The following is a 53,551-nucleotide window of genomic DNA, read 5'->3' as shown; positions in this document are numbered from 1 at the left end:
CAGCGGCGCGGGCCGCACGAGCGCGAGGCCGCGGTCGGGGCCGGCGCCGAGCAGGATCGCGAGCGCGATGCGCGCACTGTCGATCGCCTGGGCCGTGCGTGCCTGCTCGCGCGTCGCGGCCGCGACTTCGCTTTCCGCCTGGCGCTGTTGCGCGACGTTGTCGATGCCTTTCGTGACGCGCTGGCGCGTGAGCGTGAGCGCTTCGTCGGCGCGCGCGTATTCGGCCCGCGCGACGTCCTGCTGATCGAACGCATACGCGAGATTCACGTAGGCGCGCGCAACGTTGACCGACAGCAGCACGCGTGCAGCCTGCGCATCGATTTGCGCGGCGCGCGCTTCGCCGAGCGCGGCTTCCCACGCGGCACGGCGCCCGCCCCACAGATCGAGATCCCAGCTCAGGCCGAGATTGACCTCGCGCGTGTGGCTGAAGAAGCCGCCGCCCTCGCCCGACGAAAACTGGGTACCGGACAGCCGCTCGGCCTTTGCGCTCGCGCGGCCGTCGAGATGCGGCAGCCGCGCGGCCCGCGCTTCGATCACCAGCGCCTGCGCTTCGCGTGCGCGCGCATCGGCGGTCGCGAGATCGGGGTTGCCGGCGAGCGCCTCGTCGATCAGCGCGCTCAGTTGCGCATCGTTCAGCGCGCGCCACCAGTCGGCGGCCGGCCAGTCGGCGGCGGGCACATGCGCGAGGCTGCGCGATGCGGCGAGCGTATCGGCGCCGCGCAGCGTGCCTGCGGGTGCGAGCCCGTCGCGGCTCGCGCACGCGCCGAGCACGACGAGCGCGGCGGCGGCGGCGATTCGCGACATGACGCGCAGTGCGCCGGCATCGCGTGTCCAGGGAGCAAGTGCTGCATGCATCGCATTCCTCTGCTTCGTATCGGTTTGAACACGACACGCATTGTTGGACGCCCCCGGGCAAAGCTGATAATGTCGTTTAGACAAAAAATAATGAATTCCGGCCATGCCCATCCGAGACACTTCTCCACCGCGCACCGTGCAGCGCGCCGATTCCGATCCGAGCGAACGCGAGGACGGCCCGTCACTGATCGCCGTCTGGGGGGAGGACGACGGCAGCAACACGTACCGGCTCGGCACCCGCGAGGTCGACTGGCACAGCCATCTGCGCGGGCAGGTGTTCTGCGTGGAAAGCGGTTTCGCGCACGTGCGCACGCCGCACGGTTCATGGCTGTTGCCGCCGCATCGCGCGGGCTGGATTCCGCCCGGCGAGCAGCACAAGGTCAGCATCAGCGGCGCGTTGAGCGGCTGGAGCGTCGTGATCGCACCGGCCGCAAGCCGGCGGATGCCGGGGCAGCCATGCGTGATCGCGATCACCGAGTTGATGCGCGCGCTCGTGCGGCGCGCGGTGTCGTGGGCGGACCAGGACAGGCTCGACGTCGAGCAGGCTCGCATCAGCGTCGTGCTGCTCGACGAGATGCGCCGCGCGCCGCACGAGCCGCTGCACCTGCCGATGCCGCGCGACCGGCGGCTGCTGCGCATCGCCAACGCGATCCTCGGGCAGCCGCACGACAGCCGCACGCTCGAAGCGTGGGCCGAATGGGCCGGGCTGTCCGCCCGCACGCTGAGCCGGCTGTTCGTCGCCGAAACCGGCACGAGCTTCGCGCAATGGCGCCAGCAGGCGCGCCTCACGCATGCGCTCGAACGTCTCGCGAGCGGCGACAGCGTCGCCAACATCGCCGACGCGCTGGGCTATGCGACGCCGAGCAACTTCATCGCGATGTTCCGCCGCGCGTTCGGCGATTCGCCCGCGCATTACTTCGCGAAGCGCAGGCAGCCGTAGCGCGATACGGCCCTGCCCCTATCACCCCTGCCAGTACAGCACCCGCATCGACGTCGCTATAGTCGCCGTGCGACCGGCCGGTCGGTCGCTCAATGTGACTTGTGGAGGGTGTCGATGTCGAATGCCGTTGGGTCGGACCACACGCCGATCGTCTCCGAGCAGCAGCTCGCCGATCATCTGGCCGCCGGCTGCAAGCCGGCCGTGCAGTTCCGGATCGGGACCGAGCACGAGAAGTTCGTCGTCGCGCGTGCGACGCACGCAGCCGCGCCTTACGACGGGCCGTCGGGCATCGCCGCGGTGCTCGCGGGGCTGCAAGGCGACGGCGCGCCGATCGTCGATGCCGGGCGGATCGTCGGCGTGATCCAGCGCGACGGCGCCGCGATCTCGCTCGAGCCGGCCGGCCAGCTCGAACTGTCGGGGGCGCCGCTCGAAACGCTGCACGATACGCATGCCGAGCTGCATGCGCATCTCGCCGCGGTGCGCGACGCGTGCGAACCGCTCGGCCTGCGCTGCGCGCCGCTGGGGTTTCACCCTCACCTTGCGCGCGCGGCACTGCCGTGGATGCCGAAGCAGCGTTACGGGATCATGCAGCGCTACATGCCGCGCGTCGGGACGCGCGGGCTCGACATGATGCAGCGCACCTGCACCGTGCAGGTCAACCTCGATTTCGCATCGGAAAGCGACATGGCGCGCAAGATGCGCGTGTCGCTTGCGTTGCAGCCCGTTGCGACCGCGCTGTTCGCGAACTCGCCGTTCGCCGAAGGCAGGCCGACCGGCCTGCTGTCGACGCGCGCGCACACGTGGCTCGACACCGACGAGGATCGCTGCGGGGCGCCGGCGCTGTTCCTGTCGCGCAGCTTCGGTTTCGAGCGCTACGTGAGCTGGCTGCTCGACAACGTGCCGATGTATTTCGTGCGGCGCGGCGACCGCTACGCGGACGCGACCGGATGGACGTTCCGCGATTTCATGCGACGCCGCATTCCGCATCTCGAGGGCGAGACGCCGACCCTCGGCGACTTCGCCGACCACCTGACGACGGTCTTCACCGAAGTGCGGCTCAAGCGCTACCTCGAGATGCGCGGCGCCGATGCGGGTTCGCCCGCCATGATGGTCGCGCTGTCGGCATTCTGGACCGGCCTGCTGTACGATCCGACCGCGCTGTCGGAGGCCGAGACGCTGGCCGCCGCGATCGACCGCGGCACGCTGCTGACCCTGCGGCGCGACGTGCCGCGTTTCGGGCTCGGCGCGTCGGTCGACGGCCGCCCGTTGCGCGCGTTCGCCGCCGATGCACTCGCGATCGCGCATCGCGGCCTGCGCGCACGGGCGCGCAGGGATGCGGCCGGCCGCGACGAATCCGTGTATCTCGCGCCGCTCGACGAGATCGTCGCCGGTGCGCCGACCCAGGCCGAACACTGGCTTGCCCGCTATCGCGACGCGTGGGCCGGCGACGCGACGCGGATCTACGACGAAGCCGAAATCTGACCGCGTCGCGCGGGGCCGCTCATGCGCAGCACGCGAGGAGCGGCTCGTGCGCGAACTCGACGTCCGGCGCCGGCGCATGGCCGCGCCGGCGTGCACGAACCGCGTGCGCGAGCGTCTCGAGGAGCTGCGTGGTATCGGCGAACGAGAGGCACGCGTCGGTGATGCTCTGCCCGTAGCGCAGCGGCACGCCGGGCACGAGATCCTGGCGCCCTTCGATCAGGTTCGATTCGACCAGCACGCCGACGATGCGCGTATCGCCGGCCGCGACCTGCGCGGCGACGGCCGTGCCGACGCTCAACTGATTGCGGAACTGGCGGCGGCTGTTGCCGTGGCTGACGTCGATCATCACGCGCGGCGCGCAGCGCGCGGCCGCCATGCGTTCGCATGCGGCATTCACCGCGGCTGCATCGAAATTCGGCTCGCGCCCGCCGCGCAGCACGACGTGCGTATGCGGATTGCCGGGCGAGGCCGCCGCGCATAGCCGGCCGCCCGTGTCGACCGACAGGAAGCGATGCGCGCGTGCGGCTGCGCACATCGCATCGACGGCCACCTGGACATTGCCGTCGGTGCCGTTCTTGAAACCGATCGGGATCGGCAGCGACGACGCCAGCTCGCGATGCACCTGCGATTCCACGGTGCGGGCGCCGATCGCCCCCCATGCGACCAGGTCGGCCAGGTAGCGCGGCGACAGCGGATCGAGAAACTCGGTCGCCGCCGGCATCTCCGCGCCGTTGATGTCGCACAGCAGCGCGCGGGCCGTATGCAGTCCCGTGTCGATCCGTTCGCTGCCGTCCAGCAGCGGGTCGTTGATGAGCCCCTTCCAGCCGACCGTCGTGCGCGGCTTCTCGAAGTACACGCGCATCACGATTTCCAGCTCGTCCGCGAAGCGCGCGCGTTGCAGCGCGAGCCGTGCCGCATAGTCGCGCGCCGCGGCCGGGTCGTGCACCGAGCACGGGCCGGCGATGACCACGAGACGGTCGTCCGTGCCGTTCAACACGTCGACGATCGCGTGGCGAGCCAGATGAACCGTGCGCGACGCGCGCAATGCAGGCTGCAGCGCGCCGGCCAGATCCGCGGGGGACGGCAGGTGCAGCTCGGCGTCACGGTTCGTCGTCCAGGTATTCGCATGCATGGGGACTGCCCTCCTGTCGATAATTCGGGGGATTTTTTACTACAGCGCGACTGTATTGAATGGCGCTTTTGGTGCGCAACTAACATAGTTGCCAGTTTCTAATTCATAACCTTATGAATGACAGAAATAAGCAAGGCGACCGGAAATTGAGGCATTGGGTTTGCCTGATTTCGAGACGCGCTCCGGGCCGGGGATGCGATTTTTTATTCTGGATTCTGGAGCATTTTATGACGCGCGGCTGCCGATTGTTCAGCCTTTCGAAGCGGGTTGCTATTCGTTCTGATAGTGGCGTCGCGATAGGTGTTCAATTAATTTTCAGATTCCTGAAAGGCCAATCAGGTTCATATATATAAATCAACCCAGTTATTGCGGAGAATCACCATGTCGAAACGTCATTACGAAACGCCGATTCACGTCAAGTATCGCGATACCGATTCGATGGGGCATGTGAGCAGTCCCGTCTATTACGACTATCTGCAGCATTCCTATCTCTGCTACATGTTCGATCTCCTCGGCCTGCCGCGGAGCGAGAAGCTGCCGCACATCATGGTGAAGACGCAGTGCGAGTACCTCGCACCGGCGCAATTCGGCGACAACCTGACGATCCGGTCGAGCATCGTGCGTTTCGGCAGCAAGAGCTTCGATCTCGAACACCTGATGGAACGTGACGACCAGACCATCGTCGCGCGCGGCATGTCGACGCACGTGATGTTCGATTACGCGAACAACACGACGCAGGCCGTGCCCGACGAGTTCAAGGCGCGCGTGCTCGAATTCCAGGGTTCGCTGTGATGCGCGCGCGCCATTTCGGGAGCGACACGTGAGCGCCGCGGTGGCGCGCGCCCGGCGCCGGATCGGTGCGATCGTCGAGCGCCGCGACGACCGTGCGATCGTCATCGTCCGGCATGCGGCGCAGGCGTTGCTCGAGCCGGCCGCGCTCGAGCGGCATCGTTCGCTCGTCAGCCGTCACGAGGACGAACTCGAGGTGCTGCTGCAGCCGTGCGGTGGCGCGCACGACGGCGTGCGCCCGCTGCTCGGGCGGTTGCGGGATGCCGGCGTGACCGTCGCGCTCGACGCGGCGACGCTCGCTCACGACGCGTCGCTGCTCGAATTCGCGAGCTGGGTCACGCAGTGCGCGACACCCGGCGACACGGCGCAGCCGCGCGACGATGCAGCCGTGCCGGGCGGCGGGCTGTTCTGCGGCCTGGTCGTGCGATGGCGCGACTTGCGCAACGGGTGGCGGCGGCCGGAACGCGACGACGCGCCCGAACGCACGCCGCAAACGATCGCGGCGGATGCGGCCGAGCACATCGCGGCCGGCGACCCGGACGGGCAGGTGCTCGGCGCGCTGCTCGACGCCGACGATGCAGCCACCGACGCGGCGCTCGACACGTTGTCGGACGCGGTACGCGCGCGGCGGATCTGCGCGGCGACGCGGGCCGGCTGGCCGCTTGCGCGACGGTTATGAGCGCCGTCGCCACGGCGGTCGACGCGCGTGCCCTGCCCGACCGCGCGTTCCTGGTCGGCATGATGGGCGCGGGCAAATCGACGCTCGGCCGCGCGCTCGCGGCATCGCTCGGCTGGACGTTCGCCGACAGCGATGACGAGATCGCGCGGCGCACCGGCCGCTCGGTCGCCGAGCTGTTCGACAGGGTCGGCGAAGGCGGCTTTCGTCTGCTCGAAACGCAAATCGTCGACGAACTGACGCAGCGCCCGAACGTCGTCGTGGCGACCGGCGGGGGTGCGGTGCTGAATCCGCGCAGCCGCGCGCGCCTGAGCGAGCGCGGCTGCGTGATCTACCTGCATGCGGACCCCGATGCGCTGTGGCGTCGCACGCGCGATGACACGCGGCGGCCGCTGCTGCAGGTGGCCGACCCGCGGCAAACCCTCGCCGCGCTGTACCGGATGCGCGATCCGCTGTATCGCGAATGCGCACATGCGCTCGTCGATACGACGGCGCAGGACGTCGCGCGCGCGACGGCCGACGTGTTGACGGTGCTGCTGGCGCGGATCGATGCGCCGGATTGACGGCGCGTGCGACAGACGTTCGCTTCCCTGCCCCCGAAGCGATGGCGGGACGCATGGGCGTGGCGCGAACTTTGAGTATCCGACGCGTTTTCGAAACGACGAGTTTGGATTTTTAATCGTGTTGTTGTGATAAGAAAAGTTATCTCGATGATACGGGAGTGAACCGAAAAGCGCTGGGCAGGCGTCGTTTAAACGTGGGCTGTTTCATGCCGGATTTCCTGGCCGGCGCTTCGATCGGAGCGCAATTTCCGCGGCACGGCCGGATGTGCGTCGGCATGCCGCCGATACGCATCGTTTCGTCCGCTTTCGGGAGCGGCTCGGGAATGAATGTCGGCTGCCTGCCTTCACGAATTGGCGCATCGTCTCCGGCGAGCTTCGCGGGTCCTGCTGCGCGTGCGGAGTTCGTCGACGACTGCGCTTCGCGCCAACGGGCGACAAACGGGCGACAACTGCCCTCCGCCGCATTTGTTCCCGAGACGCAAGACTGTTGCGCCATGGTGGGTGTTCGAGATCGTGACCGGCGTGTCTACAGTGAGCCCATCGGATTCATCGATCCGTTCGGCACTGAAGCCGGGAACCCATCACCTATCGAGGCAAATCATGAGCGCATCCAAGGTCATCATCGTCACCGGCGCATCGCAAGGCATCGGCGCGGAAACGGTCAACGCATTCCGGGCTCGCGGCCATCGCGTCGTCGCGACGTCACGTTCGATCGGCCCGTCAAACGATCCGGATCTCGTCACCGTCGCGGGTGACATCGGCGATCCGGCCGTCGCGCGGCGCGTGGTCGACACGGCCATCGAGCACTTCGGCCGCGTCGACACGCTCGTCAACAACGCCGGCGTGTTCATCGCGAAGCCGTTCACGCAGTACACCGCGGACGACTATGCGCAGATCACGAGCGTCAACCTGAGCGGTTTCTTCCACGTCACGCAGCATGCGATCGCCGCGATGCAGAAACACGGCAGCGGCCACGTGGTCAGCGTCACGACGAGCCTGGTCGATCATGCGAACAGCAACGTGCCGTCGGTGCTCGCATCGCTGACGAAGGGCGGATTGAATGCGGCGACGAAGTCGCTCGCGATCGAGTATGCGAAGGCCGGCATTCGCGTGAATGCGGTGTCGCCCGGCATCATCAAGTCGCCGATGCATGCGCCCGACACGCATGCGACGCTTGCGTCGCTGCATCCGGTCGGCCGCATGGGCGAGATGAGCGACATCGTCGACGCGATCCTGTACCTGGACTCGGCACCGTTCGTCACGGGCGAGATCCTGCACGTCGACGGCGGCCAGAGCGCCGGGCATTGAGTCGCGGCGTCGAAACCGCGAGCCGGCGCGCCTATCGCGATGCGCCGGCCCGCCTGGCGCGTGTCCCGGCCGGACGCCCGGCCGGCTCGCGCGCCAGCTGCTCGACGAGAAAATCGACGAACACGCGCACGCGCGACGACAGGAAGCGCGCATGCGGATACAGCAGCATGAAGGGCCGCGACCGGCCGCCGAGGCCGGGCAGCACTTCCACGAGCGTGCCGGCGCGCAGATCCTGCTCGACGATGAAGCGGTAGGTCTGGAACAGGCCCGCACCGCCGCGCGCGAGCGTCACACCGGCGAGGACGTCGCCCGACGTACCGTAGCTGCCGGTCGTCGCGACGTCGACTTCCTCCGATCCATCGTTGAACAGCCAGGGAATCGGCCGCCCGCTGCTCGGCAGCTCGAACTGGATGCATTCGTGCGCATGCAGATCGTCGATGGCGGCCGGCATGCCCGCGCGCTTCAGGTAGCCGGGCGTCGCGACGACCACGAGTTCGGCGTCCTCCAGCTTGCGCGCGACCAGGTTCGAATCGGCCGGCGCGCGCCCGCGAATCGCGAGATCGTAGCCTTCCTCCGCGAAATCGATGTTGCGGTTGCTCAGGTGGGTTTCGACGCGCACGTCCGGGTACCGCTCGCGAAATGCCGGCAGCAGCGGCAGCACGCGATAGTGTCCGTACGGCGTCGGCATGCTGATCCGCAGCAGGCCGGCGGGCGTGGCCTGCTGGCCGGTTGCCTCGCGCTCCGCGTCGACGAGTTGCGCCAGCGCGTCGCGGCATTGCTCGAAGTAGCGGCGGCCGGGATCGGTCAGGCGGATCTGACGTGTCGTGCGCACGAACAGCCGCACGCCGAGACGCTCCTCGAGCCGCGCCACCGACCGGCTGACCGCGGCCGGCGTGACGCTCGCCGCGTTTGCCGCGAGCGTGAAGCTGCCGAGTTCGGCGGCAAGACAGAACAGCTCGATGCTGCCCAGCAGCAGATCGTCGAATTGTCGTTGCATGGTTCCTGCGGTCTCCGGCGGATGGCGCGCGTTGGAGCGACGAGTGTGCATGAATCCCGTGCGGGAAACCAGCGGGCGCGCATGGCGCGATTCGTTACACCGCGTCGTGAATCAATTGCGCGACCGACATTTACCGGCTTCGGCCGCGTGACTACAGTGCAGTCACTCGCAGGCAGTACCGATCGCCCGACCCTTTTCCCGCAAGGAGCATGACATGACCGTCGAACAGAAGCTGGCCGATCTCGGCCTCGCGTTACCCGAACCGCCGAACCCGCTCGGCAGCTATACGGCCGTCAGCGAAGCGGGCAACCTGCTGTTCGTGTCGGGACAACTGCCGCTCGTCGACGGCAAGGTCGCGTATACCGGCCGCGTCGGCGAACAGTTGAGCGTCGACGACGGCAAGCATGCCGCCCGGCTCGCGGCGCTGAACGTGCTCGCGCAGATCCGCCGGCACCTGGGCGGCTTCGAGCGCCTGAGCAAGATCGTGCGCGTCGAGGGGCACGTCAGTTCGGCCGACGGCTTTTTCGGGCAGCCGGCCGTGATCGACGGCGCGTCGGACCTGTTCGCCGCCGTGCTCGGTGACAAGGCGGGACACGCGCGCTCGGCGTTCTCCCAGCGCCAGTTGCCGGCGAACGCGGCCGTGATCCTCGTCGTGATCGCCGCGATCGATCCTGCGTGACGTTTAGGCCGCCCCGCAGGGCCGCAAACGGCCTCCCCCGCACTATATGGCCGTCAGCGGCGCCGGCACGCCGCCTTTCCGAATCAGCACGTCGGGCGTCAGGCCGCTGCACCGTTCGACGCCCAGCATGGCCATGTTCCGGTCCACTTCGTCGCGCAGCAGCCCGATCGCGTGCATGACGCCGGCTTCACCGGCCACGGCCGCCGCGTAATTGAACGGCCGCCCGACGAACACCATGCGCGCGCCCATCGCGACCGCCTTCAGCACGTCCGACCCGCGCCGAAAGCCGCTGTCGATCATCACCGGATAGTCCGCGCCCAGCGCCCGAACCACGTCGGGCAGGATCCGCATCGGCGAGACCGCGCCGTCAAGCTGGCGGCCGCCATGGTTCGACAGGATGATGCCGTCGGCGCCGGCGTCGCGGGCGATGACGGCATCGTCCACGCTGAGGATGCCCTTGATCACCAGTTCGCCCTTCCATTCCTGCCGGATTCGTTCCAGGTGGCCCCAGTCGAGATGGTCGCGGGCCGAGAAATCCCGCTGCACCGTGGACGACAGGATCGGCGCGCCGCGTGTGGCAAAGGAGTTCTCGAAATGCGGCATGCCGTGCGCGAGCAACGTCCGGGCGAAGGTGCCGGCGAGCCAGCGCGGGCGCACGATGCCGTCCCAGAACAGGCGCGGCCCGGGGCGCAGCGGCGTGGTGAAGCCGGTACGCACGTTGTTTTCGCGATTGGCGGACACGGGGATGTCGACCGTGATCACGAGCGTCCGGTAGCCGGCACGCGCCACGCGTTCGAGCAGCGCGCCGATGCGGCCTGCGTCGCCGGGCAGGTATGCCTGGAACCAGGTTTCCGGCGCGGCGGCGGCGACCTCCTCCAGTGGAATGAGCGACGAGCCGCTCATGATCGACGCGATGCCCGCGCGCTGTGCGGCACGCGCCAGCACGATATCGCCGCGATAGGCCGACAGCGCATGGATCCCCATCGGCGCGATGCCGAAAGGCGACGCGTAGCGTCGTCCGAACAGCTCGACGCCCTGCTCCCGTTGCGAAACGTTGCGCAGCACGCGCGTCGCAAACCCGTACTCGTCGAACACGGCACGATTGTCGTCGCGCGTGCGGTTGTCTTCCGCGGCGCCGCTGACGTAGCCGAAGATCGGGCGCGGCAGCGCGCGGCGTGCCGCGGCTTCGAAATCGTGGAGACACAGCATCTTTCGCAGCACGCGCGGCATGTGCGGCGTGCGCGTATCGGCCAGGGGGCGGCTTGTTCCGGGAACGGATGAGGCGGAAGGAGTCATGTCTGAAGCCTGTTTTCGAATCGATGGCGGAATTTTAGGTACGCGCGGCATGCTTAAAAAGCGATAATCTTCCAATGAATTTGTTCGATAAAAGCGAAAGACAATGGCGACCCCGACTCTCAAGCAGCTCGACGCGTTCTACTGGGCGGCGACCTGCGCAAACTTCTCGACCGCTGCGCAACGGCTGCACCTGTCGGTGTCGTCGCTGTCCAAGCGCATCAACGAACTGGAACAGGTCGTCGAACGCACGCTGTTCGACCGGAGCGGCCACCGGGCCGTGCTGACCGACGACGGCGAGGCGCTGCTGCCGGCCGTGGTGCGGGTGCTCGAGTCCGTCGCCGCGCTGCAGGAATCGGTTGCCAGGGACGAAGGGTTGAGCGGCCGGCTGCGCTTCGGCGTCGGCGAACTGTCGGCGCTGACGTGGCTGCCCCGCTTCGTGGCGGCGGTCCAGAAGCAGCACCCGAAGCTGGCGCTGGAGCCGTATGTCGACGTGGGCGCGGCACTGGAGGAGAAAGTCGATGCCGGTGAACTGGATTTCGCGGTGATCGCCGGCCGGTCGTCGCGCAGCAGCGTGCTGTCGCAGCCGGTGGCGGAAGCGCGGTTCGCGTGGATGGCGGCCGAGGCGCTGGTCGGCCGCGAGCGCGTCCTGACGCCGGCGCTGCTCGCCAGCCATACGCTGGTGCTGCTGCCGTCCGGTTCGGGCGTGACACGTATTCTCGACGACTGGCTGCTCGCGTGCGGCGTCAATCACGCGCGCAGGATCGAGTGCAACAACTGGAGTGCGGTGGCCGGCATGCTGGGCGAAGGCGTCGGCATCGGCTTCCTGCCGGTCGACTGGGCTCGCGCGCGGCCGGGCGGCCATCTCGTGCAGCTGACGAGCGAGCCGCCGCTGGCGCCGCTTCAATATGCGTTCCAGTGGCGCCGCGGCGACGTGCGCGGGCTGATTCCGTCGATGCTGTCGCTGGTGCGGCATTACGCGGACTTCCGCTGAACCCGTGACTTGCCGCCCGGCGTCAGGCCCGGGCGATCGCGACGAAGCGTGCCGTCGTCACGCTTCGTCGATGCGCGAGACCTGCCTGGGATCGGGCATCCACAGGTAGCACAGCAGCGACACGAGCACGCACGCCGACACGTAGTAGAAGAACCACGCTTCGTGTCCGATGCTCTTCATCCACAGCGCGACGTATTCGGCCGTTCCGCCGAACAGCGACACCGTGATCGCGTACGGCAACCCGACGCCCAGTGCGCGCACGCCGACCGGAAACAGTTCGGCCTTGGCCACGGCGCTGACCGACGAATACAGGCTGACGATCAGCAGCGCGGCGACGATCAGCGCCAGCGCGGCGCCGGTTGTCTGAACGCCGCGGAGCGCCTGGAAAATCGGCACGGTGCAGAGCGTGCCGAGTACGCCGAACGCGATCAGCAGCGGGCGACGCCCGACGCGATCGGACAGGCTGCCGAAGATCGGCTGCATCGCGACGAATGCCAGCAGGCTGATCACGGAGACCATCGATGCGTCGGCCTTGCTCATCCCCGCGCTGTTGACGAGGAATTTCTGCATGTACGTCGTATAGGCATAAAACGCGACCGTGCCGCCGAGCGTCAGGCCGGCCACGATCAGGCACTCGCGTTTGTGGTGGAACAGGTCGGCGATCGACGCGTGGCGGCGCTTGCTGCGGCGGTGCTGCTCGAACGATGCCGTTTCCTGCATGTTGCTGCGCAGGAAGATCGCGCTGCAGGCCAGCAGCGATCCGAGCAGGAACGGGATGCGCCATCCCCAGCTTTCGAGTTGCGCGGTGGTCAGGAAAAACTGCTGCAGCACGACCAGCACGCCCATCGCGAGCAACTGGCCGAGCGACAGGGTCGCGAACAGGAAGCTCGAATAGAAGCCGCGCCGGGACTTGTCGGCCATCTCGCTCAGGTAGGTTGCCGAACTCGCGTATTCGCCGCCGAGGCTCAGCCCTTGCAGCAGTCGCGCGAAGACCAGGAGCACCGGCGCGGCAAGGCCGATCGTGTCGTAACCGGGGGTCAGGCCGATGATCAGCGAGCCGACGCACATCGCCAGCACCGAGACGAGCAGCGCGGCCTTGCGTCCGTTGCGATCCGCGTACAGGCCGACGAGCCAGCCGCCGATCGGGCGCATGACGAAACCGACGGCGAAGATGGCCGCCGTGTTCAGCAACTGCACGGTCAGGTTGCCGTTGGGAAAGAACGCCTTCGCGAAATACAGCGAAAACGCGGAATACACGTACCAGTCGTAATACTCGATGAGGTTGCCTACCGATCCGCTGAAGATGGATCGGAGGTTCGCGAGGGTTCCGGTCGGCCGGGAATCCGTGGCCGTTGCAAGAGGGCTGACGCGCGACACGTAATGTCTCCGTTTCGATTGTGCTCGTGATCCGTGCAAGGGCCGGCCGTGGGCGGGCCGCTTGCGATCGGGTGTGGCAAGGTTAGAAGAGACAATGCATTGTAGAAAGCGAAATAATGACAAGGAGTCTGTTCGCTTTCTGGAAAGTCAGGCCGGCAACTCCCCGCTTCCGTGTCTGTTTCGGCGTCGTTCCGTGTTCCCCGGTTATCAGGGATCGATCGCCGGAAAGGCTTGTCCTGGAAGGCGCTCCGCGTTCCGGATACATTGAAATACAAAATATCGCATGCGATTTAATCGAATGCGCTTGACGTGAGTGGGCGACAAGACCAAACTGCGTCGCATGCGATCGAATCGCATCTGAGACAAACCTCAACTGACGGAGCAAATGATGAGCAAGATCGAACAAGTGCTGTACACGGGCAAGACGCATACGACTTCCGGCGGCCGCGACGGTGCGGCACGCAGTTCCGACGGCCGCCTCGACATCCAGTTGTCGTCGCCGGGCAGCGCCGGCACCGGCACCAATCCCGAGCAACTGTTCGCGGCGGGCTGGTCGGCCTGCTTCATCGGCGCGATGCAGCTCGCGGCGCGTGCCGCGAAGGTGACGTTGCCGGCCGATCTCGCCGTCGACGCCGAAGTGGATCTCGGCACCGCCGGCAACGCGTACTTCCTGCAGGCCCGGCTGAACGTGAGCGTGCCGGGGCTCGATCGCGACGTCGCGCAGCGCATCGTCGATGCCGCGCACCAGACCTGCCCGTATTCGAAGGCGACGCGCGGCAACATCGACGTCGACATCCGTATCGCTTGAACGCACGTCGGGCGGCCTGGCGCCGCCTGACCGAATGCCCGGTTCTTATTCTTTTTTTTCGAGGTGAATGATGAATACCCGACTGATCGCCGCCCTTCTCGTCGCTGTTTCGGCCTCTGCTGCCGCACCGGCGTTCTCCAGCGAAACCACCGTGACGCGTGCGCAGGTGCGCGCCGAACTCGCCCAGCTGCAACACGCCGGCTACCCGCTGAATCGCGCGACCGACGCAACCTATCCGGACGATCTCCAGGCCGCACTCACGCGGATCCAGGCGGCCGATGCGGTCGCCGGCAACGACCAGGCGTCCGGCTACGGCGGCAACGGCGATGCGGCCACGCAATCGGGCCGCCGGCATGCAGTCAGCGTGGCCGACCGCTCGGTGTATTTCGGACATTGAGCGTGCTTGCGCCGTCCGTCGAAACGCGAACCCTGAATTCCTTCCATCCCTGTTCTGTCGAGGTAAATGATGAAAACCCAATTGATCGCTGCCCTTCTCGTCGCCGTGTCCGCCTCCGCCTCCGTACCGGCGTTCGCCGATGAAGCCGTCGTGTCCCGCGCGCAGGTGCGTGCCGAGCTCGTCCAGCTGGAACAGGCCGGTTATCAGCCGGGCCGCGCGAACGATCCGCACTATCCGGTCGACCTGCAGGCCGCGCTGACGCGCATTCATGCGAACGACGCCGTGATGGCCGATGCGGCGACATCCGGCTACGGCAGCGAAACCGTCGCCGCGACGCAGTCGGGCCGGCGGCCCGCGACACGCGTCGCCGAACGCTCGATCTACTTCGGTCATTGAACGAAACCGCGAACGGCGCCGGCTGCCGGCGCACGATGCGCAACCGCTGAATCCATTTATTTTTCGAGGTGAATGATGAAGACCCCACTGATCGCCGCCCTTCTTGTTGCCGTGTCGGCCGCCATTGCCGCGCCGACGTACGCTGGCGAAAGCACCGTGTCGCGTGCGCAGGTGCGTGCGGAACTGGCCGCACTGCAAAAGGCCGGCTACCTGCCGAACCGCCCCAACGACCCGAACTATCCGGACAATCTGCAAGCCGCGCTGCGCCGGGTTCACGACAACGATGCGGTCGCGGTCGGGTCGCAAGCGTCCGGTTACGGCGACGATGCCGTCGGGGCGACGCAGTCGGGAAACCGCAGCGTGATTCGCATGGCGGAGCGCTCGATCTACTTCGGCCATTGAGCATGCGTCGCCGGAATCGTCACGCCCGTCCGGGCGGCGCGGTACGACGTGCGGGGAACGGGGGCGCGCGAGCACGACGCGCTCCTCGTCGGCCTTCGGCGGCAAGCAGCGATGCAGGCTGACGTACATCCGTTACTTGCGTCGGCCCGGGATTCGATCGCGCGCGGCACCGATGCAGCCGCCGGTTCTCGCGACCCGCGCGCATGCAAGAAGAGACAGCATTCGTGGCAGGCCGAACAACATCCCATTCCCAAACGCGTTCACGATGATGAACGCACGTCTGCCGATGGCCCGGCGCCGCTCGAATCGAGTGACGGCGTATGGCGCAACCGGGTGATATCGACGCCGTGCAGGATCGTTGCTTCCGCAACCGCATCCCGCTGCGGCGGTGCATCGGGCCATTGACGGCCGATTGCATCGACCCGGCGTTCGAAGCGGTACACGACGGCGGGCGGAAAGTTCATCCACGCGATGCCGATCCGGACGGCGCGAATGTGCATCGCCTCCAGGTAGCGCGGCACGTAGGTGAACGGGTAGAACACGCCATCCGCGGCCAGGTGGCGCACGAACGCGCAGTGAACGATCGCGACGGCCTGTTCGACCGGCATCGCGACAAGCGGCATCTCGTCGAGGTGACTGCCGGTACCGGAGGGCACGGGCTGGCGGTGATCCTGTCGTTTCCAGTCAGGGCGGAGCCGGCGCGCCGGCAACGCTGGCCCGGGCTTCGGCAACACGTGCCGCGCATCCCGCACCGTGCCGGTGACACGATCGATGTTGCGCCGCGCGCTGCCTCTCCGGTCCCGGTCTATGCTGTGCAACCGAAACCTTCAATCGAGGAGCAGCCGATGTCCGATGCAACGACCGGAAACGCAACAGGCGCAACAGGCAGTACGCACCCGCTCGACCATGTGGTGTGGAACGCGCTGACCGGCAGGCAGCGCCGCTTTGCGCTCGGCGACGGCCGTGCATGGCGGTTTCCGGCCGCCATCGCGCCGTTTGCCGCGATCGAGGATACCGGCGCGGCATCGTTCGACGCGTTGCGCGCACTGGTCGCCGCACACGGACCGGCGGCACTCGTCATGCCGGACGAGATCGAATTGCCGGCGGGCTTGTCGGCGATCCGGCGCGCGACCCTGTTGCAAATGGTCTGGCAAGGGACGCCCGCACCGGCACCTGAAGCGGGCCACGTCACGCTCGCCGAAGCCGACGTGCCGGACATGCTCGCGCTGACCACGGCCGCGCAGCCCGGCCCGTTCGGCCCGCGCACGTTCGAGCTTGGCCGCTATATCGGCATCCGCAACGAAGGCAGGCTGGCCGCGATGGCCGGCGAGCGGATGCAGGTCGACGGGTATACCGAGATCAGCGCCGTGTGCGTGGATGCCGCGTTCCGGCGGCAAGGGCTGGCGGCACGTCTGATCCGGTCGTTGATCGCGGCCATCGATGCGCGCGCGGAAACGCCTTTCCTGCACGTCCTCACGTCCAACCGGGTCGCGATCGAGCGTTATCTCGCACTGGGTTTTGTCGTGCGCCGCGAGATGCACCTGCTGGTGCTGGGCGACGGGCACGCATGACGACGCGGCCGGCACGATGCACGTGCCGGCCGCTGGTAGCCCGTGGGCTTATTCGTCGGTCGAGCGGATCAGGTTGCCGCGCAGCGTGACGATCGCCTTCTGCATCTTCGCGAATTCGTCCGGCTTCAGCCCGGTGGCCTCGACGAGGTTCATGTCGAGCCCCTTCTCGCGCACGCGGCGCCCGCTCTTCGTCAGGCTGACGAGCACCTGGCGTTCGTCCGACGGATCGCGATGCCGCTCCAGGTAGCCCATTGCCTCGAGCTTCTTCAGGATCGGCGTCAGCGTATTGGATTCGAGGAACAGCTTCTCGCCGAGCTGGCTGACCGTCTGGTTGTCCTGCTCCCACAGCGCAATGATCGTGATGTATTGCGTGTACGTGAGGCCCAGCTCTTCGAGGATCGGCTTGTAGGCCTTGCCGAACGCGAGGTTCGTCGAGTAGATCGCGAAGCACAGGAACTCGGACAGCTTCGGCGCGGCGGTGGATGGTGCTTCGGTCGGTTTCATGAACGTCCTCCAGCGACGCGAACGGCCGCAGATGGACGGATTATATATCGCGTGCGATCTTATCGGAAGCATGATAAATCGGTCTCGATGAACCAACGGGCGCCGCGCGCCGTCAATGCGGCGTGCGGCGCTTGCCGGTCTGCACGCGGCTGGCCGACAGCAGCGTGCATTGCACCGGATGCGCGATTTCGGTCGCGACTCCGCCTGCCGCAAACAGCAGGATCATCAGCCAGCGTTTCATGCGTCCTCCACGACCGAAAGGCTCGCGCCGTCGGCGACCGTCGCGTCGAGCGCATACGGGTCGATACCGTCGAGGCAGCCGAGATTGACGCGCCAGCAGGCCGGGTCCTTGCGGGTCTGATGGAACGGATAGACGCCGCAATGGCTGCAGAAATAGTGGCGCGCCGTGTGTGTGTTGAAGCGGTAGCACGTCAGCGCGCCCTCGCCTTCGACGATCTTCAGTTCGCTCGCGGCGAACATCGGGCTCATCAGCGCGCCGCGCCGGCGGCACAGGCTGCAGTTGCAGCGAACCGCCGGCGTCACGGCGGCTCGGACTTCGAATCTGACGGCCCCGCAATGGCAGGACCCTTTGAGCCAGGTTGCAGACATCGTGCACTCCAGAAGAGGTCATGCCTGCTTTATAGCGGACGCCCGAACCTGCGATGTATCGCGATGTATCCGCGGTTTGCGCAGATACAGGACGTTTCAAATCGGCGGCGGGCAATCGGGTTGCATTCTCCGATCGCCGGCATGCGCATGCGGCCCGCCGCGTGTGAAGCGCGGATCGTGCGATCAATCCAGCACGTGCTGCATCCGCTCGATCGCCGCCCGCGTCTCGCGTTCGAGTGCGGCGAACAGCTCGGCCGCCGGCAGCTGCCGCACGAGCGGCGCCGCCTGCCCGGCCCACTGCGCGCCGTAGCCGAATTCGCCCTTTGCCTTCGCGGCTGCATGCAGCGCCTTGCCGGCGTCGTAGGCGATCGGGTACGCGGGCGTGGCCGGCGCCTGCGGGTCGTCGCCGAGCGCGGTCAGCCGGTTCGCGATCCCGCGCGCGGTCCGGCCGGAGATCGCGGCCGTGAACGTCGTGCGCCGTGCGGCGTCGCTTAGCAGCGCGCGGCGATAACCGTCGTCGATCGCTGTCTCCGGGCACGCGACGAACGCCGTGCCGAGCTGCGCGGCCTGCGCGCCGAGCGCGAGCGCGGCGGCGATGCCCTCGCCGTCCATGATGCCGCCGGCGGCGATCACCGGCAGCGCGCATTCGCGCACGATCAGGCGCGTGAGCGCGAACGTGCCGAGGCGGTCGTCACGGGCGGTCGAATCGAACACGCCACGGTGGCCGCCCGCTTCGATGCCCTGCGCGACGATCGCGTCGATGCCGGCGGCGGCGATCCGGCGTGCCTCGTCGAGATTCGTCGCGGTCGCGAACAGCGTGACGCCCGCGCGCTTCAGCGCGTCGATCACGTCCGCGGACGGCAGCCCGAAATGGAAGCTGACGACGGCCGGCTTCTCTTCGACGAGCAGCGCCTGCATCGCGTCGTCCGCGACGAAACTCGTATAGATCTCCGACAGCGATGCGGGCGGCGTCGCGCCGTATTCGCGGAACGCCGGCGCGAGCCAGTCGAGCCAGGCGCGTTCGACGGCCGCGTCGGCGCGTGCCGGCCGGTGGCAGAACACGTTGATGTTGAACGGCCGGTCGGTGAGCGCGCGCGTGTCGCGGATCATCTTGCGGGCGCCGTCGGCGTTCGTCGCGCCCACGCCGAGCGAGCCGAGCCCGCCCGCATTCGACACGGCGGCCGCCAGCGCCGGCGTGCTGACGCCGGCCATCGGCGCCTGGACGATCGGTGTGCGCACGCCGAGCGTGCGCAACAGCGTCCGGTTGTCGGTCGATTGATTCATGGCGCTGGCCTCCTGCAAGATCCGCAATCGAAATGCCTCGACCGAATGCGGGCCGAAGCGCGTGGGTCGGGTTCGGATCGGTGCGCGTGGGTCGTGCCTCGCGCGCAGCCGGTCGCATGAAAGTTCTGTCGAAAAGGCGCGCAGCCGTGCGGTGCGGGGTTTGCCGTCGCGGCGACGGCGTACGACATCGCGCGTTGCGCGGCGCGGCACCTGCTGCTGCGCCCATCCTACGCCCGCCCGTGGCCCGCCGGCCAGCGGCCAGCGGCTATCGGCCGCGCGCCCAATGCGCGAGCCCCGCGCAAGCCGCCAGCAGCGCACCCGTCACGAAGAACACCGAATGCAGCCCGAGCGCGACGCCGATCTGCCCGCCGATCACCGGGCCGATCACCTGCCCGCTGAACTGGGCGGACTGCAGGTAGCCGAGCATCTGCCCGGTCGCGCGCTCGTCGACCGATTGCCGCACGAGCTTGCCGATCGACGGCAGCAACCCCGCGAGGGTCATGCCCATCAGCGCGCGCAGCGCGGCGAGCTGCCACCAGTGTGTGACGAACGCCTGCGGCACCATCGCGAGCGCGGTCAGCAACAGGCAGCCGATGATCACGTTCCAGCTGCCGATCCGGTCGGCCAGCGCGCCGAGCCGGGCGGCGGTCAGCATGCTGCCGAGCGCCGAACACGCCATCACGACGCCGGCGATACGCGCGAGATGATCGCCACCGACACCGAGGCCGCCGATATAGACGGTGATGATCGGCTCGATCGACATGTTCGCGAGCAGCACCATCATCGCCGTCACCAGCAGCGCGGCCACCGCCGCACGATTCGTGCCGCGCGACGTGCCGGCCGTCGCGCTCGCGGTGCGCGGTTTCGCGTCGGTGCCCGCGTGGAAATCCTCCTTCACGACGAAGATCGTCAGCAGCGCGGCGACGGCGATCATCGCGCCACCGGCGAAGAACGTGCCGCGAATGCCGAGCCAGCCCGGCAGCAGCCCGCCGACGAGCGGCCCGACCAGGTTGCCCGCGAGCGCGCCGGTCGACAGGATGCCGAGCGCCCAGCCCGCGCGTTCGCGCGGCGCCTGCGTGCCGACCATCACGGTCGAGGCCGACGCGTAACCGCCGACGAGCCCCGCGAGCAGCCGCAGCACGACGAGTTCGACCACGTTGTGCGCGACGCCGATCAGCGACATCACGATCGCCATGCCGATCGCTGCGCGCACGAGCATCGGCTTGCGGCCGAAGCGGTCCGCGAGCCGGCCCCACAGCGGCGCGGTGACGGCCGTGCCGAGAAACGTCGCGCCGAACGCGACGCCCGACCACTGGATCACGGCCGATTGCGCTTCGACGCCGAGTTGCCGCACGTACAGCGGCAGGAACGGCAGCAGCATGCTCAGACTGACGAGCGTCGTGAACGACCCGAACACGCAGACGGCGAGATTGCGCCGCCAGTAGCGCGCGTTGCGTTCGGCGTAGCCGGCGGCGGGCCGTTCGGCCCGTGCCGCGGCGGGGGCTGGCGAGATCGTGCTCATTGCGCCCTCGCCGTTGCGGTCATCGGTGCGGCAAACCCTTGCACGACGAAGTGCGCCGGCAACGGCACCAAGGCGAAACGCGCAACGCCGATGCCGGATCCGACGCGGCGCGCGCTGAACGCACGGGCGCGGGGCCGGCCAGGAAGCGCTCGATCCATGTTGACCTCCATTCGCTGAACGGGCGCCATGCGCGTCCGTTGGTTGAAGGAAGTCTAGATTGAGCCGATTGCCGAGTGAATCGCCGTCACTCGAAAGCCATTCTTCCGCATCCCGGTTCAATCGCCGTCGGTGATGGCCGCCAGCCGCGCGAAGTGCTCGCGCAGGCGCGGCGCCGCGAAATCGACGAACGCACGCACCTTCGGTACGGAAAGGCGCCCGTAAGGCGTGACGAGATGGATCGGCAATGGCGCGTGTTCGCTGTCGCGCAGCACGATCCGCAGCGTGCCGTCCCGCACCGGTTCGGCGACGTGGTAGGAAAAGAGCCGCGTGACGCCGTGGCCGGCGACGGCCGACGCGACCGCGCCGCGGATCGTGTTGATGATGAAGCGCGGCGCGAACTGGACGACCTGCGGCAGCGCCGTCGGCGCGGACGGCGGGAAGCTCCACGAATCGAGGCCGAAATGCGTCATCGAGATGATCCGGTGCCGGGCGAGATCGGCCGGCGTCTCGATAGCCGGATGTCTGGCCAGGTAATCGGGCGACGCCACGACGACCCGCCGCACCGCGCCGACCGGAATCGCGACCAGCGTCGAATCGCTCAGGTGCGCGATCCGCAGCGCGACGTCCATGCCTTCGTCGATCAGGCTGACGGGACGGTCGAGCAACTGCAGGCGGATCGACACGGCGGGATGGCGTTCGATGAATTCGTCGAGCAGCGCGCGCAGCACGTCCTCGCCCGCGGCGACCGGTGCGGTGACGGTAAGCATGCCGCGCGGCGCCGAGCGTTCGTCGGCGACCAGCATGTCGGCTTCCTCGAGATCGGACAGGATGCGGCGGCACGCGGCGGCGTAGCGTTCGCCGGCTTCGCTGAGCCGGATCGTCCGGGTCGTGCGGTACAGCAGCGCGGTGCCCGTGTGCGCTTCGAGAAACGCGATCGCGCGGCTGACCGCCGCCGGCGACCGGCCGAGCTTGCGGCCCGCGCCCGCGAGGCTGCCTTCGTCCAGCGTGGCGACGAACACCTTCATCGCGTCGATTCGATCCATGGTTTGAGCGGGCCGGGTGCGAACGGCCGTGTGATGGGCGGCAGGCAAGCGAGCGAGCAGTCTACCGCACACCGGTGCGATGCCCGGCCCGGGGGATGCTGCACTTGCCGCTTTGGCCCTACAATGCGCAGGCGAAGAAACCGCACGAACGGCCGTCAGGGCGCCGCGTTCGTCGAACGCAGCGTCCGACATTCAAGCGGTTCCGCTGAATAACGAACCACAACCAACCCGCACTCATGAAAAGAAGAACATTTCTCGCGCTGCCCGCCGTGGCCGCGTCCGGCATGCTTGCCGGCTGCTCCAATTTCGGCCCCGTCACCAAGGCGTGGATGAGCGATTCGAAATACGACGAAACCCTGTCGACGTTCCTGATTACCGCGGACGGCAAACAGCTCGTCGTGCTCGGCAAGAAGTATCACTACATCTTCGAGATGCCGCCGAGCCTTGCGACGGTGCTCAACGCCCCCTATCGCCCCAAGATTCACACGGCGTTCAGCGATTTCGAGGCGCACGGCGACGCGATTACCGGTCAATACACGATGCGGCTGGACTACGCGGATGCGCCGACCGGCTCCGACGTGCGCGAGCGTGCGCTCGCGGACGGTTTCAAGAAGGACGGTGCCTACCTGGAGTCGGAAGGCAGGATCAGCGGCAAGCGCTATCTGCCGAACGATGTCACGTCTTCGTCAGTCCCGCAGGCGTTCAATCGGCCGTACGAGGTCACGGTGACGGACAAGCTGACGGCTGTCGGCCGCGGCGCGAAGCTGGCCTTGTCGCCGATCGCGATGGCGGCCGATGGCGCGTTGGGCCTGCTCGGCCTCGCGCTGTTTCCGATCGCGCTCACCACCTTCATCATCGTGGCGAGTTGAGGTGCGATCGGCGATGAAATCTCCTGTCCGAAACCTGTTCCGCATCGGCTGCGTGGCGGCCTGCCTCGCGTTCGCGCAACATGCCGCCGCCGAAAGCGACTGGGACGCCGCGCGCCATGTCCGTACCGACTGGGTGTTCGCGTCGATGAAGGAAAGCGACGTGCGGCCCACGCTCGATCGTGCGCTGAAGGACCAGGCGCGCTGGGCCGGCCTGCCCGGCAACGCACCGGATGCCGGTGCGTTCAGCTGCACGAAGCTCGCGCTGCCGCCGCCGTCGGCCGAAGCGCAGGCCGCGTTCGACGCGGCGCCGTCGTCGCGCGGCCGCGACGCCGACAAGGCCTACGCGAAGGCCGCATCGCTCGGTTCGTGGCGTGCGGCCGCGCGCCTCGCGAGCAGTTCGCTCGACGACGAGGATTGGGAAGGCGCGCAGCCGGCGATTGCGTGGCTGCTCGTTCATCACGTGCCGGCCGGCTACAACAAGCTCGCGGATGTCTTGCAGGCGATGTCGGGCTACGACGGCGAAACGCCCGGCGAGGGCATGAGCGGGATGATCGCGTCGCTGCGCTGGCGCGCGGCGCGCGAAGGCGATCCGGTCGCGCAGATGGAAATGGCCGACCTGTTCGAGAAGCTCGGCCAGCCCGATCTCGTCACCGCGTTGCGCGCGTGTGCGACGCAGCAGAATCCTGCGCTGAAATGATGCGAGCCGGTATGCCGCAATGACGGGCGGTGTACCGGTTCGTGCGGTGACGTTGTCGCGTCAGGTTCCGGGCGGTCAACGTATATTGGTGAACCGTCTCCGATGACCACAGCGTACGAGCGCACGAAAGCCGTCCTCGAAACGCGCAAGCTTTTGCCACTGCGTGGCTCCCCCATCGGGGCCACCACGCGCGACATAGTTCGGGACGCCGCGCTGTTACACCTTCGGCACTATCCGCTGGACATCGACCTTGAGATATCAGCTGTGACATTGCCGGGAATCTGGGTTGCTCGTCAGCGGTAACGCGCTGGCGCGACAGGGCTCTCGGAGAAAATTGTGGTCGCTCGAGAACGCGGGTAATGCTGCAGTGCGCTACGAGTTGACTCGCCCGACGCCGCTGCATTGCACTGAATCAACTTTTCGGGAAGTGGTATGACACAACACCTTCAGGACGTCGTTGGCAAGCTGTATCGGTCACCAGTTGACCACGCACGTCAGGTATTCACGGTGTCGCGAAGCGAAGCAGAAAGACTGCCCCGTCTGCCGTCGGTGGCCGTCATCTCAATCACTGCTCCGGAGCGCTCGACAGCCAATCTCGACGGCTTCGACCACCTGCTACGTCTGAGCTTCGCTGACGTGGACTTCCTGAAATCAGACCTGTCCAGAAAAGCAATCAAGAGCCTCACTCATGCATTCACCCCCGGGCACGCTGACATGATTCGCTCGTTCGTCGAATCCCTGCCCGGCGAAATCACCGCGATTGTCGTCCACTGTGAGGGCGGCTACTCGCGGTCGTGCGCCGTAGCACTCGGACTTCATCGGCTATATGGGTACAGCGTGGAAATGGAACATCTCGCTCATGCGAACTCCTCAATACTTTCCGTGATGACGGGGCACGACAGCATGGACCGCAGTCGCGCAGAGCACCGCCAGCTGGCCATATCGCGTGATGCCGAGAAGGAACTCAAGGTCGCGCTCGCAGGCGGGACGCGATTCGAAAGAAAATCCCGAAAATCGCTGCGGCGGTCGGTCCCTCGGAAATGAAGCAGGGCAACGCCTCAAGAATTGACAAGCGATTAGAGATTCAGCTTACGGCTGGTGTCAAATGAACACGAGCGTTCTCAAGCAACGCCTTCAAGACGTCGTTGGCAAGTTGTACCCGTTCAATTGGTCATGAACAATTTGGCGCCGATACTATTCGTCGATTTCGACGGAGCGCTCCACGTCGGGAACACATACATCGGCGAGGATGACTGCGTCCGGAACAACGTGTACGAGCCGCCAGCCGGGGTAAGGTATAAAGAAGTAGCCCCAGCGCCCTCATCTTTCATTCGCGCAGATGGAAATGGCCGACCTGTTCGAGAAGCTCGGCCAGCCCGATCTCGTCACCGCGTTGCGCGCGTGTGCGACGCAGCAGAATCCTGCGCTGAAATGATGCGAGCCGGTATGCCGCAATGACGGGCGGCATACCGGCTCGTGCGGTGACGTTTGCCGCGACGTTGCCGCATCAGACTTCGTACCGCACCGCGTGCGCCTCGGTGGGCAGCGGCGGATCCCAGCGCGGCAGCATTGCCTCGAGCGCGCGGTTCGTCAGCGACGTGTCACGCCGCGCGTTACGGCGCAACAGCTCCGCGCGCGGCTGCTCGAGATAGACGAGCGTCACGTCGGCGCCGTACGCGAACAGCAGGTCGAGCGTCTTCTTGCGCATCAGCGGCGACAGGTTCGTTGCGTTCCACACGAACGGCCGCTTCTCCCGCAACAGCGCTTTCGCGGCGTCGACCGCATGGTGCGCGACGGCGCCCTCGTTTTGGCCATGGCGCAGCCCCAATGCATCGCGTGCATCGTCGAACGACACGACGGGCAGGTCCGGATGATGCCGCGCGACCCAGGTGTTCTTGCCCGACGCGGGCAGGCCCGACATCACGACGACCCGCGAGCCCGGCGTGCGGAACAGCGGATAGTCGGGATGCACGTCCGCGCCGCGAAAGTAGCTGAGCGCGGTGTGCGCATCGGCGAACGCGCGCGGCTGGCCATAACACCCTTCCTCCCGCGCCAGTTCGCGCAACAGTTCGATGTTGTCGAGCACGCGCTGCGTATCGCTGCAGATGCGCCCGCGCATATCGGCTTCGGCGAGCAGGCACAGCAGCGGCAGGCTCACCTGCCACGACAGTTCGCGCGCGATGAACTCGGGCGTGCCGCGGCGCGACCCGCTCATCGCGAAGAACGGCACCTGGTGCACGGCGATCATCCGGCAGATCGCCTCGCGCACCGCGAACGGCACGCCGGCATCCCACAGCGCGATACGCGCATCGATCGCCCCCTTGCGCGAGTGGCCGGGATGACCGATCGCGCCGGTGACGGGATCGACGACCGTCGTGCGGTACTTCGCGATGTCGTGCAGCAGCGCGGCCAGGAACACGATTTCCTGGTCGGCGCGCGATGCGGCCTGATAACCGGGCAACGCGAGCAGCGCATCGATCACCATCGTCGTATGCGTCCACACGTCGCCTTCGCCGTGATGCGCCGGTTCCTGCGGTGTCGTCTTCGCCTGTTCGAGCGCGGGAAACGCCGCGATGCATGCGCGGTAGTCCGGCTGCCGTCCGGGCGCGGGCACGAGTGCCTGCAGTTGTTCGTACTTCATGATCAAGACTCCTCTCGAAACGGCGCAGGGCCGTTCCGCATTCATGGGTGCGCGCGCGTCGCGGCGATCGATCGCCACGTGACCGTCGGCCGCGGCGCATACAGGTCGACATCCGGCGCGAGCAGGTTCGGGATGAACGGCTGCTCCGAGTGATGGCGCGCCGATTCGAGAATCGCCTGCACGAAATCGTGGCGGACCCACTTCAGGCGCGCGGTCGTCGTGTCGTCCGTCTCGACCTTCACGTAGAGCCCTTCCGCGCGGGCCGACTTGTCGCACTGCTGCCATGCGCGCGCGAGGTCGAGCCCCTGCCGCCGCACCGTTTCCTCGAACGCGCGACGCCAGTCCGGCGTCTTCGCGAGCGACGGGCCGAGCAGGGCCTTCAGGTCGGCGAGCCGCGCCGGCGCGATGCCTTCGTACAGCACGGGCACCGACAGCACGGGCCCGTCGGCAAGCAGCGCACGACGCGCGCACGTCGACAGGAAACGGCCCGTCGAGCGGTCGAACACGTCGAATTCGAAGAAGTGATGCGGCAGCGCGTCGTAGAACACTGCGTGCTTCTTGCTCATCGTCTCGCCGTACATCACGTAGCGATCGCCGAGGCGGTCGAGCAGCCAGCCTGCATGGGCGGCGGCCCACGTCTTCACGAAACCGAACTGCCGCTCGCGGCCGCCGCCGGCCAGATAGTGGCCGCGCGACTGCAGCAGCAGTTCGCCCGCCGGGCCGAAGCTGATGCCCGTGTTCGCGCCGTCGAGCTTTTCCTCGACGACGATGTGTGCGCCCGCGAGGGTGCGATAGGGAACGTGTTCGCGACCTTCGTCGCCGTCCTGCAGGCGCGAGCCTTCGAGATGCGGCGTGCGCGGGTAGCGGGCGAGGTCGAGCGATTGCGCGTATGCGCGAAAATCCAGCGTCATGGTCTTTCTCCGGAAACAGGGGAAAAAGCCGACGACGTGAACGAACGGTCTGGTGTGCGTTGCGGTGTCAGTGCTTGTCCGGGCGCGTTCCTGCAGTCGACGTTCCGGCGCCGCGAGGCAGACGGAAACGGGCAGGACGACACGCGGCCGGGACGGCAGTCGTCGGCGTATCAGGCGAAGGGACGAATGTTTGCGGGCACTTGGATCACCGGTTCGATGAGGGTTCAGGGATGAAGCAGGCGGATGCTACGAAACGGCTTTTGCACTGTCAAGCGCTGTCGGAACCCGCTGATGCGGCCGCCTGCATGCGTTGAATACCTGCTGTGGCGTGCCGCACGCGCCATCGGCACGAACATTGTCAGGATGTCTATATGTGTGTTTTTCGCCACATCGGGCGACGATTCGATGGGCACCGCCGCGCTACCCGCTTGCTGCGCCCGCTGCGTGCATGCTAGAGTCGCCGCCATTCCGATCAACCCCTCACTCGCAAGGAGAAGAACATCATGACGTCACGCCAACGCTCCTCCCGTCGCGGGTCGTAGTCCGGGTTTTTCGCGTTCGTCCGTTTCATCGTTCACGCCACGCAGCCGCACACCGTATCGCCGTCACGGCGATGAGCCGGGTCGTTCCGATCCGGTCGTGCCGCCCTCTTCCCGACTTCCGATGTCAGGCAGCGCATTCGAGCGCTGCCTGTGCCATGGCCCGCCGTTCTACCTTTTCATCGAACGGAAACCTCCATGGGCAATTCCATGCAATACCTGGGCGAGCGCGTCACCTTGTGCGCTTGCGCCACCACCTGGATCGAAGGTGAGGCCATCCGGCAGCTCGAACACGCTGCCACCCTCCCCGGCATGCGGCGTGTCGCCGGCATGCCCGATCTTCACCCCGGACGCGGCTACCCGGTCGGCGCCGCGTTCTTTTCGACGGGCCGGCTGTACCCGGCGCTGATCGGCGGCGATATCGGCTGCGGAATGGCGCTGTGGCAAACCGCGCTCGATGCGCGGCGCGTCAGCGCGTCGAAGCTCGCGAGCCGGCTCGGCTCGATCGACACCACGCCCGATGCAAGCTGGCAGCCGCTCATCGCGGCCGCCGGGTTCGCGGATCACGCGTTCGCGGCATCGCTCGGCACGATCGGCAGCGGCAATCATTTCGCGGAAGCGCAGCGGATCGACGCGGTGTACGACGCCGATGCCGTCCAGGCGCTCGGCCTCGATCACGACCGCCTGCTGCTGCTCGTGCACAGCGGGTCGCGCGGTTTCGGCCAGTCGATCCTCGAACAGCACATGCGCGAGCACGGCTACAACGGGCTCGACGACACGGATGCCGCATGCACGGCATACCTTGCGCGCCACGACGCGGCGTTGCGCTACGCGATCGCGAATCGCGACCTGATCGCGCGGCGCATGCTGGCGCGCTGGCGCAGCGACGGCCGGTGCGTGCTCGACGTGAACCACAACCTGGTGAGCCGCGCGCGCGTCGACGGCGAGCCCGGCTGGCTGCATCGCAAAGGTGCGACGCCGGCCGATGCGGGGCCGGTCGTGATTCCCGGGTCGCGCGGCGACTACAGCTATCTCGTCGCCCCCGTGCGGCCCGACGATGCGGCCAGCCTCGCGTCGCTTGCACACGGCGCGGGCCGCAAGTGGGCGCGCGGCGATTGCAAGGGGCGTCTCGAACGGCGCTTCACGCCGTCGCAGCTCACGCGTACGCCGCTCGGCAGCCACGTCGTCTGCGAAGACCGCGAACTGCTGTACGAGGAAGCGCCGCAGGCCTACAAGCCGATCGACAGCGTCGTCGACGCGCTCGAGGCGGCCGGCCTGCTGCGCAAGCTCGCGCGGCTCGCGCCGGTGCTGACCTACAAGACGTCCGGGGAGGCAGGCCGATGCTGATGCAGATTTCTTCCGCGCACGGGCCGCTGGAGTGCCAGCTCGCCGCGGCCAATGCGTTGCGGCGCCTGCAGGCGGAAGCCGATGCGCAGCGCGTCGTCGTCACGATGCTCGATGTGCAGCCGGGCGAGCGGCCCGGCACGCTGCGCTCGGCGCTGCTCGATCTCGACGGTGCCGGCGCGCAGGCGCTGGCGGACCGCTGGACGGGCACGCTGCAATGGATTTGCGCGAGCCCGTACCGGTTGCGCCATCCGCGCAAGAACTGGTTCATCGGTGTCACGCGCTGCGCCGACGCGCAGCCGCTGCCGGATGGCGACGTGCGGTTCGAAGCGATGCGCGCACGCGGGCCGGGCGGCCAGCACGTGAACAAGACGAGCTCGGCGATTCGTGCGACTCATGTCGCGACCGGCCTGTCGGTGCGCGTGGAAAGCGAGCGCAGCCAGCACGCGAACAAGCGCCTCGCGCTGCAGTTGCTGCAGGTTCGACTGCAGCAGGAAGCCGACCGTCACGCGTCCGACGCGCGCCGGCAGCGGCGGATGCAGCACTTTGCGCTCGAGCGCGGCAACCCCGTGCGCGTGTTTCACGGGGCGGCGTTCGTGCCGGCCGACTGAGCATGACGGCCCGACTGCCGGCGGTTGTTTCGCCGGCAGTCGCGCAACGGGCCTCATGGTTTTCCCGGCCAGCCGGTTGCGTGAGCGCGCCGGCGGTTCCGGTGCGCGACCGCACGCCACGCAGGCTGCACGGGCCTCACGCGCGGATGCCGGCTGTCGCGTGTTCCGCACCCTTTCTGCGCGGGAAAGGATGCTTGAAACATCCGCAATTATCACGTGCCGCGGATTTGCCCACCATGTGCCGGACGATCGGTACAGCCCGCCTGTCCGGCCCTTTCAACGGCCTTGCGGTGCCTGCCGCCACGTCGTGCGACCGGATGCATCGCGCCGGTCGCGAACGGCCGGGCTTCGCGCCACGGCGTACCGATAATCAGGAGACACGATGAACAGCCATTCCCTCGATCTCGGCGGCAACGCGGGCGAACCCGCGCCCGCACGACCTGCGTCCGCCGCCGGCACGGGCGCTGCCGGGTCGGCCCTCCCCGCCCGCCGCGTCACGCTCGGCAATTTCATGGACGACCTGCCGGTTGGCGCATTGCACCGGTTCGTCGTCTGGGTGATCGGTATCGGGCTGTTTTTCGACATGTACGAGATCTTCCTCGTCAGCACGATCGGTTCCGCGTTGCAGAACGAATACGGGCTGAGCCGGCAGAGCACCGATTTCAAGCTGCTGCTGGCCTCGGCGTTCATCGGCATGTTCGTCGGCGCGATGTGCCTCGGCAGCCTCGCCGACCGCATCGGCCGGCGCAAGGCGTTCCTGCTGACGCTCACGTGGTACAGCGCGTTCTCGCTGGTCGGTGCGTTCTCCGTGAACGCCGACATGCTCGTCGCGTGCCGGTTCCTGACCGGCATCGGCGTCGGCGCGATCTATCCGGTTGCCGACAGCTTCCTGTCCGAGATCCTGCCGAAGGAAAAGCGCGGGCGGCTCGCCGCGTGGGCCTATACGACTTCCTATGTCGCGGTGCCGCTCGTCGGTTTCCTCGCGCTGTGGCTGAATCCGCTGCACGTGGGCGGCGTGGCCGGCTGGCGCATCATCCTCGCGATCGGCAGCCTCGGCGCGGTGTACGTGCTGTTCGTCCAGCACCGGCTGCCGGAAAGCCCGCGCTGGCTGCTCGCGCAGGGCCGCACCGCCGATGCGTACGCGGCATTGCGGCGCTTCGCTGAGGGCACCGGCGTGCGCGTGCCCGAGCAATTCGCGGAACCGGTCGAGCCGCAACGGCCGCTCGGGCTCGGCGAGCGTATCGCGCTGCTGCGGCGCGAACCGTACGGCGCGCGCTACCTGATGCTCGCGATCTTTCATCTGTTCCAGGGCTTCGGTTATTACGGCTTCGGCACGCTGGCCGGCACGGTCGTGAAGAGCCGCGGCTTCGACGTGACGGACAGTACGCTGTTCATCGCGCTGTCGTTCATCGGCTATCCGGTCGGCTCGCTGCTGTCGATTCCGCTGCTCAACTGGATCGAGCGCCGCACGCTCGTGATTGCGTCGATCCTGTCGATCGCGGCGTTCGGGCTGTGCTTCGCGTACTCGGGCCAAACCGTGCTGATCGTCGGCTTCGGGTTCCTGACGACCTGCGCGTCGAACGTGTTCAGCAACGCGTATCACGTGTACCAGGCGGAGATCTTTCCGGCGCGCGTGCGCTCGACGGCGATCGGCAGTACCTATGCGCTGTCGCGCATCGTCAGCGGTGCGCTGCCGTTCGTGTTGCTGCCGGTGCTCGGCGGTTACGGCGCGGGCGCGATGTTCGGCGTGATCTCGGTTGCGCTCGGCATTGTCGCCGTCACGCTGCGCGTGCTCGGGCCGCTGACGACGCGGCGCAGCCAGGACGAGATCAATCCGGTTTGAGCGTGTGTCGATGCGGGGCGCGGGAACGCGCTCACGCATCGTTCCTGATGCTTCGCGGATGGCCGGGCTATCGGTCGCCCGGCGGCCCACGGCAGACGGTCGCATCTTCCGCGCACGGTCACGGTTACGGCCGCGGTCACGCAACGCCCGCGTGCGCCGACCGCTGGCGGGCGAAATCCGAAGCGGGATGCCCGGCGATCGACGGTTGCGCCCTTCACTGCGCGCCGTCGCGGCAAGGGCCCTGCGACGCCATGTCCGCTCGAGAAACGACGACCGTGAATTCGATCCCGGATTCAAAATCCAGTGTCATGGTCGAGAAGCGCGGATCGTCATCGAGATAGTGCTTGTACGGTCGAACGGCGTCCTCGGCCGTGTACATGTTATCGGCCAGAACGATCGACCCCGGGCGCAGCAAGCGCTCGATCTGCCTGAACAACTTCAGGTAGGCGTCGGCCCAGACGTCGATGAATACCATGTCGAAGTGCCCGTCCAGCTCGGCAACGGTCTCGAATACGTCGCCCTCCCGGATGTCGACATGGGCGTCCAGGCCCGCCGTGCCGACGTGATCGCGCAATCGGGCGCACTTGAGCGGGTCGCGCTCGGTCGCGACGACCACGCCACGGCCCAACGTGCGCAGTGCCTCGGCGAAATACAGCGTGGACACGCCGCACGAGCTGCCGAGTTCGAGGATGCGGGCCGGCCGTTGCGAGAGCACCATGTTGCGCAAGAACCCGCCCGTTTCCGGCGACACGGCCAACGATAGCCGGCTTCCTTCCGGGGATTCGAAGTCGTCGGTGAACAGCCCGAACGTTTCGAGAAACCGCCCGCGCAGACGAGGGGCGATCGCTTCGTATTCCTCTGCTAACGACAGAAGCTCCTCGTTCGATCCCGGGAACTGCGCGCGGGCGCGGGCGATGATTTCGGTCCGGCTCTCTTCGTGGAGCCGTCGCAGAAGAACGGCGGTAGGTGATGCCATGTGCGTTCCTTGACGAGATTGATCACGTCGACGATGTATCCGGCGGCGCCTCTCCTGCCAGGGTTTCGGCGCGGTCGCTCGATATCGGCGACATGCGGAGGTTGTCATGCGATTCGGGCGAGCGTGATGGCGCGCTCGGGGCACGCGGTCACACACAGTCCGCATGACCGGCACGCATGCGCGTTCGGCGTGTAGGCGACTTCCATGCCGTGCACGCGCAGCTTCAGGCGATGCATCAGGCCGAGGCCGACGTAATCGGCCGGGTCGATGCGTCTGACCTCGAACACGTTTTCAGGGCAAACCGCGACACAATCCCCTTTGCCTTCGCAACGCTTCAGATCGACGACCGGCGCGATCACACCCGGTTGCTGTTTGCAGTCGCCCGTGGATTTTTCGCGCACGTTCACGCTCCCGAGGGCCGGTCATCGCCGGAGCGCCACGCGTTGCGGAAATGCTCGCGTTCCTCGGGCGTCATCGATTCCCACTTGCGCCAGTGGCGCCGGCCGCGCCAGCCGTGGTGTCCGCGGAATCCGCCGAACAGGATGCGGCTCAACACGAGCAGGCCCAGCGCCCGGGCGAAATCGATCGTACGGGCCCCGACGAACAGCGCCGGCATCACCCAGTTCCACAACATCATGACGACCCATCCGAGCACGCCTATGGCAATCAACGCGAGCACCGCCTTGCCCGCGCATCTGATTCGAAAATTCATTTGTCGACTCCTCTAGGGTCTGTTTACATATGGAACGCACATGCGTTGCCACGAGAACGGCCGCTCGCGAGGCGCGTGACGCCGCGAATACTGACGTATTCGCAAGGAGCGCAACGCGGCGAGCGGCCGTTCTCGTGGCAACCCCTAATTAAAAAATTCATTCCACGGGAATGCCCGAAATCGCCCGTATGGCGGCGTCGCTCGTCGCTTGTCCCCCAAGGGGACTTCCTGCGGGGCGTTTGGCTCGGCCAAACGGCGCTCCTCACTTCTTGCCCTACGCCCCGGAGGAAGTCCCCTTGGGGGACGAGCGATTTCGGGCATTCGCATGTGCGTTCCATATGTAAACAGACCCTAGATATTGTCCAGTTCGTCATGAATGAGCTGCAGTCGTGCACGCAAATGCAAGACCGCATAGCGTTTGCGCGCGAGCAGCGTATTGAGCGCAACGCCGCTTTGCGTGGCCATCTCCTTGAAGGAACGGCCCTCCAGTTCGTGCGCGATAAATACCTCGCGCTGATTCGCCGGCAGCTCGTCGAGCGCATCCTGCAAGGCTTCGAGCAGGAGCGTGCGCGCGTAGACTGCTTCGGGGCCGGCGTCGTGCGCCGGCAGCACGAGATCCAACCGGTACTCGCTGTCCGCGTCGTCGTCGGCCTCGGACAGATCGGTCAGCGGCTGCTCCTTCTTCTTGCGAAAGCGGTCGACGATACGGTTGCGCGCGGCGCGGAACAGCCACGCGCTCACCTGTTCGATCGGCGCCGGAAGCCGGTAGGCCTGGACGAATTCGTGAAACACGTCCTGAAGGATGTCCTCGGCATCGTCCGGGTCGCGAATCCGACGCCGGATGAAGCTCACCAGCCTCGTTCGTTCACGCATCACTATCGCGGTGATGTCGCGGTCTGGGTCGGTCATGTGCGTGAAGTGGGTGGCGATTCCATGCACCTGAAGACGTTTCAGGCGCGGGAATATTGTGTCGAGTGTGAAAAATGACTGCTCAACGGGGCGGCTTCAAGGGGGAGATCGGTTACACAGCCCGTCCAGCGGGCAGCAATTGGTCCGGCCCGACGGTCATCGCCGACACGAGCGGGAACGGTGTAACGATAGTGCAAGGAACGAACTCGCGACGACAAGGCGAAGTGTGCGGGCGGCAGGCACGGGCGTTGCCGGGCCAGACAGGAAAGTACGTGCCGTGCTCGCGACTGTCGGCTGCATCCGGGTTGTACTACTCGCCGGCTGTTCGCGGTCGTCCGCCGGTCGGTCTGACGCGGCTGCTACGAATCGGCTTCCCGCAACGGCATCGGCTTCCCGCCGCGGCGAGCCGAACGCGCCCCGACGATCACCCTTCCCCGAAGCCGCACCGCGACAATCCCCGCCAGCTCGCAGGCTGGCCTCAACGCGCCGACATGAAATCGAACAGCTTCGCGATATCGGTCGTCAGCACGGTTCCGGCCTTCACGCCGACCCAAAGCGTGCGCGTCGCCCACGCATCGTCGAGCGTCACGACCCCGAGCCGAGCCGCGCGCTCGCCGGTCACCGCGTCGCGCGGCAGGATGCCGATTCCGAGCCCCGCCTCGATCATCCGGCTCACGCCGTCGAAATTCGATACCTGGATCCGCAGCTTCAGCGAGCGCTCGACCGCGAACGCGGCGTCGGTCATGCGCGCGAGCAGCGAACTGCCGTCGCTGAGCCCGACGTAGTCCTCGTCGAGCGTGTCCGCGAAGCGGATGCTGTCGCGCGCGGCGAACCGGTGCGTGCGCGGCACGAGCAGCACGAGTTCGTCGCGGCGGTACAGCCGCCGTTCGATACCGGGGGCCGGCACGTTGTCGGCGAACACGCCGAGATCGGCCTTGCCGGACGCGAGCGCATCGACGATCTCGTGGCTCAAACGCTCCTCGAGGCTGACCTTGATACCCGGATTGTCGGTGAGGAACGCCGCGAGATCGGCGGGCAGGAACTGGACGATCGCGGACGTGTTGGTCCACACATGGATGTGGCCACGCACGCCGGCGACGTAGTCGCTCATCTCGTGCGCCATCCGGTTGACCTGCTCGATCACCTTCGCCGCATGGTCGAGCAGCGCGCGGCCCGCGGGCGTCAGCTCGACACCGCGCGCATGCCGGACGAACAGCGCGCTGCCCGTCACGCTTTCGAGCTCGGCGATGCGCTTGCTGACCGCGGACAGCGTGAGCTGGCCGTGCTCGGCCGCTTTCGTCAGGCTGCCGTGCTCGGCGACGAGCGCGAACACGCGCAGCGATTGCAGATCGAAATGAAGCGGGTTCACCATGTCGTGGGTCCTGGGTAGGCCAGGCCGGCGCTTGCCGTCAGCACGGCGGCCTGACGCCGATCATACGCCCGGCCGCCCCCGCGCGATACGGTGCGGTACGGCGCAAAACAGCGCCTAGCGCGGCGCGATCGACTGCAACGCGGCGAGCATCGCACCGTCCGGTTTCGCGAGATCGTCGAGCACGTCGAAGTGCCGCATGCCGGGGAGCCCGACGTGGACGATCCGTTCGCCTGCCGCTTCGCATGCCGTCGCATAGTCGCGTGCCTGCCGGACGAGTTCGGGCAGCTCGGCATCGCCGACCGCAACGACCGTCGGTGCGCCGGGCCCGACATGGCGCAACGGGCTGTACGCGTCGACTTCGCGCGCGCTGAGCTGCAGCTTGTCGTTCAGGACGCACAACGAGATCGGTTCGAGATCGACGAGCGGGCTGATCGCGAGCGCCGACACGACGGCCGGATGCGCGCGGTACACGGCCGTCAGGTGGCCGCCCGCCGAATGGCCGCTCAGGTGGATCGGCCGCCCGGCGGTGCCGATTGCGTCGGGGTCGTTCGCCAGGTAGTCGAGCAGCGCGCCGATCTCGCCGACGATGTCGGTCATCGTCGCGACCGGCGCCAGCGTGTATTCGGCGAGTATCACGTCGAAACCGCGCGCGAGCGGCCCGCTCGCCGCGTACGCGAAATCCTCTTTCGCGCAGTGCTGCCAGTAGCCGCCATGAATGAACACGAACAGCGGCGCATCGGGCCGACCGCACGACAGCCAGTCGAATCGCTGCGCGGGCTGCGCACCGTAACGCAGGTCGCGCCGGCCGCGCGTCGTGTCGTAGAGCGCTGCGCTGCGCGCCTGCATCGACGCCAGCAACGCAGGGAAATCGGGTACCACCTTCGTGTTCAGATAGGCGGCGTCGAGTGCCGCGCGGTCCATGCCGCGATAGAGGATCGTCATCGGAATCGTATGGGTCGGGTTGCGGAAGCGCGGACGCAGGCGTCGCGTCCGGTGCGAAGGCGGCTTCTCAGTCGCCGAAGCACGCATTATCCGCAGCGCGGCACGGGCCGGCTATCCGGAATCGGCGAGCGCGGAAACCGGCTGTCCGTTTTCGGCGGCAGATCGACGCGGCATGCGTTCGCACCGGTACGATCCGGGCCGCATGCGCGATGGCACGAGATGCCCGCCGGCGCGCCCGGCGGTCGGCTCGAATCAGATCAGCTCGGAGATCTCGATCAGGTTCAGGTCGGGATCGCGCACGTAGACCGAGCGGATCTTCCGCGTCGCGCCCGTGCGTTCGACGGGTCCTTCGACGATCGGCCATTCGACGCGCTTCAGGTGCGCGATCACGTCGTCGAGCGGCACCGACGCGATGAAGCACAGGTCGAGCGCGCCGGGCACCGGCACATGCGCTTTCGGTTCGAACTCCGCGCCGCGCACGTGCAGGTTGATCTTCTGGTTGCCGAAGCGGAACGCGATCCGGCCGGCTCCGAAGGTTTCGAGCTGCATCTGCAGCACCTCGGTGTAGAAATGCGTCGTCCGGTCGGGATCGACGCAGGTCAGCACGAGATGGTCGAGGTGGTCAATCAGTGCCATGAGGTTCGCTCCGGTTGGTCGTTCACGAGAAAGCGCGTTGCGCGGGCATGTCGCCGGCGTCCGCGCGCGGTGGCGGATGAAGGTCCGAGCGGCGCCCGGCCTTCAGGATCTGGCTTGGCACGTCATGGCCGATCAGCGCGGGCAGCCGCGCCGACGCGGCCAGCACGGCCGCGAGATCGACGCCCGTATCGTAGCCGTCGAGTTCGAGCATGTGCACGAGTTCCTCGGTGCACGCGTTGCCGGTCGCGCCCGGCGCATACGGGCAGCCGCCGAGGCCGCCGAGCGATGCGTCGAAGCGGTCGATCCCGGCGTCGAGTGCCGCGAGCGTGTTCGCGAGCGCCATCCCGCGTGTGTTGTGGAAGTGCAGCGTGAGCTGCAGCGCGCCGAAGCGCTCGTGTGCACGTGCCGACAGTTCGCGCACTTGAGACGGAAATGCCATGCCCGTCGTATCGCACAGCGTGAAGCCGTGCACGCCGAGATCCGCGAAGCGCTGCATCCACGCGAGCACGCCCTCGGCCGCGACGTCCCCTTCCATCGGGCAGCCCATCGCGGTCGACAGCGAGACGTTGATGGCGACACCCGTGCCGCGTACCGCGTCGATCACGTCGCGCAGCTGTGCGAACGATTGCTCGCGCGTCATCCGCAGGTTCGCACGGTTGTGGCTTTCGCTCGTCGACATCACGAGGTTCACTTCGTCGACGCCGCACGACAGCGCGCGCTCGGCGCCACGCACGTTCGGCACGAGCACCGTATAGACGACGCCCGGTGCGCGCGCGATGCCGTGCATCACGGCCTCGGCGTCGCGCAGCGCGGGGATCGCCCTCGGCGACGTGAACGACGTGACCTCGATCTTCGCGTAGCCGCAGGCGCTCAGCGCGTCGACGAGCGCGATCTTGTCGTCGGTGTCGACGAATGCCGCTTCGTTCTGGAAACCGTCGCGCGTCGCGACTTCGTGGATGTAGAGCCGTGTGCGTTGCCCGCTCATGTCGTCGTCTCCTGGTTCGGGTTCAGATCACGCCGCGCGTGCGCCAGTCGCCGCGCGTCGCCGCATCGATGCCGAGCGCTTCGAGTACCGCGTCGGTGTCCGCGCCCAGCGCGGGCGCCGGGCGCTCGATGCGCCCGGGCGTCGCACCGAGCTTCGGCACGATGCCGGGCACGAGCACGGGCGTGCCGTCGGGCAGCGCGGCATCGACGAGCATGTCGCGCGCGCGGTAATGCGGATCGGCGGCGATGTCGGCCACGTCGTAGATGCGCCCGGACGGGATGCGTGCGTCGTTCAATGCGGCCAGCACGGCGTCGAGATCGTGCCGTGCGCTCCACGCGCCGATCGCCGCGTCGATGCGTTCGACCTGCGCGACGCGCCCGTCGTTGTGCGCGAGCGCGGGATCGTTGCCGAGATCGGGCCGGCCGATCAGCTCCATCAGGCGCCGGAAGATGCTGTCGCCGTTCCCGGCAATCAGTGCGTACCGGCCGTCGCGGCAGCGATACGCGTTGGTCGGCGCGATGCCGGGCAGGCTGCTGCCGGCCGCCTCGCGCACGGCACCGAACGCCGAGTATTCGGGCAGCAGGCTTTCCATCATGTTGAATACCGACTCGTACAGCGCGACATCGACGACCTGCCCCTTGCCGCCCTGCTGCTCGCGATGCCGCAGCGCGAGCAGCACGCCGATCACGCCGTGCAGCGCCGATAGCGAATCGCCGAGCGAGATGCCGACGCGCACCGGCGTGCGGCCCGGCTCGCCGGTCAGGTGCCGCAGGCCGCCCATCGCCTCGGCGATCACGCCGAAGCCGGGGCGGTCGCGGTACGGGCCCGTCTGGCCGAAGCCCGACACGCGCAGCATCACGAGCCCCGGGTTGATCGCGGACAGCGCGTCCCAGCCGAGCCCCCAGCCTTCGAGCGTGCCGGGCCGGAAGTTCTCGATCAGCACGTCGGTTTCCGCGACGAGGCGGCGCACGACGTCCTGCCCTTCGGGCGTGCGCAGGTCGAGCGTCAGCGAGCGCTTGTTGCGCGACTGCGCGGCCCACCAGACCGACGTGCCGTCGTGCAGCAGCCGCCATTTGCGCAGCGGGTCGCCGAGTGCAGGCGGCTCGACCTTGAGCACGTCCGCACCGAATTCGGCGAGCATCCTGCCCGCGAACGGGCCGGCGATCAGTTGTCCGAGTTCCAGCACGCGGATGCCGTCGAGGGGGCGTGTCATGGCTGTCTCCGATGAAAGCGTGTTGTCGATGACGGCGATCATGACGGCGTTCCCGCCCGGCGAAAATCGATCGATGCTCAACCAGCCTTTCCGAAACGGAAAGGCGTGCGCCGCGGCCGTTCACATATGCGGTGCGCCAGTCTTTCCATCCGGGAAAGCGCACTGGCGCAACGGTCAAACGACGGCCCGCGCGCCGCCGGCAGAATCGAACCCGTTCCGCGCCCGCCCCGGGCGCCTGCCAGCGAGGCTCGCCATGTTTTCCGTTTCCTCTCCCGCGAAGATCGTGTTCCTCGACCGCGCGACGCTGTCGCCGCAAACCGTGCTGAAGCCGTTCCCGTTTCCGCACGCGTTGCGCACGTTCGAGCGGACGGCCGCGCACGAGGTCGCTTCACGCATCGGCGACGCGGACATCGTCGTGACCAACAAGGTGCGGCTCGACGCGGCGGCGCTTGCCGGCGCGCGGCGCCTGCGGATGATCGCGATCGCCGCGACGGGCACCGACATCGTCGATCTCGACGCGTGTGCCGCGCACGGCATCGTCGTGAGCAACATTCGCGGGTATGCGGTCCGCACGGTGCCCGAGCACACGTTCGCGCTGATCTTCGCGCTGCGCCGCAGCCTCGTCGCGTACCGCGACGCGGTGCGCGCGGAGCGCTGGCTCGACAGCGGGCAGTTCTGCTTCTTCGACCATCCGATTCGCGACCTGGCCGGCTCGACGCTCGGGATCGTCGGCGACGGCGTGCTCGGGCGTGCGGTGGCCGGCATCGCGCGCGCGCTCGACATGCGGGTACGGTTCGCCGCGCACGGCGATGCGTCGGGGGACGACTACGCGCCGCTCGACACGCTGCTTCGGGACAGCGACGTGATCACGCTGCACTGTCCGCTCACGCCCGCGACGCGACACCTGATCGACGCGGCCGCGTTCGCGCGGATGGCGCGCCGGCCGCTGCTGATCAATACCGCGCGCGGCGGGCTCGTGGATGAAAACGCGCTCGTCGACGCATTGCAGTCGGGGCAGATCGCGGGCGCGGGGTTCGACGTGGTTACGCAGGAGCCGCTGCCGGCCGCGCATCCGTTTCACGCGATCCTGTCGCATCCGGCCTTCATCCTGACGCCGCACGTCGCGTGGGCGAGCGACGAGGCGATGCAGGCGCTCGCCGATCAGCTCGTCGACAATGTCGCCGCGTTCGTCGACGGCGCTCCGACGCATGTGGTGTGACGCGCAGCCGCGGGATCGTTTCGACGGCTCTACGAGAAAAGCCCCGCTCGATTGCTCGAAGCGGGGCTTTGGATTGGGAGTTGCTTACGCCAGTGACCCGGCACGTAGCGGGTTTGTGCATCCACCCTGTCTTGCAGCGGGTTTCTGAATGCCTGATGAGCGCTACGTCAGGGAACTCGGGCCGCCGATGCTGCAGGGCCGGTCTGGCGCTGGCCGGGCCCCACACTGGAACTCGCCGGCTTTGGCTGCGGCGCACCACCCGGCGCGCTGATCCCGACCCGAATGCGCGCGTTTCAGTAAGCGGACATCTCGACGCAAGGATCGACCTTGGACGGCGAGCAGATGACCGAATACTTGGCGCTCTCGCGCATCAGCGCTTCGCCTTCGTGCAGCGCGATCTTGATCTCGGGATGACGCTCGTACGCGAGGAATGCCGAGCACACGACCGCGGACATCACGACGAGGGAAAACACAAATTTTTCAAGGGTTTGGAAACGTTCAGGCATGGTTCGACCTATCACTTAGGCCGTGATTATATCTCGAAATAAGGGTTTTCCCTATAAGTCGGCCCGCATACCGAGGATGCATTCGGTCGCGCGCGGACGCGATGCTCGCGCCCTTTTTCCCCTGCCAGTCCGCGCCTGAGTGTCGGTCGAACGGGATGGGGCGACCGGTTGCGGGGGGCGCGTCGTACCGGCGCTGCCGGTAACCGTGTCCGGCCGCCAGGCCGGTCGCTGGCGCCGCCCCGCCGCTGCGCCAGCCCCGGTGCATCCGGCGATGCGCTCGCGGGCAATCGGTCAGTGGCGTGAAGTTGGCGGAAGGCGCGGCGCGGCGTTCGGGCGCGACAGGCCGCGTATTACCGGAGGAAAACGCCCCGCCCGTCGCCCTCGCAGGTCACCGCGTCACTGCGGCGCCGACGCGCCGCTTGCCGCATTGCCGGGCCATGCCTTGCCGATCTGGTCGACCAGCGATTTCGCGGTACCCGTCACGATCGCCGCGTCGACGCCGGACGTCTGCCACGAGCCGTCGGCGGCCTTCACGAAGGTCAGGTTCGCGCGCGACGGCTTGTAGTCGGTATTGCGCCACGTGACCACGACGTCGCACGAGTAGGTTCGATCGCCGACCTTCTTGCAGTCGCCGTCGGGCTTCGCCGACACGACATCGGCCGAGACGGGCAGCGGCTGGCCGAACAGCGCGTTCAGCCCGCCGTGGTTTTCCGCCTCGAGCGCGCGGCGCACGGCGGCATCGACGTCGCCCGATCCGGGGCCGTCGTGGAGCAGGTTGCAGGCGGCCAGGAGGGTCGATGCACCGGCGAGTGTCAGCAGCGTCTGGAACTTCATGGATATCCGTTATCGGGGGAACGCCGCGTAGTCTGCAACGTCCGCGTATCGTGCGCGGTATCCATTTGTAACCAATTGCACGGGCGCGATCGCCCCTCCGCTTCTCCCTCGCCTGCTGACGCGCCTACTGCCGCTCCTGCTTCACGCGGCTCACGAGCTGCGTCGGGCTCACGAACTGCAGCGCGATGACCACCCATACGAGCGTGATGGCCATGTAGATCATCGCCATCGCGTCGATCGACTGCGGCGCGCGCACGCCGGTCGAGAACACCGCGTAATACAGCGCGACGACGAGCGTCTGCGTGCTCGGCCCCGCGGTGAAGAAGGTCAGCTCGAACATCCCGATCGTGCGCACCAGCACGAGCAGCCCCGCCGCGAGCATGCCGGGCACGAGCAGCGGCAGCAGCACATGGCGGAAATAACGCCACGTGTTCGCGCCGAAGATGCGCGCGGCGGCTTCGAGATTCGGATCGATCTGCTCGATGAACGGCGTCATCACGAGGATCACGAACGGCAGCGCCGGCACGAGGTTCGCGAGGATCACGCCGGGCAGCGTGCCCGCGAGCCCGACCTTGTACATCACGGTGGCCATCGGGATCCCGTACGTGACGGGCGGCACCATCAGCGGCAGCAGGAACACCAGCAGCGCGAAGCGCTTGCCGCGAAACTGCACGCGCGCGAGCGCATAGGCGGCCGGCACGCCGAGCGCGATCGACAGCAGCACGACCGCGCCGACGACCTCGACGGTCACCCACAGCACGCTCGCGAGCTGGAAGTCCGCCCACGCCTTCGCGTACCAGTGCAGCGTGAAGCCCTGCGGCAGCGGCGTGCCGAACCAGCGTGTCGCGACCGAGTTCACCGCGACGGTCGCGATCAGCAGCATCACGTTCAGCAGGAAGAACGCCATCAGCCCCCAGACGAGCGCGTGCCACGCACGGCCGGCGAGATGGCCTGCCATCTTCCGCGGTTTCCTCGCGTCGGCGGGCCGCACGTCGGGCGGGTCGGGTGCGTCGTGCTTCGGCGGCCACGCGCGGGCGGCATGATTGTCGGTCGCCATCAGCCCTTGCCCCCCGTCACCGCGCCGGTATAGAAGAAGCGGCGCGCGCCGAGCATCGACGCGACCACCAGCAGTTGCACGAAACCCATCACGATCGCGATCGCCGATGCGAGCGAATAGTCGTAGCTCTCGAACGCCGCTTCCGCCGCCGCGATCGAGATCACGCGCGTGGGCCCGGCCGGCGCGCCGAGCAGCACGGCCGACGGGAACACCGAGAACGCCTGCACGAACGACAGGCACGCGGCCATCGTGAGCCCCGGCACGAGCAGCGGCAGGTAGATCCGCCGGAACTGCTGCCACGGGTTCGCGCCGAGCGTCGCCGCCGCGCGCGCGAGTGTCGGGTCGATGCCGCTGATGTACGAGAGCATCAGCAGGAACGCGAACGGAAAGCCCGACACGATCAGCGACAGCAGCACGCCCCAGTAGTTGTGCGTGAGACGCACTTCGTCGGTGTACAGGTGCAGCCCCTGCAACGCCTGCGGGAACCAGCCGTTCGGCCCGAAATACGTGAGCATCCCGTCGGCGACGAGCACCGTGCCGAGCGTGACGGGAATCACGAGCAGCGTCGTGACGAACTTCTGGTACGGCGAATTGCGGCGCAGCGCGAACGCGACGGGCACCGCGACGCCGACGTTGAGCAGCGTCGCGGGCACCGCCAGCTTCAGCGTGACGAGCACCGTGGGCCACATCGCGGTGTCGGTGAAGAACTGCACGTAGTTCGCGAGCGCGCCGCCGCCGTTCATCGGCTGGAACGACAGCACGAGACCGTATGCGAACGGATAGATGAACAGCGCGACGATGAACGCGAGTGCGGGTGTGACGAGCCAGGCTTTCGCGTCGCGCGGTGTGCCGCCTGCCGGGAGCGTGCTCACGCGGCCTCCCGGTGGCGCGTTGCAGCGCACGCGATGCGGCGGCCGTTCATCGCGCGTCTCCCGCATAGACGAGCGTGCGCGACGGCGCAACACATAACCGCAAATGCTCGCCCTCCGCGAATTCGCCGGCCACGCGCGCCCAGATCGGGCCGAACGGCGTGGCCGCACGGATCAGCGAATCGCGGCCGCCGTATTCGACCGTTTCGACGGTCGCGTCGAACGCGTTGCCGGCGCCGTCTGCCGCGCGCTCGATGTCGTCGGGGCGCAGCGCGACCGCGACGTCCTTCGCATCGAAGCCGGCCATCGGCACGCCCGTGAGCCGCACGCCTGCGGCGCTGACGTTGACGTGGCCGCCGGCCATCCCGTCGAGCGTGAACGGCAGCACGTTGCGATAGCCCATGAAACGCGCGACGTGCAGGTTGTGCGGGCGCGTGTAGACGTCCTTCGGCGTCGCGACCTGCTGTACGACACCCTCCTTCATCACGACGATGCGGTCGGCCATCGACAGCGCCTCGTCCTGGTCGTGCGTCACGTAGATCGTCGCGCGTTCGAGCTGCGTGTGGATGCGGCGGATCTCGGCGCGCATCTCGATGCGCAGCTTCGTGTCGAGGTTCGACAGCGGCTCGTCCATCAGCACGAGCGGCGGCTCGATGACGATCGCGCGTGCGATCGCGACGCGCTGCTGCTGCCCGCCCGACAACTGCCCGGGCAGCTTGCCCTCGTGGCCGACGAGCTGCACGAGTTCGAGCGCCTGCTGCGCGCGCCGCCGCGTTTCCTGCTTCGGCACGCCGCGCATCTTGAGGCCGAAACCGACGTTGTCGAGCACCGACAGGTGCGGAAACAGCGCGTAGTTCTGGAACACCATCCCGAAGCCGCGGCGCTCGGGCGGCAGCACGTCGATGCGCGTGTCGTCGAGCCAGATGCCGCCGCTCGTGAGCGGCTGCAGCCCCGCGATGCAGTTCAGCGCGGTCGACTTGCCGCAGCCCGACGGGCCGAGCAACGCGATGAACTCGCCGCGCCGGATCTCGAGGTCGAGCCCGTTCAGCGCGGCGACTTGCGCACCTTCCGCATTGGTGAAGCTGCGGCTGACGCCATCGAGCCGCAGCCGTTCGAAACTCTGCTTCATTGCGCGAACTCCATCGACGCGGGCGCCGCGGCGCCCGCCGGCCCATGCGTCACTTCGACTTCTGCGAACCGATCTCGCGATCCCACTTCTGGAATGCGGCGACCATCGCCTGCGCGCTGAGCGGCTGCACGTGCGGGCGATCCGCCAGCAGCTTCGCGTATTCCGGGCGGCCGAACTTGCGGATCACTTCCTGGCTGTGCGCGGGCGCCATCTCGAGCGTCACGCCCTTCACCGCCGGGCCCGGATAGAAGTAACCGTCGTCGTAGGTCATCGCCTGCTGCGCCGGTTCGAGCAGGAAGTTCATCAGCTTGAACAGCACGTCGAGCTTGTCCTTCGGCACGCCCTTCGGGATCACCATGTAGTGCGCATCGTTGACCCACGTCATGTTGTCGAACGCCTGGACCCGGAACTCGGCCGGCACGATGCCGAGCGCACGCGGGTTGAGGTCCCAGCCGGTGACGGTCACGGTCATGTCGCGCGTGCCTTCACCGAGCTCCTTCATCACCGCCGACGTGCCGCCCGGGTAGTACGGGACGCAGTCGTTGAGCTGCTTCAGGAACGCCCAGGTCTTGTCCCAGCCGTTGATCGGGTCCTGCGGGTTCTTGTCGCCGAGCACGTACGGCAGCCCCATCAGGAACGTGCGGCCGGGGCCCGAGTTCGCCGGGCGCGCGTAGATCAGCTTGTTCGGGTGCGCCTTGCACCACGCGAGCAACTGATCGGGTGTTTTCGGCGGGTTGCTGACCTTCGCCGGGTTGTATTCGAGCAGCGGGCCGGCCGGCATGTAGGTGACTTCGAGGCCGAAGCCCTGTGCGAGGTCCTGCATCTTGCGCGGGCCGGGTGCGTACCTGTCGAGCACGCCGGGGAATGCGCCCGCGTTGTCGGGCAGCACCTTCAGCCACAGGTTCTGCTCGATGCCGGCGGCCAGCGCGTCGGTGCCCGTCAGCACGAGGTCGATGTCGGCGCGCCCCGCCGCCTGCATCGCCTTGATCTTGCCCGGCAGCTGCGGCGCCGGCGCGTTCGTGAACGTGACGCTCGACACGAGGGTCGGGTTCTTGTCCTTGAAGGCTTCGATGGCCTTCTGCGTGAGTTGCAGGTTGCCCGCGACATCGACGATGTTCAGCGATACGGGGGCAGCAACGGCTGCCGAGGCCGACAGCGTGAAGCCCACGGCGAGTGCGATCCGGCGGACACGGCGAGCGATCGTGGTGGCGTTCATGTCTCCTCACTTCGGTCGGTGGATGGGACCTTTCTTTTCAGGAAATCATGACGGCGTTATACGATGTCGGTCAACAAAAAACCGATCGGCGTGGGGCGGGACTTTCCCTGACAAACACCTTCCGGTGAGTGCCAATTTGGTTACCGGGCAAGATGGGCCGGGGATCGTGGCTGGACGCCCAGTCGTCTTGCGACGTCATATCTCTGCGGGGGCAATCCGGGCGAAGCGGATACAACGGGCCCCGACTGGATCGGTGCCGTCGGCGTTCGGCAGGCCCGGCATATCAGCGGTTCTTCGGCGCGATCAACACGGCCCGGTGTCCGGAAATGACTTTTCGCGCCGCGCGCAGCACGTCGCCCTTCTCGGCTTCGGTCGAAGCCTTGGCCTCGTGGGTGGGACGGATGATCGTGCGGGGTTTCAACGCAACTCTGTACACCACCTTTCGTTTGGGATCCACGACGGCATTTCGCTAAAACAATGACAGCGATCGGCCGCTTGTCCGCCAATCGGATGGAGCGGTCGCGTCGCTGTCAGTCATGGTGCCCGATGAATGGACGAAAAAGGCCCGAGGACGGCAAACAATGCCCGAATATCAATTCCTCAAGCCTGAATCGCCTTCACCCAATGCCCTCACCTCGTCGATCAACCGTTCCGCATCACGCCACTCGCCATACCCGGACGCCGGATTCAGGTGCCCCACCTCGCCGAGATCGACGAGCCTGCTGCCCCACCCTGCCGCCAGCGTTTCGACGCGCTCGTAGCGCGCGAGCGGATCGTTGCGGCTCGCGGCGACGATGCTCGGAAACGGCAGCCGCCCGGTCGGTACCGGCGTCCAGCCGTTCGCGTCGATTGCGTCGGGCGCCGGATAACCGGCGGGCATCGGCGTATCGAGATCGGCCGGCGCCGCGAGCAGCGCGCCGTGGATCTTGCGCGTGGCCTGCCGCGCCCAGTGCACGGCAATCATCACCCCCGCGCTGTGCGCGACGAGGATCACGGGGCCGTCGATCGCGGCCAGCGCCGCATCGAGCGCCGCGACGCGTGCGGCACGGCTCAGCTTGTCGGCTTCGAGCGGCGCGACGGCGCGTGCGTTCGGCAGGCGCCGTTCGAGGTGCGTCTGCCAGTGGTCTTCGACGTGATCGCGCAAGCCGGGCACGATCAGGATGGTGGGTGCGGTCGTCAGGGTCATGCAGCCTCCGAAGCGTTCAGGAAAGTCTGGGCGCGCGCCGTTCACGTTCGACGCGCGCGAGGTCGGCCACATAGCTCGCGCGTCCGATCGCGAACAGCACGGCGGCCATGAGCGGCACGACGGGAATCCATTGGAGTGCGCCGACGAGGCCGGCGCGATCGGCGGCCCACCCCGTCAGCAGCGGGCCCGGCGCCATGCCGAGCAGGTTGTTGGCGAGCGTGAGCGTTGCGAACGCCGATGCGTGGATCGCGGCCGGCGTCAGGTTCGCGACCATCGCACCCGACGCACCGGACGCGCCCGCGCCGACGAGCATTCCCGCGCAGATCAGCGCGAGCTGCAGCGGCCCGGGCGGCAGCCGGAACGCGACCGCGAGGCAGACGCCGGTCAGCACGCAATACGCGATCGCGGTCAGCCACTTGCGCTTGCCGTCGGTTTTGCCGACGCGGTCGGTGACGATCCCGCAGCCGACCATCCCGATACCCGCGAGCAGCACGAAACCGGCGGCGAGCACGGCCGCGCGGTCGGGCGCCATCGCGTAGTAGCGGTTCAGGTAGCTCGGCAGCCATGCGAACAGCGCGCCCGGCACGAACAGGTGCAGCCCGCTGCCGAGATATGCGCAGATCACCGAACGCGACGCGAACAGCCCCGACATCAGCACGCGCACGCTGCCGCGCAGGTCGCGCGGCGTGTCGGTGTCGCGCCGGCATGGTTCGGCGCCGTATTCAGTGCCGCATTCAGTGCCGTATTCAGAGCGATATGCGGCGAGCCGCCGTTCGGTCACGACGCAGCGATACGCGACGAGCAGCACGATGCCGAGCGCGGCCATCACGCCGAACGACCAGCGCCAGCCGAGATGCGCGCCGACGAGCCCGCCGAGCGCCATGCCGAACACGGAGCCGAATGCGCCGCCGGCCATGAACGCGCCGGTCAGCGTCGCGCGCAGCCGCGCCGGGAAGATGCTGAGGATCAGCGCGACGCCGACGCTGCCGTACGCGGCTTCACCGAGCCCGACGAGGCCGCGCGCGACGAGCATCTCCGTGTAATGGGTCGACAGCGCGCAGCCGAGCGTCGCGACGCTCCACAGCGCGGCCATCAGCACGATGCTGCGCACGCGCCCGAAGCGGTCGGCGAGCACCGACAGCGGAAACGTCAGCAGCCCGACCAGCAGCGCGACGACGCCGGAGAGCGAACCGAGCTGCGTGTCCGACAGCGCCCATGCTTGCTTGAGCAGCGGGAACACGGCGTTGAGCACCTGCCGCGACATGTAGTCCGACAGCAGCAGGCCGACGGTCAGCCCGAACACGAGCCACGCATAGGTGGGCGCGCGCCGGCCGGCGGCGGCGACGTCCTGGAGCGACGGCTCGACATGATGGATCAGCATGCGTGTCTCCTCCGGCACCGGAGCGATCGTGCCCCGGCGCGGCTTGCGTGGCCCCGCTCCGTTGACCGGAGTCCGCCCCCCGCTTCACACGCGGGGATGGGTGCCACGCCACAACGATCGGCGGGCCGCGGCCGCCATGGCCGCTGGCCCGGATGCGCGGCGCGTCAGGCGGCCCGCAGCGGCACGTTCGGCTGGCCCGGCCGGCGGTTCGGCGCCATCCCGAGCTGCGCCAGGGTCTCGTCGATGCCGTCGTACTGCACGCCGATCCGGTAGATCGCCTTCGCCTCCTTGCCGGTCGCGATGTCGCGGCCGAGTTCGCGCGCGATCCGTGCGCACTGCTCGACCTGCTGCACCGAGGTCATCCGGTTGCCCTTCTGGTCGATGATCGTGTCCTCGATCCCGCAGCGCGGATGCAGGCCCAGCGCCATCGCGACCGTGTTGATCGGCAGCACGTTCTTCATCAGGGATTCGAGCGTGATGCACGCGCCATCCGGGCAGCGCCGCACGAATTCCATGAAGTTGTACGGATTCGGGCCGTCGAAGCCGCCGCCGATGCCGACCCACGTGACGTTCAGCGGGCCGCGATAGACGCCGCGGCGGATGATCCGTTCGAGCGTTTCCAGCGCATGCATGCCGGTGAGCTGGAAATGCGGCTGGATGCCGGCCGCCTGCAGGCGGCGCAGGTGCTCGTCGACCCAGCCGGGGCCGGCCGGCACGGTCATCTCGCGGTACGCGTCCCACAACGCGGCTTCGTTCAGCGACGTGCCGGCGATGTCCTTGCGGTTCATCAGCTCGGTGATGTTCATCTGCACGGTGTTGATCGCGACCGTCACCTGGTCGGGCTTCGGCGTCAGCTCGGCGAGCATGTGGCGCGTGTCGTCGGACAGCCATTTTGCTTCCGCGCCGTCGCCTTCCGGCGCGAACGAGATCGAGCCGCCCACCTGCAGGATCATGTCGGGCACCGCCTCGCGCAGCCGGCCGAGCAACTCGTTGAACTTCGACAGCCGCTTGCTGCCCTTGCCGTCGAGTTCGCGCACATGCAGGTGCAGCACCGTCGCGCCCGCGTTGTAGCAGTCGACGGCCTTCTGCACGTGCTCGTCCATCGTCACCGGAATGTCTTCCGGAAAATCGGCGGGCATCCATTCGGGACCGTACGGCGCGACCGTGATGACTACCTTGTCCTGGTTTTCCGGGTGCAGCGAATCGTCGAGAAATTGCATGTCGTCCTCCAGTGGAAATCGTTTTTGTGCAGGCGTACGGGCGTGCGTATCCCGCCGTGCCGGGCGGCGGGCCCGGCGCGTCGTGTGCAGGTTGCGAATCGGTTAAGGTGCCGGCGCGCTCAGAACGGCACGTCGCCGACGATGCCCGCGCGTTCCATCCGGCGCACGCACGGCGGGTAGTCCATGACCGCGTAGTGCTGCGTGCTGCGGTTGTCCCAGATCGCGACGCTGTTCTTCTTCCAGCGCCAGCGCACCTGGTATTCGGGGATGTATGCCTGGCTGATCAGGTATTGCAGCAACTGGCCGGCGCCGGGATTCGCGTCCTGCCCGACCCGCACGCGTGCGGGCGTGTGGTAGTTCGTGAAATGCGTGGTGAACGCGTTCACGTACAGCACCTTCTCGCCGGTTTCGGGGTGCGTGCGCACGACCGGATGCTCGGCGTCCGGGTACTGCGCCTTCAGCGCGAGGCGCTTGTCGATCGGCATCGCCGCACCGAAGCTCGCCTCGATACTGTGGCGCGCGCGCAGGTCGTCGATCTGCTGCTTCACGTGGTCCGGCAGGCGCTCGTAGGCGAGCACCATGTTCGCCCACATCGTGTCGCCGCCAACCGGCGGACCGTCGATGCAGCGCAGCACGCAGCCGAACGGCGGCGCCACGCGCCAGCTCGCATCGCTGTGCCACGCATTCTCGTAGCGGTCGTTCGGCTGGTCGGGCGACTTGTAGATCCGCACGAGCCCCGGGTGTTCCGGGTCGCTGCCGGCGACCGGATGATCCTCGAGCTCGCCGAAGCGCCGCGCGAACGCGACGTGCTCGGCGCGCGTGATGTCCTGGTCACGCAGGAACAGCACGCGATGCCTGAGCAACTGCGCGCGGATCTCGGCGAACAGGCCGTCGTCGTGCACGGCGTCGGCGAGGCTCACGTCCAGCAGTTCCGCGCCGAGCGCACAGGTCAGGGGTTCGACTCGCATGCGCGTCTCCTCAGACGATGAACACCGACGAACCGGTCGTCTTGCGCGATTCGAGATCGCGGTGCGCCTGCGCGGCATCCTGCAGCGCGTAGCGCTGGTTGATTTCGATCCTGATGCGGCCGGCCGCGACGTGCGCGAACAGTTCGCCGGCCAGGTCGTTCTTCTCGGCCGGATCGGCGATGTAGTCGGCCAGCGCCGGGCGCGTCAGGTACAGCGAGCCCTTCATCGCGAGGCGCTGCGGATCGAACGGCGGGATCGGGCCCGACGCGGTGCCGACGCACACCATCAGCCCGCGCCGCTTCAGCGAATCGAGCGAGCCTTCGAAGGTGTCCTTGCCGACGCTGTCGAACACGACGTCGACGCCCGCGCCGTCCGTCAGCTCGCGCACGCGCTTCGCGACGTCCTCGCGGCTGTAGTCGATCGTATGGTCGCAGCCGTGCGCGCGAGCGATCGCGGCCTTCTGTTCGCTCGAAACCGTGCCGATCACCGTGAGCCCGAGCAGCTTCGCCCATTGCGACACGATCAGCCCGACGCCGCCGGCGGCCGCGTGCAGCAGGATCGTGTCGCCCGGCGCAAACGCGTGGATACGGCGCAGCAGGTAGGCCGACGTCAGGCCGCGCATCGTCATCGCCGCGGCCGTTTCGCACGAAATGCCGGCCGGCAGCCGCACGAGCGGCGCGGCGGGGATCAGCCGCTCGGTGCTGTATGCGCCGAGCGTGTTCAGGAAGCCCGTGTAGGTCACGCGGTCGCCGACGGCGACGTTCGTCACGCCCGGGCCGACGGCGTCGACCACGCCGGCCGCCTCGACGCCGATTCCGGCCGGCAGCGGCACCGGATACAGGCCGCTGCGGAAATACGTGTCGGCGAAATTCAGCCCGACGGCCTCGTGCCGCAGGCGCACCTGGCCGGCGCCCGGATCGCCGACGTCGACTGCTTCCCAGCGCAGCACGTCGGGGCCGCCGGTTTCGTGGAATCGCACTGCATGTGCCATCGTGTTCTCCGTATGTTGTCAGTCGAATGCGCGCCGCGCATCGTCGGGTTCGTTCATGTCCGGCGGCGTCGCGGCTGCGCCGTCCGCCAGCGGGTCGTCCAGTCCGGCCCAGTCCGCGTCGCCCAGGTAGCGTCGCGCGGCCGGGAAAATCACGCCTTCCATCCGCCCCATCTGCTCGAACGCGCCGTGCGCATAACGGGCGAGCGCCGCGTCGAACGCGGCCGACGGCAGCCCGTCCGCGGCGATCCGCTCGAGCGCATCGAGCGCTTGCGCATCGCGCTGCCGCTGGCGGTCGAGTTCGTCCAGTTCGGCCGCGACGCACTCCGCGCGCACGCGCAATGCCGCGAAGAGGTGCGCTTCGGCGGCCGTGCCGACACGGGCGCGCTGCAACGCGGCGAGCGATGCCAGCGCACGCTGTGCGTCGGCCGCGTGCCGCTGCAGTACGTCCGCGTGTGCGGCGGACGCCATCAGGCCATGCTGCGCGTCGCTCGCTTGCCGCTGCCGTGCATCCGCATCCGCGTCCACGCCGGACGCCATCAGCGCATGCAGCAACCCGCCGACCGCGCGATGCGCATCGAGGCAACGCGCCATCACGCGCGCCTCGGCCGGCGTTCGCCGCGACGTGCACACGAGCACCGGTACACCGCTCGTCGCGAGCAGGTGCTGCCGCTGCGCGCAGGCTGCCGCATCGGCATCGTGCGGCAGCGCCGCGACGCCGATCAGGTCGCAGCCGAGTTCGGCCGCCAGCGCGCCGGGTGCCGCGTCGCCGGCCCCCGGATGGCCGGCCCCCGGAAGGCCGGCCCCCGCGATCGCATGGGACAAACCCTGCGCACGCGCGGCGGCTTCCACTTTCGCACCGTGTTCCGGCAGCCGCGCTCCGGATAAACGCGAGGCCGGCGCGGCGCCGGCCAGCAGGAACGTGACCCGGGCGCCGACCGCGCGCGCCAGTTCGAGCGCATGGCCGATCGCGTCGATGCCGCCGGGCGCGCCGTCGACCGTCACGAGCAGATGGCGGTACATCGTGCCGCTCCGTTTATCCGGCGAGCGACGCGTTGCGCCGCGTGCCGGTCGATGCGATGTTCATGGCCCTCTCCTCGTTGCGTTCGTCATGGATCGGAACCCATGCTATCGACGCGGTGCCGGCACGGCCCCACTCGTCGCGGGGGGGATTGACGCGCGAACGCGGTTCGGCCGATCCTTCCCCCCACACCCACCCCGGACGCTGGCCCGCACGGCACCGCCGGATTCCCACTGCTGCCCGATGGCCCACCCACCCGCTCGCGCCGACGCGCCTCCCACCGAACTGGTCCTGAAGACGACCGCGCCGCGCGTGCCGGCGCAGTTGCTGGCCCGCGCGCGGCTGAGCCTCGCGTCGCCCGCTTTCGACGGCCGGCCGGTCACGCTCGTGCAGGCGCCGGCCGGTTACGGCAAGACGTCGCTGCTCGCGCAATGGCGCCGCGAGACCCTCGCGCTCGGCCGCGCGGTCGTATGGCTGTCGGCCGACGAGCGCGACGATGCGCCCCGGTTGCTGCAGGGGCTCGTGCAGGCGGTGCGGACCGGTTGCGCACGGCCCGGCTTCGGGCGCCTGATCCCGCCCGGCGCGGCCGACGCGGCGCGTGCGCTCGAAGGCGTGACCGCCTGGCTGGCCGAGGTCGCGCAACTGTCGATCGATGCGCTCCTGATCGTCGACGATGCGGAGCGGTTGCCGCCGGCCGGCCTCGAGGCGCTGACCTACGTGCTGCACAATGCGCCGCAAAACCTGCATGTCGTCGTCGCCGCGCGGCGCGGGCTCGACCACACGGCCGGCGACCTGCTCGCCGGCGGGCAATGCACGCTCGCGGGCCCCGACTGGCTGCGCTTCACGCTCGACGAGACGATCGCGCTGGTCGGCGCGCGCTTTGCGCAGCGGGTCGACGCCGACGCGTGCGCGCGGCTGTTCGAACGCGTCGACGGCTGGCCGCTCGGCCTGCAGCTCGCGATGGCCGCGATGGCGCG

General features: G+C 67.8%; 57 protein-coding genes and 1 pseudogene. 22 read left to right on the top strand and 36 right to left on the bottom strand.

Annotation, left to right across the window (positions count from 1 at the left end):
* A partial coding sequence (locus tag DPV74_RS09170) for a TolC family protein (protein WP_240439948.1) occupies positions 1–804 on the bottom strand: 804 nt, incomplete at its 3' end.
* Between the two features lie 154 nt (positions 805–958).
* Between DPV74_RS09170 and DPV74_RS09165 the strand changes: the two genes are divergently transcribed.
* Together DPV74_RS09165 and DPV74_RS09160 are read left to right on the top strand one after the other, a co-directional pair.
* Positions 959–1,795 carry a helix-turn-helix domain-containing protein gene (locus tag DPV74_RS09165; protein ID WP_021159581.1) on the top strand — a complete coding sequence of 279 codons (837 nt, stop codon included), beginning with the start codon at positions 959–961 and terminating at the stop codon, positions 1,793–1,795.
* A 114-nt stretch (positions 1,796–1,909) separates the two neighbouring features.
* Complete coding sequence (locus tag DPV74_RS09160) at positions 1,910–3,277, top strand: glutamate--cysteine ligase (protein WP_060196354.1); 1,368 nt, start codon at positions 1,910–1,912, stop codon at positions 3,275–3,277.
* Between the two features lie 19 nt (positions 3,278–3,296).
* Here DPV74_RS09160 and DPV74_RS09155 read toward each other — a convergent pair whose 3' ends face one another.
* Positions 3,297–4,409 (bottom strand): 3-deoxy-7-phosphoheptulonate synthase, encoded by a 1,113-nt coding sequence (locus DPV74_RS09155; RefSeq protein ID WP_119337038.1) that lies wholly within the window; start codon positions 4,407–4,409, stop codon positions 3,297–3,299.
* A gap of 381 nt (positions 4,410–4,790) precedes the next feature.
* Here DPV74_RS09155 and DPV74_RS09150 point away from each other — a divergent pair, with 381 nt between their 5' ends.
* The 4 genes from DPV74_RS09150 to DPV74_RS09135 all read left to right on the top strand — a co-directional run bounded on the left by DPV74_RS09150 (position 4,791) and on the right by DPV74_RS09135 (position 7,745).
* Positions 4,791–5,201 (top strand): thioesterase family protein, encoded by a 411-nt coding sequence (locus tag DPV74_RS09150; protein WP_021159585.1) that lies wholly within the window; start codon positions 4,791–4,793, stop codon positions 5,199–5,201.
* A 28-nt stretch (positions 5,202–5,229) separates the two neighbouring features.
* Positions 5,230–5,877, top strand: coding sequence for a hypothetical protein (locus DPV74_RS09145; protein WP_060196356.1), 648 nt, complete (start codon positions 5,230–5,232; stop codon positions 5,875–5,877).
* Positions 5,874–6,437: a shikimate kinase gene (locus DPV74_RS09140; RefSeq protein ID WP_059700327.1), complete on the top strand. Its 564-nt coding sequence runs from the start codon at positions 5,874–5,876 to the stop codon at positions 6,435–6,437. The genes DPV74_RS09145 and DPV74_RS09140 overlap by 4 nt, the downstream gene beginning before the upstream one ends.
* A gap of 600 nt (positions 6,438–7,037) precedes the next feature.
* Complete coding sequence (locus DPV74_RS09135; protein ID WP_119337037.1) at positions 7,038–7,745, top strand: SDR family NAD(P)-dependent oxidoreductase; 708 nt, start codon at positions 7,038–7,040, stop codon at positions 7,743–7,745.
* A gap of 31 nt (positions 7,746–7,776) precedes the next feature.
* On the opposite strand, the gene DPV74_RS09130 is transcribed toward DPV74_RS09135, so the two are convergent.
* On the bottom strand, positions 7,777–8,742 hold the full coding sequence (locus tag DPV74_RS09130; RefSeq protein WP_119337036.1) for a LysR family transcriptional regulator: 966 nt from the start codon (positions 8,740–8,742) through the stop codon (positions 7,777–7,779).
* Positions 8,743–8,956: 214 nt separating this feature from the next.
* On the opposite strand from DPV74_RS09130, the gene DPV74_RS09125 reads away from it, so the two are divergent.
* Positions 8,957–9,421 carry a RidA family protein gene (locus DPV74_RS09125; RefSeq protein WP_059700321.1) on the top strand — a complete coding sequence of 155 codons (465 nt, stop codon included), beginning with the start codon at positions 8,957–8,959 and terminating at the stop codon, positions 9,419–9,421.
* A gap of 42 nt (positions 9,422–9,463) precedes the next feature.
* Here the strand turns inward: DPV74_RS09125 and DPV74_RS09120 are convergent, their stop codons facing one another.
* On the bottom strand, positions 9,464–10,840 hold the full coding sequence (locus DPV74_RS09120; RefSeq protein ID WP_374708957.1) for an alpha-hydroxy acid oxidase: 1,377 nt from the start codon (positions 10,838–10,840) through the stop codon (positions 9,464–9,466).
* Here DPV74_RS09120 and DPV74_RS09115 point away from each other — a divergent pair.
* Positions 10,821–11,708, top strand: a complete 888-nt coding sequence (locus DPV74_RS09115) for a LysR family transcriptional regulator (protein ID WP_119337034.1) — start codon at positions 10,821–10,823, stop codon at positions 11,706–11,708. The two genes, DPV74_RS09120 and DPV74_RS09115, sit on opposite strands and share 20 nt — an antisense overlap.
* Before the next feature lie 57 nt (positions 11,709–11,765).
* On the opposite strand, the gene DPV74_RS09110 is transcribed toward DPV74_RS09115, so the two are convergent.
* Positions 11,766–13,085, bottom strand: a complete 1,320-nt coding sequence (locus DPV74_RS09110) for an MFS transporter (RefSeq protein ID WP_059621064.1) — start codon at positions 13,083–13,085, stop codon at positions 11,766–11,768.
* A gap of 388 nt (positions 13,086–13,473) precedes the next feature.
* Between DPV74_RS09110 and DPV74_RS09105 the strand changes: the two genes are divergently transcribed.
* The 4 genes from DPV74_RS09105 (at position 13,474) to DPV74_RS09090 (ending at position 15,088) form a co-directional block, all read left to right on the top strand.
* The gene (locus DPV74_RS09105; protein ID WP_027787366.1) at positions 13,474–13,893 is read left to right on the top strand and encodes an organic hydroperoxide resistance protein; all 420 of its coding nucleotides are present in this window, start codon (positions 13,474–13,476) and stop codon (positions 13,891–13,893) included.
* A 70-nt stretch (positions 13,894–13,963) separates the two neighbouring features.
* Positions 13,964–14,290 carry a DUF4148 domain-containing protein gene (locus DPV74_RS09100; protein WP_027787367.1) on the top strand — a complete coding sequence of 109 codons (327 nt, stop codon included), beginning with the start codon at positions 13,964–13,966 and terminating at the stop codon, positions 14,288–14,290.
* Between the two features lie 69 nt (positions 14,291–14,359).
* The gene (locus DPV74_RS09095) at positions 14,360–14,686 is read left to right on the top strand and encodes a DUF4148 domain-containing protein (RefSeq protein ID WP_119337041.1); all 327 of its coding nucleotides are present in this window, start codon (positions 14,360–14,362) and stop codon (positions 14,684–14,686) included.
* Between the two features lie 72 nt (positions 14,687–14,758).
* Positions 14,759–15,088, top strand: a complete 330-nt coding sequence (locus DPV74_RS09090) for a DUF4148 domain-containing protein (protein WP_119337033.1) — start codon at positions 14,759–14,761, stop codon at positions 15,086–15,088.
* Positions 15,089–15,348: 260 nt separating this feature from the next.
* On the opposite strand, the pseudogene DPV74_RS09085 reads toward DPV74_RS09090, so the two are convergent.
* Positions 15,349–15,711, bottom strand: a pseudogene (locus DPV74_RS09085) (phospholipid methyltransferase); the annotation flags it as partial.
* Positions 15,712–15,933: 222 nt separating this feature from the next.
* Between DPV74_RS09085 and DPV74_RS09080 the strand changes: the two are divergent.
* Positions 15,934–16,659: a GNAT family N-acetyltransferase gene (locus tag DPV74_RS09080; protein ID WP_119337040.1), complete on the top strand. Its 726-nt coding sequence runs from the start codon at positions 15,934–15,936 to the stop codon at positions 16,657–16,659.
* Positions 16,660–16,707: 48 nt separating this feature from the next.
* Here the strand turns inward: DPV74_RS09080 and DPV74_RS09075 are convergent, their stop codons facing one another.
* The 6 genes from DPV74_RS09075 to DPV74_RS09050 form a co-directional block, all read right to left on the bottom strand.
* On the bottom strand, positions 16,708–17,163 hold the full coding sequence (locus tag DPV74_RS09075) for a MarR family winged helix-turn-helix transcriptional regulator (protein WP_119337032.1): 456 nt from the start codon (positions 17,161–17,163) through the stop codon (positions 16,708–16,710).
* A 112-nt stretch (positions 17,164–17,275) separates the two neighbouring features.
* Positions 17,276–17,404, bottom strand: a complete 129-nt coding sequence (locus DPV74_RS09070; RefSeq protein WP_255221834.1) for a hypothetical protein — start codon at positions 17,402–17,404, stop codon at positions 17,276–17,278.
* Positions 17,401–17,772, bottom strand: a complete 372-nt coding sequence (locus tag DPV74_RS09065; protein WP_048022703.1) for a GFA family protein — start codon at positions 17,770–17,772, stop codon at positions 17,401–17,403. The genes DPV74_RS09070 and DPV74_RS09065 overlap by 4 nt, the downstream gene beginning before the upstream one ends.
* Positions 17,773–17,955: 183 nt before the next feature.
* The gene (locus DPV74_RS09060; RefSeq protein WP_119337031.1) at positions 17,956–19,056 is read right to left on the bottom strand and encodes a nitronate monooxygenase family protein; all 1,101 of its coding nucleotides are present in this window, start codon (positions 19,054–19,056) and stop codon (positions 17,956–17,958) included.
* Between the two features lie 265 nt (positions 19,057–19,321).
* A complete protein-coding gene (locus DPV74_RS09055) occupies positions 19,322–20,578 on the bottom strand; it encodes an MFS transporter (protein ID WP_119337030.1) in 1,257 nt (418 codons plus the stop codon).
* Between the two features lie 275 nt (positions 20,579–20,853).
* Positions 20,854–21,780, bottom strand: a complete 927-nt coding sequence (locus DPV74_RS09050) for a LysR family transcriptional regulator (protein ID WP_119337028.1) — start codon at positions 21,778–21,780, stop codon at positions 20,854–20,856.
* 236 nt (positions 21,781–22,016) lie between these two features.
* On the opposite strand from DPV74_RS09050, the gene DPV74_RS09045 reads away from it, so the two are divergent.
* From DPV74_RS09045 to DPV74_RS09035, 4 genes are all read left to right on the top strand, one after another.
* Positions 22,017–22,649 (top strand): hypothetical protein, encoded by a 633-nt coding sequence (locus DPV74_RS09045; RefSeq protein WP_027787377.1) that lies wholly within the window; start codon positions 22,017–22,019, stop codon positions 22,647–22,649.
* A gap of 13 nt (positions 22,650–22,662) precedes the next feature.
* Complete coding sequence (locus DPV74_RS09040) at positions 22,663–23,346, top strand: hypothetical protein (protein WP_059588346.1); 684 nt, start codon at positions 22,663–22,665, stop codon at positions 23,344–23,346.
* Positions 23,347–23,448: 102 nt separating this feature from the next.
* Positions 23,449–23,649 (top strand): BPSL0761 family protein, encoded by a 201-nt coding sequence (locus tag DPV74_RS41955; RefSeq protein WP_060372730.1) that lies wholly within the window; start codon positions 23,449–23,451, stop codon positions 23,647–23,649.
* Between the two features lie 129 nt (positions 23,650–23,778).
* Positions 23,779–24,390: a hypothetical protein gene (locus DPV74_RS09035; protein WP_060372729.1), complete on the top strand. Its 612-nt coding sequence runs from the start codon at positions 23,779–23,781 to the stop codon at positions 24,388–24,390.
* 463 nt (positions 24,391–24,853) lie between these two features.
* Here DPV74_RS09035 and DPV74_RS09030 read toward each other — a convergent pair whose 3' ends face one another.
* Entirely contained in the window at positions 24,854–25,987 is a 1,134-nt protein-coding gene (locus DPV74_RS09030) for an AAA family ATPase (protein ID WP_119337027.1), read from the bottom strand.
* 41 nt (positions 25,988–26,028) lie between these two features.
* Positions 26,029–26,898, bottom strand: coding sequence for an RNA ligase family protein (locus DPV74_RS09025; protein WP_119337026.1), 870 nt, complete (start codon positions 26,896–26,898; stop codon positions 26,029–26,031).
* Between the two features lie 737 nt (positions 26,899–27,635).
* On the opposite strand from DPV74_RS09025, the gene DPV74_RS09020 reads away from it, so the two are divergent.
* The 3 genes from DPV74_RS09020 to DPV74_RS09010 all read left to right on the top strand — a co-directional run bounded on the left by DPV74_RS09020 (position 27,636) and on the right by DPV74_RS09010 (position 31,235).
* On the top strand, positions 27,636–28,784 hold the full coding sequence (locus DPV74_RS09020) for an RNA ligase RtcB family protein (protein WP_027787381.1): 1,149 nt from the start codon (positions 27,636–27,638) through the stop codon (positions 28,782–28,784).
* Complete coding sequence (prfH, locus tag DPV74_RS09015; RefSeq protein WP_119337025.1) at positions 28,778–29,392, top strand: peptide chain release factor H; 615 nt, start codon at positions 28,778–28,780, stop codon at positions 29,390–29,392. The genes DPV74_RS09020 and prfH overlap by 7 nt, the downstream gene beginning before the upstream one ends.
* 382 nt (positions 29,393–29,774) lie before the next feature.
* Positions 29,775–31,235, top strand: coding sequence for an MFS transporter (locus DPV74_RS09010; RefSeq protein ID WP_119337024.1), 1,461 nt, complete (start codon positions 29,775–29,777; stop codon positions 31,233–31,235).
* Between the two features lie 214 nt (positions 31,236–31,449).
* Here the strand turns inward: DPV74_RS09010 and DPV74_RS09005 are convergent, their stop codons facing one another.
* The 9 genes from DPV74_RS09005 to DPV74_RS08965 all read right to left on the bottom strand — a co-directional run bounded on the left by DPV74_RS09005 (position 31,450) and on the right by DPV74_RS08965 (position 38,980).
* Positions 31,450–32,211 carry an O-methyltransferase gene (locus tag DPV74_RS09005; RefSeq protein ID WP_119337023.1) on the bottom strand — a complete coding sequence of 254 codons (762 nt, stop codon included), beginning with the start codon at positions 32,209–32,211 and terminating at the stop codon, positions 31,450–31,452.
* A 104-nt stretch (positions 32,212–32,315) separates the two neighbouring features.
* The gene (locus DPV74_RS09000) at positions 32,316–32,612 is read right to left on the bottom strand and encodes a 4Fe-4S dicluster domain-containing protein (protein WP_059700385.1); all 297 of its coding nucleotides are present in this window, start codon (positions 32,610–32,612) and stop codon (positions 32,316–32,318) included.
* A gap of 2 nt (positions 32,613–32,614) precedes the next feature.
* On the bottom strand, positions 32,615–32,923 hold the full coding sequence (locus DPV74_RS08995; protein ID WP_027787384.1) for a hypothetical protein: 309 nt from the start codon (positions 32,921–32,923) through the stop codon (positions 32,615–32,617).
* 351 nt (positions 32,924–33,274) lie between these two features.
* Positions 33,275–33,832 carry an RNA polymerase sigma factor gene (locus tag DPV74_RS08990; RefSeq protein WP_027787385.1) on the bottom strand — a complete coding sequence of 186 codons (558 nt, stop codon included), beginning with the start codon at positions 33,830–33,832 and terminating at the stop codon, positions 33,275–33,277.
* 478 nt (positions 33,833–34,310) lie between these two features.
* Entirely contained in the window at positions 34,311–35,204 is an 894-nt protein-coding gene (locus DPV74_RS08985; protein WP_060063110.1) for a LysR family transcriptional regulator, read from the bottom strand.
* A gap of 114 nt (positions 35,205–35,318) precedes the next feature.
* Positions 35,319–36,146: an alpha/beta hydrolase gene (locus DPV74_RS08980; RefSeq protein WP_060205497.1), complete on the bottom strand. Its 828-nt coding sequence runs from the start codon at positions 36,144–36,146 to the stop codon at positions 35,319–35,321.
* A gap of 252 nt (positions 36,147–36,398) precedes the next feature.
* Positions 36,399–36,782, bottom strand: coding sequence for a VOC family protein (locus DPV74_RS08975; RefSeq protein ID WP_027787387.1), 384 nt, complete (start codon positions 36,780–36,782; stop codon positions 36,399–36,401).
* Positions 36,783–36,804: 22 nt separating this feature from the next.
* Positions 36,805–37,767: a hydroxymethylglutaryl-CoA lyase gene (locus DPV74_RS08970; RefSeq protein WP_119337022.1), complete on the bottom strand. Its 963-nt coding sequence runs from the start codon at positions 37,765–37,767 to the stop codon at positions 36,805–36,807.
* Between the two features lie 22 nt (positions 37,768–37,789).
* Entirely contained in the window at positions 37,790–38,980 is a 1,191-nt protein-coding gene (locus tag DPV74_RS08965) for a CaiB/BaiF CoA-transferase family protein (protein ID WP_119337039.1), read from the bottom strand.
* A 253-nt stretch (positions 38,981–39,233) separates the two neighbouring features.
* Here DPV74_RS08965 and DPV74_RS08960 point away from each other — a divergent pair, with 253 nt between their 5' ends.
* On the top strand, positions 39,234–40,199 hold the full coding sequence (locus DPV74_RS08960; RefSeq protein WP_119337021.1) for a D-2-hydroxyacid dehydrogenase: 966 nt from the start codon (positions 39,234–39,236) through the stop codon (positions 40,197–40,199).
* 293 nt (positions 40,200–40,492) lie between these two features.
* Here DPV74_RS08960 and DPV74_RS08955 read toward each other — a convergent pair whose 3' ends face one another.
* The 13 genes from DPV74_RS08955 to DPV74_RS08895 form a co-directional block, all read right to left on the bottom strand.
* Positions 40,493–40,705, bottom strand: a complete 213-nt coding sequence (locus tag DPV74_RS08955; protein ID WP_006497261.1) for a hypothetical protein — start codon at positions 40,703–40,705, stop codon at positions 40,493–40,495.
* Between the two features lie 396 nt (positions 40,706–41,101).
* Positions 41,102–41,539, bottom strand: a complete 438-nt coding sequence (locus DPV74_RS08950) for a hypothetical protein (protein WP_021159623.1) — start codon at positions 41,537–41,539, stop codon at positions 41,102–41,104.
* Positions 41,540–41,663: 124 nt separating this feature from the next.
* On the bottom strand, positions 41,664–42,596 hold the full coding sequence (locus tag DPV74_RS08945; protein WP_027787391.1) for an ABC transporter permease: 933 nt from the start codon (positions 42,594–42,596) through the stop codon (positions 41,664–41,666).
* Entirely contained in the window at positions 42,596–43,468 is an 873-nt protein-coding gene (locus DPV74_RS08940) for an ABC transporter permease (protein ID WP_059682835.1), read from the bottom strand. Before DPV74_RS08940 ends, DPV74_RS08945 begins: the two co-directional genes overlap by 1 nt.
* A 46-nt stretch (positions 43,469–43,514) precedes the next feature.
* Entirely contained in the window at positions 43,515–44,594 is a 1,080-nt protein-coding gene (locus tag DPV74_RS08935) for an ABC transporter ATP-binding protein (protein ID WP_027787393.1), read from the bottom strand.
* Between the two features lie 49 nt (positions 44,595–44,643).
* On the bottom strand, positions 44,644–45,810 hold the full coding sequence (locus DPV74_RS08930; RefSeq protein ID WP_119337020.1) for an ABC transporter substrate-binding protein: 1,167 nt from the start codon (positions 45,808–45,810) through the stop codon (positions 44,644–44,646).
* Between the two features lie 283 nt (positions 45,811–46,093).
* Entirely contained in the window at positions 46,094–46,267 is a 174-nt protein-coding gene (locus tag DPV74_RS08925; protein WP_162922994.1) for a hypothetical protein, read from the bottom strand.
* A 135-nt stretch (positions 46,268–46,402) separates the two neighbouring features.
* Entirely contained in the window at positions 46,403–46,996 is a 594-nt protein-coding gene (locus tag DPV74_RS08920) for an alpha/beta hydrolase (RefSeq protein ID WP_119337019.1), read from the bottom strand.
* 16 nt (positions 46,997–47,012) lie between these two features.
* Positions 47,013–48,377, bottom strand: coding sequence for an MFS transporter (locus DPV74_RS08915; protein ID WP_119337018.1), 1,365 nt, complete (start codon positions 48,375–48,377; stop codon positions 47,013–47,015).
* A 164-nt stretch (positions 48,378–48,541) separates the two neighbouring features.
* On the bottom strand, positions 48,542–49,597 hold the full coding sequence (locus tag DPV74_RS08910; RefSeq protein WP_021159631.1) for a 3-keto-5-aminohexanoate cleavage protein: 1,056 nt from the start codon (positions 49,595–49,597) through the stop codon (positions 48,542–48,544).
* A 119-nt stretch (positions 49,598–49,716) separates the two neighbouring features.
* Positions 49,717–50,565, bottom strand: a complete 849-nt coding sequence (locus tag DPV74_RS08905) for a TauD/TfdA family dioxygenase (protein WP_021159632.1) — start codon at positions 50,563–50,565, stop codon at positions 49,717–49,719.
* A 10-nt stretch (positions 50,566–50,575) separates the two neighbouring features.
* Positions 50,576–51,556: a quinone oxidoreductase gene (locus DPV74_RS08900; RefSeq protein ID WP_119337017.1), complete on the bottom strand. Its 981-nt coding sequence runs from the start codon at positions 51,554–51,556 to the stop codon at positions 50,576–50,578.
* Between the two features lie 18 nt (positions 51,557–51,574).
* Positions 51,575–52,576 carry a universal stress protein gene (locus DPV74_RS08895; protein WP_119337016.1) on the bottom strand — a complete coding sequence of 334 codons (1,002 nt, stop codon included), beginning with the start codon at positions 52,574–52,576 and terminating at the stop codon, positions 51,575–51,577.
* A 241-nt stretch (positions 52,577–52,817) separates the two neighbouring features.
* Between DPV74_RS08895 and DPV74_RS08890 the strand changes: the two genes are divergently transcribed.
* Positions 52,818–53,551: AAA family ATPase (locus tag DPV74_RS08890; RefSeq protein WP_346341568.1), on the top strand; the 734-nt coding region annotated here is incomplete at its 3' end.

This window comes from Burkholderia sp. HAN2018 (assembly GCF_024704855.1).
In the GTDB taxonomy this organism is placed as follows: Bacteria; Pseudomonadota; Gammaproteobacteria; order Burkholderiales; family Burkholderiaceae; genus Burkholderia; species Burkholderia cepacia.
This window is presented reverse-complemented; position numbering and strand designations above follow the sequence as displayed.

Coding starts and splice junctions, on each gene's coding strand:
- DPV74_RS08905 (WP_021159632.1), bottom strand. CDS start 50,565: ATGCGAGTCGAACCCCTGACCTGTGCGCTCGGCGCGGAACTGCTGGAC.
- DPV74_RS08960 (WP_119337021.1), top strand. CDS start 39,234: ATGTTTTCCGTTTCCTCTCCCGCGAAGATCGTGTTCCTCGACCGCGCG.
- DPV74_RS09090 (WP_119337033.1), top strand. CDS start 14,759: ATGATGAAGACCCCACTGATCGCCGCCCTTCTTGTTGCCGTGTCGGCC.
- DPV74_RS09125 (WP_059700321.1), top strand. CDS start 8,957: ATGACCGTCGAACAGAAGCTGGCCGATCTCGGCCTCGCGTTACCCGAA.
- DPV74_RS09155 (WP_119337038.1), bottom strand. CDS start 4,409: ATGCATGCGAATACCTGGACGACGAACCGTGACGCCGAGCTGCACCTG.
- DPV74_RS41955 (WP_060372730.1), top strand. CDS start 23,449: ATGACCACAGCGTACGAGCGCACGAAAGCCGTCCTCGAAACGCGCAAG.
- DPV74_RS09135 (WP_119337037.1), top strand. CDS start 7,038: ATGAGCGCATCCAAGGTCATCATCGTCACCGGCGCATCGCAAGGCATC.
- DPV74_RS09095 (WP_119337041.1), top strand. CDS start 14,360: ATGAAAACCCAATTGATCGCTGCCCTTCTCGTCGCCGTGTCCGCCTCC.
- DPV74_RS08910 (WP_021159631.1), bottom strand. CDS start 49,597: ATGCAATTTCTCGACGATTCGCTGCACCCGGAAAACCAGGACAAGGTA.
- DPV74_RS08955 (WP_006497261.1), bottom strand. CDS start 40,705: ATGCCTGAACGTTTCCAAACCCTTGAAAAATTTGTGTTTTCCCTCGTC.
- DPV74_RS09140 (WP_059700327.1), top strand. CDS start 5,874: ATGAGCGCCGTCGCCACGGCGGTCGACGCGCGTGCCCTGCCCGACCGC.
- DPV74_RS09005 (WP_119337023.1), bottom strand. CDS start 32,211: ATGGCATCACCTACCGCCGTTCTTCTGCGACGGCTCCACGAAGAGAGC.
- DPV74_RS08985 (WP_060063110.1), bottom strand. CDS start 35,204: ATGGTGAACCCGCTTCATTTCGATCTGCAATCGCTGCGCGTGTTCGCG.
- DPV74_RS09050 (WP_119337028.1), bottom strand. CDS start 21,780: ATGGATCGAATCGACGCGATGAAGGTGTTCGTCGCCACGCTGGACGAA.
- DPV74_RS09130 (WP_119337036.1), bottom strand. CDS start 8,742: ATGCAACGACAATTCGACGATCTGCTGCTGGGCAGCATCGAGCTGTTC.
- DPV74_RS09040 (WP_059588346.1), top strand. CDS start 22,663: ATGAAATCTCCTGTCCGAAACCTGTTCCGCATCGGCTGCGTGGCGGCC.
- DPV74_RS09035 (WP_060372729.1), top strand. CDS start 23,779: ATGACACAACACCTTCAGGACGTCGTTGGCAAGCTGTATCGGTCACCA.
- DPV74_RS08995 (WP_027787384.1), bottom strand. CDS start 32,923: ATGAATTTTCGAATCAGATGCGCGGGCAAGGCGGTGCTCGCGTTGATT.
- DPV74_RS08920 (WP_119337019.1), bottom strand. CDS start 46,996: ATGACCCTGACGACCGCACCCACCATCCTGATCGTGCCCGGCTTGCGC.
- DPV74_RS09080 (WP_119337040.1), top strand. CDS start 15,934: ATGTCCGATGCAACGACCGGAAACGCAACAGGCGCAACAGGCAGTACG.
- DPV74_RS09025 (WP_119337026.1), bottom strand. CDS start 26,898: ATGACGCTGGATTTTCGCGCATACGCGCAATCGCTCGACCTCGCCCGC.
- DPV74_RS08980 (WP_060205497.1), bottom strand. CDS start 36,146: ATGACGATCCTCTATCGCGGCATGGACCGCGCGGCACTCGACGCCGCC.
- DPV74_RS08895 (WP_119337016.1), bottom strand. CDS start 52,576: ATGTACCGCCATCTGCTCGTGACGGTCGACGGCGCGCCCGGCGGCATC.
- DPV74_RS09075 (WP_119337032.1), bottom strand. CDS start 17,163: ATGAAACCGACCGAAGCACCATCCACCGCCGCGCCGAAGCTGTCCGAG.
- DPV74_RS09150 (WP_021159585.1), top strand. CDS start 4,791: ATGTCGAAACGTCATTACGAAACGCCGATTCACGTCAAGTATCGCGAT.
- DPV74_RS09160 (WP_060196354.1), top strand. CDS start 1,910: ATGTCGAATGCCGTTGGGTCGGACCACACGCCGATCGTCTCCGAGCAG.
- DPV74_RS09030 (WP_119337027.1), bottom strand. CDS start 25,987: ATGAAGTACGAACAACTGCAGGCACTCGTGCCCGCGCCCGGACGGCAG.
- DPV74_RS09115 (WP_119337034.1), top strand. CDS start 10,821: ATGGCGACCCCGACTCTCAAGCAGCTCGACGCGTTCTACTGGGCGGCG.
- DPV74_RS08990 (WP_027787385.1), bottom strand. CDS start 33,832: ATGACCGACCCAGACCGCGACATCACCGCGATAGTGATGCGTGAACGA.
- DPV74_RS09105 (WP_027787366.1), top strand. CDS start 13,474: ATGAGCAAGATCGAACAAGTGCTGTACACGGGCAAGACGCATACGACT.
- DPV74_RS09065 (WP_048022703.1), bottom strand. CDS start 17,772: ATGTCTGCAACCTGGCTCAAAGGGTCCTGCCATTGCGGGGCCGTCAGA.
- DPV74_RS08965 (WP_119337039.1), bottom strand. CDS start 38,980: ATGACACGCCCCCTCGACGGCATCCGCGTGCTGGAACTCGGACAACTG.
- DPV74_RS08970 (WP_119337022.1), bottom strand. CDS start 37,767: ATGAGCGGGCAACGCACACGGCTCTACATCCACGAAGTCGCGACGCGC.
- prfH (WP_119337025.1), top strand. CDS start 28,778: ATGCTGATGCAGATTTCTTCCGCGCACGGGCCGCTGGAGTGCCAGCTC.
- DPV74_RS09165 (WP_021159581.1), top strand. CDS start 959: ATGCCCATCCGAGACACTTCTCCACCGCGCACCGTGCAGCGCGCCGAT.
- DPV74_RS09020 (WP_027787381.1), top strand. CDS start 27,636: ATGGGCAATTCCATGCAATACCTGGGCGAGCGCGTCACCTTGTGCGCT.
- DPV74_RS08975 (WP_027787387.1), bottom strand. CDS start 36,782: ATGGCACTGATTGACCACCTCGACCATCTCGTGCTGACCTGCGTCGAT.
- DPV74_RS09100 (WP_027787367.1), top strand. CDS start 13,964: ATGAATACCCGACTGATCGCCGCCCTTCTCGTCGCTGTTTCGGCCTCT.
- DPV74_RS09045 (WP_027787377.1), top strand. CDS start 22,017: ATGAAAAGAAGAACATTTCTCGCGCTGCCCGCCGTGGCCGCGTCCGGC.
- DPV74_RS09055 (WP_119337030.1), bottom strand. CDS start 20,578: ATGAGCACGATCTCGCCAGCCCCCGCCGCGGCACGGGCCGAACGGCCC.
- DPV74_RS09070 (WP_255221834.1), bottom strand. CDS start 17,404: ATGAAACGCTGGCTGATGATCCTGCTGTTTGCGGCAGGCGGAGTCGCG.
- DPV74_RS09060 (WP_119337031.1), bottom strand. CDS start 19,056: ATGAATCAATCGACCGACAACCGGACGCTGTTGCGCACGCTCGGCGTG.
- DPV74_RS09010 (WP_119337024.1), top strand. CDS start 29,775: ATGAACAGCCATTCCCTCGATCTCGGCGGCAACGCGGGCGAACCCGCG.
- DPV74_RS08900 (WP_119337017.1), bottom strand. CDS start 51,556: ATGGCACATGCAGTGCGATTCCACGAAACCGGCGGCCCCGACGTGCTG.
- DPV74_RS08950 (WP_021159623.1), bottom strand. CDS start 41,539: ATGAAGTTCCAGACGCTGCTGACACTCGCCGGTGCATCGACCCTCCTG.
- DPV74_RS08930 (WP_119337020.1), bottom strand. CDS start 45,810: ATGAACGCCACCACGATCGCTCGCCGTGTCCGCCGGATCGCACTCGCC.
- DPV74_RS08945 (WP_027787391.1), bottom strand. CDS start 42,596: ATGGCGACCGACAATCATGCCGCCCGCGCGTGGCCGCCGAAGCACGAC.
- DPV74_RS08935 (WP_027787393.1), bottom strand. CDS start 44,594: ATGAAGCAGAGTTTCGAACGGCTGCGGCTCGATGGCGTCAGCCGCAGC.
- DPV74_RS08915 (WP_119337018.1), bottom strand. CDS start 48,377: ATGCTGATCCATCATGTCGAGCCGTCGCTCCAGGACGTCGCCGCCGCC.